At 71.5% G+C, this 53994-nt stretch carries 58 protein-coding genes, 1 tRNA gene and 1 pseudogene (2 of these 60 only partly in view); 22 read left to right on the plus strand and 38 right to left on the minus strand.

The features are described from left to right. Positions 1–74: the start of a hypothetical protein gene (locus tag ACZ6CV_RS11095; protein ID WP_355812619.1), read on the minus strand. 85 nt of this gene lie to the left of the window's left edge; the window shows 74 of its 159 coding nt (coding positions 1–74); the start codon lies at positions 72–74; its stop codon lies off the left edge, out of view. 318 nt (positions 75–392) lie between these two features. On the opposite strand from ACZ6CV_RS11095, the gene ACZ6CV_RS11100 reads away from it, so the two are divergent. Continuing rightward, positions 393–466: transfer RNA gene (locus ACZ6CV_RS11100), tRNA-Gly, on the plus strand. A gap of 50 nt (positions 467–516) precedes the next feature. Here the strand turns inward: ACZ6CV_RS11100 and ACZ6CV_RS11105 are convergent. The 13 genes from ACZ6CV_RS11105 to ACZ6CV_RS11165 form a co-directional block, all read right to left on the minus strand. Beyond that, positions 517–1686 carry a tyrosine-type recombinase/integrase gene (locus ACZ6CV_RS11105; protein WP_469250553.1) on the minus strand — a complete coding sequence of 390 codons (1170 nt, stop codon included), beginning with the start codon at positions 1684–1686 and terminating at the stop codon, positions 517–519. Next, the gene (locus ACZ6CV_RS11110) at positions 1686–1898 is read right to left on the minus strand and encodes a helix-turn-helix domain-containing protein (protein WP_469250554.1); all 213 of its coding nucleotides are present in this window, start codon (positions 1896–1898) and stop codon (positions 1686–1688) included. Before ACZ6CV_RS11110 ends, ACZ6CV_RS11105 begins: the two co-directional genes overlap by 1 nt. Before the next feature lie 3 nt (positions 1899–1901). Next, positions 1902–3290 carry a replication initiator protein RepSA gene (gene repSA, locus ACZ6CV_RS11115; RefSeq protein ID WP_469250555.1) on the minus strand — a complete coding sequence of 463 codons (1389 nt, stop codon included), beginning with the start codon at positions 3288–3290 and terminating at the stop codon, positions 1902–1904. After that, entirely contained in the window at positions 3287–3982 is a 696-nt protein-coding gene (locus tag ACZ6CV_RS11120) for a DNA methylase (RefSeq protein ID WP_469250556.1), read from the minus strand. The genes repSA and ACZ6CV_RS11120 overlap by 4 nt, the downstream gene beginning before the upstream one ends. Next, positions 3979–4161, minus strand: a complete 183-nt coding sequence (locus ACZ6CV_RS11125) for a hypothetical protein (RefSeq protein ID WP_469250557.1) — start codon at positions 4159–4161, stop codon at positions 3979–3981. Before ACZ6CV_RS11125 ends, ACZ6CV_RS11120 begins: the two co-directional genes overlap by 4 nt. Positions 4162–4254: 93 nt before the next feature. Further along, a complete protein-coding gene (locus tag ACZ6CV_RS11130) occupies positions 4255–4632 on the minus strand; it encodes a hypothetical protein (protein WP_469250558.1) in 378 nt (125 codons plus the stop codon). 16 nt (positions 4633–4648) lie between these two features. Continuing rightward, positions 4649–4837 carry a mobile element transfer protein gene (locus ACZ6CV_RS11135; protein WP_469250559.1) on the minus strand — a complete coding sequence of 63 codons (189 nt, stop codon included), beginning with the start codon at positions 4835–4837 and terminating at the stop codon, positions 4649–4651. Positions 4838–4855: 18 nt separating this feature from the next. Continuing rightward, positions 4856–5521, minus strand: coding sequence for a DUF2637 domain-containing protein (locus ACZ6CV_RS11140; protein WP_469250560.1), 666 nt, complete (start codon positions 5519–5521; stop codon positions 4856–4858). A 72-nt stretch (positions 5522–5593) separates the two neighbouring features. Then, positions 5594–5764: a pRL2-8 gene (locus tag ACZ6CV_RS11145; protein ID WP_469250561.1), complete on the minus strand. Its 171-nt coding sequence runs from the start codon at positions 5762–5764 to the stop codon at positions 5594–5596. A gap of 35 nt (positions 5765–5799) precedes the next feature. Continuing rightward, entirely contained in the window at positions 5800–5976 is a 177-nt protein-coding gene (locus tag ACZ6CV_RS11150) for a hypothetical protein (RefSeq protein ID WP_469250562.1), read from the minus strand. An 86-nt stretch (positions 5977–6062) separates the two neighbouring features. Beyond that, complete coding sequence (locus ACZ6CV_RS11155) at positions 6063–7406, minus strand: FtsK/SpoIIIE domain-containing protein (RefSeq protein ID WP_469250563.1); 1344 nt, start codon at positions 7404–7406, stop codon at positions 6063–6065. Positions 7407–7408: 2 nt separating this feature from the next. Further along, complete coding sequence (locus ACZ6CV_RS11160; protein WP_469250564.1) at positions 7409–7738, minus strand: SCO3933 family regulatory protein; 330 nt, start codon at positions 7736–7738, stop codon at positions 7409–7411. 133 nt (positions 7739–7871) lie between these two features. Further along, positions 7872–8651: a GntR family transcriptional regulator gene (locus ACZ6CV_RS11165; protein WP_469250565.1), complete on the minus strand. Its 780-nt coding sequence runs from the start codon at positions 8649–8651 to the stop codon at positions 7872–7874. Positions 8652–8669: 18 nt separating this feature from the next. Between ACZ6CV_RS11165 and ACZ6CV_RS11170 the strand changes: the two genes are divergently transcribed. Continuing rightward, positions 8670–9146 (plus strand): NUDIX hydrolase, encoded by a 477-nt coding sequence (locus tag ACZ6CV_RS11170; protein WP_469250890.1) that lies wholly within the window; start codon positions 8670–8672, stop codon positions 9144–9146. A 485-nt stretch (positions 9147–9631) separates the two neighbouring features. Here the strand turns inward: ACZ6CV_RS11170 and ACZ6CV_RS11175 are convergent, their stop codons facing one another. Further along, positions 9632–9799 (minus strand): hypothetical protein, encoded by a 168-nt coding sequence (locus ACZ6CV_RS11175; protein ID WP_469250566.1) that lies wholly within the window; start codon positions 9797–9799, stop codon positions 9632–9634. Positions 9800–10126: 327 nt separating this feature from the next. On the opposite strand from ACZ6CV_RS11175, the gene ACZ6CV_RS11180 reads away from it, so the two are divergent. Next, a complete protein-coding gene (locus ACZ6CV_RS11180; RefSeq protein WP_469250891.1) occupies positions 10127–10336 on the plus strand; it encodes a hypothetical protein in 210 nt (69 codons plus the stop codon). 141 nt (positions 10337–10477) lie between these two features. Here the strand turns inward: ACZ6CV_RS11180 and ACZ6CV_RS11185 are convergent, their stop codons facing one another. After that, entirely contained in the window at positions 10478–11170 is a 693-nt protein-coding gene (locus ACZ6CV_RS11185; RefSeq protein WP_469250567.1) for a hypothetical protein, read from the minus strand. A gap of 307 nt (positions 11171–11477) precedes the next feature. Here ACZ6CV_RS11185 and ACZ6CV_RS11190 point away from each other — a divergent pair, with 307 nt between their 5' ends. The 4 genes from ACZ6CV_RS11190 (at position 11478) to ACZ6CV_RS11205 (ending at position 17903) form a co-directional block, all read left to right on the plus strand. Then, positions 11478–12506 carry a helix-turn-helix domain-containing protein gene (locus ACZ6CV_RS11190; protein WP_469250568.1) on the plus strand — a complete coding sequence of 343 codons (1029 nt, stop codon included), beginning with the start codon at positions 11478–11480 and terminating at the stop codon, positions 12504–12506. A gap of 408 nt (positions 12507–12914) precedes the next feature. After that, on the plus strand, positions 12915–15107 hold the full coding sequence (locus ACZ6CV_RS11195) for an McrB family protein (protein WP_469250569.1): 2193 nt from the start codon (positions 12915–12917) through the stop codon (positions 15105–15107). Further along, the gene (locus ACZ6CV_RS11200; RefSeq protein WP_469250570.1) at positions 15104–16417 is read left to right on the plus strand and encodes a 5-methylcytosine restriction system specificity protein McrC; all 1314 of its coding nucleotides are present in this window, start codon (positions 15104–15106) and stop codon (positions 16415–16417) included. The genes ACZ6CV_RS11195 and ACZ6CV_RS11200 overlap by 4 nt, the downstream gene beginning before the upstream one ends. 106 nt (positions 16418–16523) lie before the next feature. Continuing rightward, positions 16524–17903, plus strand: coding sequence for an alkaline phosphatase (locus ACZ6CV_RS11205; RefSeq protein WP_469250571.1), 1380 nt, complete (start codon positions 16524–16526; stop codon positions 17901–17903). Between the two features lie 23 nt (positions 17904–17926). Here ACZ6CV_RS11205 and ACZ6CV_RS11210 read toward each other — a convergent pair whose 3' ends face one another. Continuing rightward, positions 17927–18775 (minus strand): hypothetical protein, encoded by an 849-nt coding sequence (locus tag ACZ6CV_RS11210; RefSeq protein WP_469250572.1) that lies wholly within the window; start codon positions 18773–18775, stop codon positions 17927–17929. A 169-nt stretch (positions 18776–18944) separates the two neighbouring features. Between ACZ6CV_RS11210 and ACZ6CV_RS11215 the strand changes: the two genes are divergently transcribed. Then, positions 18945–20819 (plus strand): bifunctional metallophosphatase/5'-nucleotidase, encoded by a 1875-nt coding sequence (locus ACZ6CV_RS11215; RefSeq protein WP_469250573.1) that lies wholly within the window; start codon positions 18945–18947, stop codon positions 20817–20819. 79 nt (positions 20820–20898) lie between these two features. Here ACZ6CV_RS11215 and ACZ6CV_RS11220 read toward each other — a convergent pair whose 3' ends face one another. Both ACZ6CV_RS11220 and ACZ6CV_RS11225 read right to left on the minus strand, forming a co-directional pair. Continuing rightward, positions 20899–21132 (minus strand): hypothetical protein, encoded by a 234-nt coding sequence (locus ACZ6CV_RS11220; RefSeq protein WP_469250574.1) that lies wholly within the window; start codon positions 21130–21132, stop codon positions 20899–20901. 121 nt (positions 21133–21253) lie between these two features. Next, positions 21254–21448: pseudogene (locus tag ACZ6CV_RS11225) on the minus strand (MFS transporter); the annotation flags it as partial. Between the two features lie 264 nt (positions 21449–21712). On the opposite strand from ACZ6CV_RS11225, the gene ACZ6CV_RS11230 reads away from it, so the two are divergent. The 3 genes from ACZ6CV_RS11230 (at position 21713) to ACZ6CV_RS11240 (ending at position 23372) form a co-directional block, all read left to right on the plus strand. Then, the gene (locus ACZ6CV_RS11230) at positions 21713–22018 is read left to right on the plus strand and encodes a hypothetical protein (protein ID WP_469250575.1); all 306 of its coding nucleotides are present in this window, start codon (positions 21713–21715) and stop codon (positions 22016–22018) included. Positions 22019–22106: 88 nt separating this feature from the next. Next, positions 22107–22898, plus strand: coding sequence for a DUF1838 family protein (locus tag ACZ6CV_RS11235; protein WP_469250576.1), 792 nt, complete (start codon positions 22107–22109; stop codon positions 22896–22898). Positions 22899–23006: 108 nt separating this feature from the next. Further along, on the plus strand, positions 23007–23372 hold the full coding sequence (locus ACZ6CV_RS11240; RefSeq protein ID WP_355812567.1) for a PH domain-containing protein: 366 nt from the start codon (positions 23007–23009) through the stop codon (positions 23370–23372). A gap of 37 nt (positions 23373–23409) precedes the next feature. On the opposite strand, the gene ACZ6CV_RS11245 is transcribed toward ACZ6CV_RS11240, so the two are convergent. Further along, a complete protein-coding gene (locus tag ACZ6CV_RS11245; RefSeq protein ID WP_469250577.1) occupies positions 23410–24243 on the minus strand; it encodes a hypothetical protein in 834 nt (277 codons plus the stop codon). A 107-nt stretch (positions 24244–24350) separates the two neighbouring features. Here ACZ6CV_RS11245 and ACZ6CV_RS11250 point away from each other — a divergent pair, with 107 nt between their 5' ends. The 3 genes from ACZ6CV_RS11250 (at position 24351) to ACZ6CV_RS11260 (ending at position 27501) form a co-directional block, all read left to right on the plus strand. Continuing rightward, complete coding sequence (locus ACZ6CV_RS11250) at positions 24351–25052, plus strand: TetR/AcrR family transcriptional regulator (protein ID WP_469250578.1); 702 nt, start codon at positions 24351–24353, stop codon at positions 25050–25052. Positions 25053–25205: 153 nt separating this feature from the next. After that, on the plus strand, positions 25206–26378 hold the full coding sequence (locus ACZ6CV_RS11255; RefSeq protein WP_469250579.1) for an abortive phage infection protein: 1173 nt from the start codon (positions 25206–25208) through the stop codon (positions 26376–26378). 118 nt (positions 26379–26496) lie between these two features. Continuing rightward, complete coding sequence (locus ACZ6CV_RS11260) at positions 26497–27501, plus strand: SGNH/GDSL hydrolase family protein (RefSeq protein ID WP_469250580.1); 1005 nt, start codon at positions 26497–26499, stop codon at positions 27499–27501. Here the strand turns inward: ACZ6CV_RS11260 and ACZ6CV_RS11265 are convergent. Together ACZ6CV_RS11265 and ACZ6CV_RS11270 are read right to left on the minus strand one after the other, a co-directional pair. Then, on the minus strand, positions 27467–27766 hold the full coding sequence (locus ACZ6CV_RS11265) for a DUF397 domain-containing protein (RefSeq protein ID WP_469250581.1): 300 nt from the start codon (positions 27764–27766) through the stop codon (positions 27467–27469). The two genes, ACZ6CV_RS11260 and ACZ6CV_RS11265, sit on opposite strands and share 35 nt — an antisense overlap. Next, positions 27726–28574 carry a helix-turn-helix domain-containing protein gene (locus ACZ6CV_RS11270; protein ID WP_469250582.1) on the minus strand — a complete coding sequence of 283 codons (849 nt, stop codon included), beginning with the start codon at positions 28572–28574 and terminating at the stop codon, positions 27726–27728. The genes ACZ6CV_RS11265 and ACZ6CV_RS11270 overlap by 41 nt, the downstream gene beginning before the upstream one ends. A 133-nt stretch (positions 28575–28707) precedes the next feature. On the opposite strand from ACZ6CV_RS11270, the gene ACZ6CV_RS11275 reads away from it, so the two are divergent. Both ACZ6CV_RS11275 and ACZ6CV_RS11280 read left to right on the plus strand, forming a co-directional pair. Then, the gene (locus tag ACZ6CV_RS11275; RefSeq protein ID WP_469250583.1) at positions 28708–29193 is read left to right on the plus strand and encodes a DUF7144 family membrane protein; all 486 of its coding nucleotides are present in this window, start codon (positions 28708–28710) and stop codon (positions 29191–29193) included. A 38-nt stretch (positions 29194–29231) separates the two neighbouring features. Beyond that, a complete protein-coding gene (locus ACZ6CV_RS11280) occupies positions 29232–30482 on the plus strand; it encodes an ion channel protein (RefSeq protein ID WP_469250892.1) in 1251 nt (416 codons plus the stop codon). Between the two features lie 200 nt (positions 30483–30682). Here the strand turns inward: ACZ6CV_RS11280 and ACZ6CV_RS11285 are convergent, their stop codons facing one another. From ACZ6CV_RS11285 to ACZ6CV_RS11320, 8 genes are all read right to left on the minus strand, one after another. Continuing rightward, positions 30683–31663, minus strand: coding sequence for a transaldolase family protein (locus tag ACZ6CV_RS11285; RefSeq protein ID WP_469250584.1), 981 nt, complete (start codon positions 31661–31663; stop codon positions 30683–30685). Next, positions 31660–32688: a ketoacyl-ACP synthase III family protein gene (locus ACZ6CV_RS11290; RefSeq protein WP_469250585.1), complete on the minus strand. Its 1029-nt coding sequence runs from the start codon at positions 32686–32688 to the stop codon at positions 31660–31662. Before ACZ6CV_RS11290 ends, ACZ6CV_RS11285 begins: the two co-directional genes overlap by 4 nt. A 48-nt stretch (positions 32689–32736) precedes the next feature. After that, entirely contained in the window at positions 32737–33843 is a 1107-nt protein-coding gene (locus tag ACZ6CV_RS11295) for a VOC family protein (protein WP_469250586.1), read from the minus strand. A gap of 65 nt (positions 33844–33908) precedes the next feature. Beyond that, positions 33909–34694, minus strand: coding sequence for an SDR family oxidoreductase (locus ACZ6CV_RS11300; protein WP_469250587.1), 786 nt, complete (start codon positions 34692–34694; stop codon positions 33909–33911). A 117-nt stretch (positions 34695–34811) separates the two neighbouring features. Further along, positions 34812–35909 carry a zinc-dependent alcohol dehydrogenase gene (locus ACZ6CV_RS11305; protein WP_469250588.1) on the minus strand — a complete coding sequence of 366 codons (1098 nt, stop codon included), beginning with the start codon at positions 35907–35909 and terminating at the stop codon, positions 34812–34814. Positions 35910–35925: 16 nt separating this feature from the next. After that, a complete protein-coding gene (locus tag ACZ6CV_RS11310; RefSeq protein WP_469250589.1) occupies positions 35926–36396 on the minus strand; it encodes a hypothetical protein in 471 nt (156 codons plus the stop codon). Beyond that, on the minus strand, positions 36393–37274 hold the full coding sequence (locus ACZ6CV_RS11315; protein WP_469250590.1) for a cupin domain-containing protein: 882 nt from the start codon (positions 37272–37274) through the stop codon (positions 36393–36395). Before ACZ6CV_RS11315 ends, ACZ6CV_RS11310 begins: the two co-directional genes overlap by 4 nt. Then, positions 37267–38562 (minus strand): sedoheptulose 7-phosphate cyclase, encoded by a 1296-nt coding sequence (locus ACZ6CV_RS11320; RefSeq protein WP_469250591.1) that lies wholly within the window; start codon positions 38560–38562, stop codon positions 37267–37269. Before ACZ6CV_RS11320 ends, ACZ6CV_RS11315 begins: the two co-directional genes overlap by 8 nt. A gap of 202 nt (positions 38563–38764) precedes the next feature. Between ACZ6CV_RS11320 and ACZ6CV_RS11325 the strand changes: the two genes are divergently transcribed. From ACZ6CV_RS11325 to ACZ6CV_RS11340, 4 genes are all read left to right on the plus strand, one after another. Next, positions 38765–39676: an NADP-dependent oxidoreductase gene (locus ACZ6CV_RS11325; protein WP_469250592.1), complete on the plus strand. Its 912-nt coding sequence runs from the start codon at positions 38765–38767 to the stop codon at positions 39674–39676. A gap of 108 nt (positions 39677–39784) precedes the next feature. Next, the gene (locus ACZ6CV_RS11330) at positions 39785–41095 is read left to right on the plus strand and encodes an MFS transporter (RefSeq protein WP_469250593.1); all 1311 of its coding nucleotides are present in this window, start codon (positions 39785–39787) and stop codon (positions 41093–41095) included. Positions 41096–41309: 214 nt separating this feature from the next. Further along, positions 41310–42950: an FAD-binding oxidoreductase gene (locus ACZ6CV_RS11335; protein ID WP_469250594.1), complete on the plus strand. Its 1641-nt coding sequence runs from the start codon at positions 41310–41312 to the stop codon at positions 42948–42950. A 132-nt stretch (positions 42951–43082) separates the two neighbouring features. Continuing rightward, the gene (locus tag ACZ6CV_RS11340) at positions 43083–43886 is read left to right on the plus strand and encodes an alpha/beta fold hydrolase (RefSeq protein WP_469250595.1); all 804 of its coding nucleotides are present in this window, start codon (positions 43083–43085) and stop codon (positions 43884–43886) included. Positions 43887–43975: 89 nt separating this feature from the next. On the opposite strand, the gene ACZ6CV_RS11345 is transcribed toward ACZ6CV_RS11340, so the two are convergent. The 5 genes from ACZ6CV_RS11345 to ACZ6CV_RS11365 all read right to left on the minus strand — a co-directional run bounded on the left by ACZ6CV_RS11345 (position 43976) and on the right by ACZ6CV_RS11365 (position 49419). Further along, complete coding sequence (locus ACZ6CV_RS11345) at positions 43976–44425, minus strand: MarR family transcriptional regulator (protein WP_469250596.1); 450 nt, start codon at positions 44423–44425, stop codon at positions 43976–43978. Between the two features lie 198 nt (positions 44426–44623). Next, complete coding sequence (locus ACZ6CV_RS11350; protein WP_469250597.1) at positions 44624–45808, minus strand: acyltransferase family protein; 1185 nt, start codon at positions 45806–45808, stop codon at positions 44624–44626. Positions 45809–45862: 54 nt separating this feature from the next. Next, complete coding sequence (locus ACZ6CV_RS11355) at positions 45863–47263, minus strand: MFS transporter (RefSeq protein ID WP_469250598.1); 1401 nt, start codon at positions 47261–47263, stop codon at positions 45863–45865. An 84-nt stretch (positions 47264–47347) separates the two neighbouring features. Beyond that, entirely contained in the window at positions 47348–48670 is a 1323-nt protein-coding gene (locus ACZ6CV_RS11360; RefSeq protein WP_469250599.1) for a sulfotransferase family protein, read from the minus strand. Between the two features lie 83 nt (positions 48671–48753). Then, positions 48754–49419, minus strand: coding sequence for a TetR family transcriptional regulator (locus tag ACZ6CV_RS11365; protein ID WP_469250600.1), 666 nt, complete (start codon positions 49417–49419; stop codon positions 48754–48756). A gap of 232 nt (positions 49420–49651) precedes the next feature. Between ACZ6CV_RS11365 and ACZ6CV_RS11370 the strand changes: the two genes are divergently transcribed. After that, positions 49652–50908, plus strand: a complete 1257-nt coding sequence (locus tag ACZ6CV_RS11370; protein WP_469250601.1) for an IS701 family transposase — start codon at positions 49652–49654, stop codon at positions 50906–50908. A 40-nt stretch (positions 50909–50948) separates the two neighbouring features. Here the strand turns inward: ACZ6CV_RS11370 and glpX are convergent, their stop codons facing one another. The 3 genes from glpX to ACZ6CV_RS11385 all read right to left on the minus strand — a co-directional run bounded on the left by glpX (position 50949) and on the right by ACZ6CV_RS11385 (position 53811). Beyond that, positions 50949–51974, minus strand: coding sequence for a class II fructose-bisphosphatase (gene glpX, locus ACZ6CV_RS11375; RefSeq protein WP_469250893.1), 1026 nt, complete (start codon positions 51972–51974; stop codon positions 50949–50951). A gap of 346 nt (positions 51975–52320) precedes the next feature. Then, positions 52321–53019: an HAD family hydrolase gene (locus ACZ6CV_RS11380; RefSeq protein WP_469250602.1), complete on the minus strand. Its 699-nt coding sequence runs from the start codon at positions 53017–53019 to the stop codon at positions 52321–52323. Between the two features lie 162 nt (positions 53020–53181). Then, positions 53182–53811, minus strand: coding sequence for a ScbR family autoregulator-binding transcription factor (locus tag ACZ6CV_RS11385; protein ID WP_469250603.1), 630 nt, complete (start codon positions 53809–53811; stop codon positions 53182–53184). A gap of 121 nt (positions 53812–53932) precedes the next feature. Between ACZ6CV_RS11385 and ACZ6CV_RS11390 the strand changes: the two genes are divergently transcribed. Then, positions 53933–53994, plus strand: partial view of a ScbA/BarX family gamma-butyrolactone biosynthesis protein gene (locus tag ACZ6CV_RS11390; protein ID WP_469250604.1) — the beginning only. The gene runs 889 nt beyond the window's last position; only the first 62 of its 951 coding nucleotides appear in the window; its start codon is at positions 53933–53935; its stop codon lies off the right edge, out of view.

The raw sequence follows: 53994 nt of genomic DNA on the forward strand, positions 1-53994 counted from the left end.
TCCGCCTGCTGCATCGGGAACGACGTGGTGCTGAAGACGTGCCCTTCGGCACATCGGACGACGGTGCGGTCCATCAAGTCCTCGAGTCCCTTCCCCGGTCGTGGGTGAGCTCGTACGTACCCGTACGTACCCGTACGTCGTACGGACCCGTACGCACCCGTACTCACTCGTCTCTCGCTCGCCTCCGAGCCGACGACGAAAGCCCACATTACGGTATGAAAGGGACGCCACTCCAGGCGGCACGACCGCGATCCACGGTACGCCCCAACTCCCCGCGCCCGCACGGCGCATCCACCCCGCGGACAGCACTCGGGCCCCGCGGCGGAGGCGCCCGGGGCCCGTGATGAGGTAGAGTGTGCGACGGTACGACACCGCTTACGGCGGCGTATTTCGCGGGTGTAGTTTAGTGGTAGAACATCAGCTTCCCAAGCTGAGAGTGCGAGTTCGATTCTCGTCACCCGCTCCACGAAGAAGGCCCAGGTCATCGACCCGGGCCTTTCTGCTGTCCGCTTCCGCTCAGCCGTCGCGTGCCACATCCGTGCCAGATGCCTGATCATCCGGCTTCCGTGCCACAGCCCGGCGAGCCTTCCGAACACTCCGATCGAGCATCCCCGCGACCTCCTGCTGACGCTCCTCCTCGGAGTGCTGGTAGATCATCGCCGCCTTCTCGGACGACTGGCCGGCGCGGACCATCGTGTCCTTCAGGGTCGCGCCGGATCGGGTCGACAGGGTGTGCCCGGTGTGGCGGAGATCGTAGAACCGGAAGTTGTCGGGCAGGCCGACAACCGCCCGCGCCTTGCGCCAGTACTTCCCGAAGGTGCTCCGGCGGAAGGGCGCTCCCCGATCACCGACGAAGACGAGACCGTTCGGTCCTTCCTCGGCGAACGACTCCATATGCCAGCGAACCTCACGCTCAAGGAACGCGGGCAGGTAGATCGTGCGGGTACCGGCGTCCGACTTGGTGTCGCCGGGCGCGCGTCGCCCGTTCGTCCTCTCCGGCTCGGCGGTCCGCACCGTGATGCGCAGCGCGTCGAGGTCTACGTCCCGGCGCCGGAGCCCGGCCAGTTCTTCGGGCCGGGTCGGGCCGTAGGCGCCGAGGTAGACCATGAGACGCCACCGCATCCCCACCGCTTCAGCGAGGGCATCGACCTGCGCGACGGTAGCCGTGGGCCGTTCCTGGGCCTTCTCGGCACCGGCTCCCTTGATCCGGCACGGGTTGCGGCGGATCAGGTCGTCATCGACGGCGGTCTCCATGATGGCCTTGAGGAGGCGGTACGCCTTGGCCGTCGCTGTCTTGGCCCCAGTGCGGAGACGCTCGGTGCGCCAGGTGCGGACGCGGGGCGCGGTGATCTCGTCGAGGTCGTCATCACCGAAGGTCGCCAGAATATGACCATCTAGGAGGTACCGGTACAGGTCACGGGTAAGCACGCCGAGCTCGCGTTCCTCCACCCACTTGTTCGCATAGTCCCGGAAGTTGACGGCTCCGGCTTCCGGGTCCCGCCAATCGCCCCTGCGGATCTCCGTCTGCTTCTCCGCAAGCCAGTCGTCAGCGTCGTGCGTCGTCTCGAAGGTGTACGGAGCCGGGCGCATCACGCCGTCTGGTCCCGGATAGCGCGCCTGGTGGCGCCCAGAGGGGAGTTTCCGGATCGCACCGAATCGGCGGCGCCTTCCCTTGTCATTGGCCATCAGGCAGCCCTCCCATAGCGAGCGCGGGAACGCCTGCGCGGCTCAACCGTGTGAGCGGCGACGAACTCGCGTACGGCACTCTCGGGGATGCGAACATGTCGGCCGACCTTGACGTACGTGATGCGTCGTTCCTCGATCAAGCGTCGGGGGAAGCGGACGGACGTGCCGAGGATCTCGGCGACCTGGTCGACACTGAGATAGCGGTCGTTCATTGGCTACTCCCCCTCTTCCTGAGTCGAGTTGAGACGTTCTTCGCGGACGATCTCGCGGTTCTGTTCGATGTCGCAGCGGATGTTGGCGGCGAGCCAGGATTCACCGGGGGTGTGGCCGTGGCCGGCGTAGGTCCAGTGGGCGAGGGTGAGCGTGGTGGCCTCGGGGTGGTCGTCGGGGTCGGGCAGTCCGAGGGCGGCGCGTTGTTGGGCGGCGCGGTAGTCGGCGCGGACCTGGCGCAGGGCGCCGAGGGTGGTGGAGTAGCGGCGGGACTTGGAGCTGAAGTGGCCGCGGAAGCCGAGCATGTGAGCCCACTCGCGCAGCCTTCGTTCCGGGTAGTCCGCGTGCAGATCGAGGCAGGCTTCGATGAGCCGGCGCGGATGGTCGGGCACCTCGAGCAGGACGAGGGCTTCCTTGTTGCCGATGCGGCGGTCCACGGTGCCGGTGGTCTCTGCGGCTTTGGTGGCGTACTTGGCGACGTAGGAGGCCACGGCCTGTTCGGTGAGGTCTTCGCCGTTGCCGAAGGCGCCGATGGGCTGGACGTCGAGCTGAGTTCCCCACCGCAGGATGCGGGCCGGGTGGCCACCGGCGGGGGGAACGTCCACCGCGACCCGAGTAGCAGCGGCCTGGATCGCGTCGTGGAGTAGGGCGAGGGTGGCCCAGACCGGCGGCGGGGTATCGGGCCCGTCGGGTCCGTCGAAGCGGATCACGGCATGGAAGTGCACGGCTCCGCGCTTCTGGTACTCGGCGACCTTGCCGAAGGAGAGCCGGGACTGTTCCCGGGCGGCTTTCTGGGTGAGCCCGGCGCGGGCGGCGATCTCGCGGCGCAGGTAGATCGTGAAGTAGCGCCACAGGTCGGAGGCGTGGTTGTTCCACAGCACCGCCCCCGCGTAGTCGTACGTGCCCGGGTCGAGGGCCGTGCCCAGCTCGGGAGCGTCCTCCGCGTGGTGGGTGCCGCAGCGGCAGGGCCGGTTGCCGGGGCGGTTGTGGACGGGGCCGAAGGACGGGGCGGTGAGGGTGGCGAAGACGCGGGGGTGATCGCGCACGGTGGGCGGGGTGCCCTTGTCCGGATCACCGGTGAGTCCGGCGCGGATCAGGTGGTAGGTGTCGCCAGCGTAGGTCCAGGCGCAGGACGGGCAGCGGGAGGCGCGACGGTTGCCGCACGCGATGCGGAGCCGGCCGCCGGGTTCGTTCTCGGTGGAGTAGGAGAACAGGGCCTGTCCGGTGGCGCGGTCGCGGGTGACGGTGGTGCCCTGGAGGTGGATCGGGTCGGAGCAGCCGCCGGTACGGCGGATCTGGTCTTGGAGGCGGTCGAAGCCGGGGGCCCCGGCCACCCGCAGAATGTCGGTGAGGGTGGCCGGGTCCAGGCCCGCCATGGTGGCGGTGTCGCTCACACCAGCACCTCCTGACGTGCAGTCAGGAAGGCGGTGCCGAGCCATTGTGTGTAGGCCGGTGGGATGGCCTCCGTCAGTTCTTCTCGGACGTCGGTCCAGGTGATGCCCATGGCTGCCTGCATCTCGGGGACCGTCGCCTTGCCGCCTCCGTTGCCGTATGCGGCGACATAGGGGCCTTCGCGGCGGACACCGTGGCGGTAGCCGCGCACGTAGCCACGGTGCTTGGGGTGAGCCGGCGAAGGGGTGGCCCACCGGCCGAGCTCGAAGTTGCGGTGCCGCAGCACGCCGAGCCCGAACATCTCCCCGCACAGCGACGCGTCCTTACGGATGCGGGCTTGGCCGTTGGGCTGCTCAATCACGTAGGGCAGGCCGCTCGCGTCGAGGAGTTCGCGGGTGGGGGCCACCAGGTCCTCATGAGTGCCGCCCCAGCCCCGAGAGTGGTTGGTGCCGACGGTGACAGCGCAGCCGGCTTGGCAGGGCGGGGAGGCGTGCACGAGCGTGTAGCGGCTGATCTCCCCGGTGGCGATCAGGTGGGCGAGGTATTCGAGGGCGTCACCCCGGTGGTACGGGAACGGGTAGCGGGGGCGGTCGGCGATGTCGCAGCCGTCGACCTGGAAGCCAGCGAGGTGGTACCCCCACCCGGCGCCCCCGGAGCAGGAGAACAGATCCAGTACCCGTGTCACGGCGGTCACCGCCCGGTCTTGGCGAGCGCGGCGGCCGGGGTGGTGCGGCCGGTGCCGTTGCAGGTGCGGCAGGGGGCACGGACGATCACGCGGGAGCCGTCGTGGTGGCGGTCGCCGGTGGTGATCGCCACGACCGGGAAGCCGTCGCAGTGGTGGCAGACCGGCATGTTCGAGGCGCGGACAGGCATGATGAGTACAGCCCTTTCGGATTGGAAGATCGGAATGGGGTGAAGCCGTCCGGGGCGGTGGAAACTTGGCGGTTGAGGCCGCCCCGGAGGGCCCTAGTACTTGCGGTAGCGGCTCCGTGACCGGACGGGCCGGGAGCGCGTGGGGCGCTTGCGCGGGGAGCGGGTGCGTCCCTTGACGGCACGGCCGGAGGAACTGCCCCGCTTGGCGCGGTTGAACGTGTAGCTGAGTCCGCAGCTCGCGGAGAGAACCGCGATGATCGATGCGGCGATGATCTGGACGACGAAGGCGATCACCAGCAGGACGACCACGGTGCCGGCGGTGATGGCCAGGGTGAGCAGGATCGGGCCCTTGTAGGAGCGGGGGGCTTCCTGCACGATCACGACCTTGGCCTTGCCGGCGTCGGGCGGGATCTGCCGATACAGCTCGGTGGGGATGTGTCCGGCGCGGAACTGCTCATCGGGCAGTTGCATGGGAGGACGCTCCTTGTCAGGCCGTGCAGCGGTGGGTGTTGGCGGCGAGTTCGGCAGCCGCGCGCCCGTGGTGGTCGGTGGAGAAGCCGCAGTTCGGGGCCGTGCAGGCGGCGGTGTGCTTGGTGCGTCCGCGTCCGTCGTTGTAGCTGGCGACCTTGACGGGCCCGATACGGATCACGTCGAAGAAGCGGTTCGGGCGGGGCATGGTGGATCTCCTTTCGTGTCAGGTGAGTTGGGCGGCGAGCGTGGTGGCGAGTGCTTCGGGCACACCGAGCCGTGTGCGCAGGGTGGCCGCGTCGATGGCCGCTCCGGTGCGCGCGTGGTGCTCGGTGGCGACCTTCCGGGCGTGCTCCACCAGCGCCGGCGGAACCCCGGGCGAGGCGGTTTCGGGAAGTTCCGGTGCCGAGACCGGCTCCGGGGCGGGCGCGGCGATTTCCTCGCGCTCCGGCGCCGGAACAGGGGCAGACGCTTCCGGCACAGGGGCCGGAGCGGCGGGCCCCGGCGGGACCGAGGCACCATCCCCGTCAGGGGTAGGCGAGTGGGCCAGGAGCGTGCCGCCGAGGAAGGCCAGCGCGGGCCAGCCGGCGACACCGAACCGCAGCCAGGCCGGGGGGTGTTGCATGTCGAGGAAGCCGGCGGTGGCGACGTTGGCGCCGAGCGAGGCGACCAGCGCGACCAGGAACCAGCACCAGGCCAGCCCGGAAGGTCCACCACTGCGCAGCCGGCGCCAGGCGGCGACCAGCAGCAGGTCGACGGAGATCGGGTAGGCCCAGGCTTTCCAGCCGTCCTGTCCGGCGGCGGCGGCCAGGTCGTGCAGGTGGGCGAAGGACAGCGCACCGGCGATCACGGCTTGCACGAGTACGGCATCCAGGCGGATCGAGCGGGACATGTCCTCACCTCCTTCGCGGGGTAGAGCCGGGGCGGGGCGGGGATCACGTCTTGCCGCCCGGCCCCGGCGGGATCAGCGGCGGTCGAAGCCGGGGCAGCCGTTGACCAAGTGGTCCACGCACTGCGGGCAGTCCCCCTTCAACCCCTTGTGGACCGTGCGGTCGTAGGCGTGGCTCCAGCACTGCGGACACTCGCCTTCGGGGATGGAGTCGGCGGTACGCGGCGACTTTGCAAACAGAGCCATCACGAATCCCTTTCTTTCTTGTTGGCGGTGGGTGTTCATTCCTGGAGTGCTTCGCCCGAGCCCCAGCACGCCGTGCACAAAGCGGCCTGCTGATCAGCGGTGGCGCGGCCCTTGCGGGCGCCGACCCGGACGGTTTCCGTGATCTCGCCCTTGCCCTTGCAGTCCGGGCACTTCTTCGCCCGGGGCTTGACGGCGGGCTTGCGTGCGGCCATGAGCGGATCTCCCTTCGGTTTTTGGCATGGGCGGGGTAGGGACGCGGCGCGAAGACGCTCACGCCAGCCGGGAAGGAGCGGGGGTGTTACTCGGTGACCGGGCGCGGAGCCACCAGCGGCGAGGCCGGTACCGGAGCCGTCGCCGGCGCGGTGCGGACCTGCGGCCGGAACGGAGCCAGAAAGGCCAGATCCGGAGTCAGGTGGGCGAACTCGCGGCAGATCGCGGCCGCTTCAGCGGGGCTCATGGCGGGGGTGCGGATGCGAGACCAACCGCCGGAAGCATCGCCGGCCACTGCCACCCCGGGACGATCCGGCGGGATCGTCGTCACCGCATGGACCGCTTCAGGGGCAATGTCCCCCAGGCCCATGTCGCCGGTCTGCTTGTCGTTGACCCGGTGCACCACACGGCCGGTGAGCTGAGCGCGCAGCGTGGTGGCGCCCTTGCCCAGATCGGAGCCGAAGCGCTGCCCGCAGATCTCCAGGTAGATGCCGATGGCGCGGGCCATCTGCGCGAGGCGGACCATCTGCATGACCATGCGGTCCCGGCGTTCCTCATCCCTCTTCGCGGCCACGAGGAACAGTTCCGCCACCTCATCGACCAGCACCACCAGCGGTATCGGCCGGGACGCTTCGGGCAGATCCCACAGGTCCGAGACGCCGTGCAGGTTCAGCAGGTCGAAGCGGTCTTCCATCTCGGTGACCAGCGCATCGAGCAGGGAGGAGGCTTCCGCCGGGGTGGTCGCCAAGGCCGACAGGCGGGGCGCATACGCACTCTGTTCCACCCCGCGCTTGCAGTCGACGCCGACCAGCCCCACCGGCAGCTTCGCGAGGCCGGCCACCAGATTGCGCTGATACACCGACTTGCCCGACTGATTCGCGCCCAAGGTCAAGGCGTGCGGCACCTTGCGATACTCCCGGGCGAAGACCGAGCCGTCCTCCCGCAGAGCGACAGGCACAACCATCGGCCCATCAACCCTCGCGCGGCGGGGCATGCGGACCGTGGCCAGCACGTCATAGCCGGTCATCCGCAGTTCGACGACGCCCGGCCGGGTCTCCCCCACGATCACCGACCGCACCCCCCAGGCGTGCCGCAACCGCTCCGAGGCCGCCGCAACATCTGCTGGTTCCAGGCCGGCGGGAAGCCGCAAGGACACGACCAACCCGGTCGAGGTGGGCCGCACCCGGCGGACCTTCGGAGGCTGCGGCCGAACCTCCCGGCGCCCCAGATTGCGCGTCATGAACGCCCGCAGACCCGAAGGCTGCACCGTCAGCCCACACACCTCCATCGTGGACCGGAAGGTCAACATGAACCGGCCCCAAGCCAGCGGCAGACCCACCAGCGACCAGTACACGCGCGGGGCACGCACCTTCGCGAAGCCGAGCCCCACGGCGACCACCACGAAAGCGGCCAGCACTAACCAGGTCGCCATGATCAGACCCCCGGCGTGATCGCGACCGCGCGGAACGAAATCCCGTGACGCTTCTGGCCGTTGAACTCGTTCTCCCAGTCACGCGCCTTGAGGCCGACCACCGAGACCGGCGTACCCGGGGCCAGGTCCTGCGGGACACCCGTCTCCGGCACAGCCACCTGGTAGAGGTTGCCCTCACCCTCATCCGACACCAGCAGGCCCACCGTCGACAGGCCCGCGCCGGTGTCCCGGTCCACGGCCCGCTCACCGGTCTTCTTGTTCACCATCTTCGGCTCCGGCGCAGTCGCCACGAACACGATCGCGGTCGAAAGATCGATCTTGAAGGACGGCATGACGTCTCCTCTATACGAGCTCCACTCCTGCACTCATGTACAGGAGTTATGGCTAGAAGAGTGCCCAACTCCTGTACATGAGTCAAGGGGCTTCCGCTCTACGTCACCTGGTTGGCTGGAAAGTGAAGACCCGTCAATCCCGCGCAGCGAAACGGTAGTCGAGAACGAACTGGTCAGCCGCCATGATCGTGTCGCAGACCTCCACGACGCGATCAGCATCCGTCATTGCGTTCCGGACAAGGTGGATCACTGGCGCCCCTGGACTCAGAGCCAGGGCGGCCCCCTCAGCCTTCGTCGCGAGCCGGGCGCTGACCGTCTCCACGAACTCCACGAGCAGGTGACCGTGTTCCTCCAGGCGGGCATAGATGCCGCCCCCGCCGGGGTTCTCCGCGAACATCTCTGGGATGTCCTTCACCACGTCCCACGGAAGGTAGGAAGTCGCCTCTTCGGTCGGAACGCCATCTCGGAAGTAGCGCCGCTTGCGGGCCAGAACCTTGGAGCCAGCCGGCACTTCGAGCCGCTCGGCAATCTCCGGTGGCGCATCAACCGGACCGACGAACAGCACGTTGACCGAGGGCACACCGCCCGACTGCTCTGCCTCAGCCAGATAAGCCGCTTTCCCTGCCTTGCGGTGGGCCCTGCGGAATCGGTCGGAGGACTTTCGCTGAACGGGCGGCCGTGCACGCACGAAGGAACCGCGCCCGTGGTGCGTCTCGATCAACTGTGTCGCGCGGAGTTCTGCTACCGCCTTACGCACCGTGCCTGACGCGACCCCGTACCGGGTCATCAGATCAGACTCGCTAGGCACGGGAGCCCCAGGCGCAAGCGCGCCCGAATGGATCTGCGCGGCTAGGTCGTCCGCGATCTGTAGGTACTTCGCCTTCGCCGAAGACGTCACGCTGCCACTCGCCATAGTCCTACAGTCTCTCCTATTCTCCTGTACATGAGTAACAGCGCCCCTCAGAAGCCGTCAATGCCCCTTCACTCCGTATCCGTGGCAGGGGTTGTCGTGCGTGAAGACGGGAACGTCCTGGTGATCCGTCGTGCCGACAACGGGCGTTGGGAGCCACCGGGCGGGGTGCTGGAGCGGGATGAAGCCATTGAAGATGGGGTGTGCCGCGAGGTCTACGAAGAGACCGGGGTCAAGGTGCACGTCGAGCGGCTCACCGGGGTCTACAAGAACATGACATTGGGCGTCGTCGCCATGGTCTTCCGGTGCCGCCCGGACGGTGGACACGAACAGCTCTCGGACGAGTCGACCGCCGTCACATGGCTTACCCCCGACGAAGCCATGAACGCGATGAGCGAGGCCTACAGCGTCCGCATCGCAGACGCCCTCACCGACAACTTGGCACCCCACATCCGAACCCATGACGGACAGAAGCTGACCGACCCGGACGGCAACTAGACCACCGCCTCCGAGAGACCAAGAGCTGTTACAAGTTTCTCTACCTCATCAAGCACCCGGCTGCGCTCCGCTCCGCCGGGCGGGCTTCCCGGCTCCGCTCGGGGCTGCCGCTCCTGCCTTCGGCCCGCTCCGCCCCGGCTGCGCCGACGCCCGCCCACACGTGGATAGGCCCGGAGGTTATGAGTCGAGCACCCGACGAACGCAGCCCACGGTCACTGACGATGCCTCCGGCGGGGGATCGGCCGGCACCGGGATGGAGGGGGCTCCGTTCCCGGCCGCGGGCACATCGTGGCGAGCGTTGGGGGCTCCCATCCCGTCCACCATCGACCCAGGCAGAGCCGAGCAGACGCGGCCCATGGCGTCCAGGTCGTTCGTACAGTGGCGCGCTCCACCTGGACGCCATGAACCACGCCCGCTCCACGGTGTGTGGGTCGACGGCGGACGGGATGGGAGCGGGGTGAGTGGTGGGCTGGGATAACCGCCGGTCAGCTCGTAGCGGGGGTGAATCCGCGCTCGGTCAAGAGATTGATTTCGTAGCCCCCATCTCCCCGAATGATGGTGTCTGAGTCCCAAGCAAGCTCAACGTCGTCCAAGCCGTAAGTACGTACCATGTAGTCATAGTTGCGCAGGGCGGTGATGGTCTCCTCAGTCATGGGGGGATCGTAGTTCGACCAACTCACACCACGCTGGTGATCTCATAAGCTAGGAAGTCCGGCTGTGCCAGACCCGTGCCAGGTTGGGCGGGGAGCCACGGGGAACGGCGGGGCAACGGGCCGCCAGCGTCAAGGTCTGCGAGGCCACTCCGTCGCAGGTCAGACGCCCAAACTCGCCTAGATCACCCGAGCTTCCCAAGCTGAGAGTGCGAGTTCGATTCTCGTCACCCGCTCTTGTTGAACCCCCAGGTCATGGATCTGGGGGTTCTTTGTTGCCTGGGCGCGGGGGCGGGCGTGAATGGGCGTGCCCGTGAGAGCGGGGGCGGCATGATCTGGGTGGGGGCGGCCGGTGAGCAGGAGACGTACGTGGCCAGAGGGGTGCCGGGGGGCTACCGGGTCTGGGACAACCATGGTCGGAGGTGGTGGGGCGCTTTCTATGCGCTGTGCCCTGACGATCTCCTGGTCGAGCTCAATGGCCGGGGTGACCGGGCTCGGATCACCGAGCTGATGAAGCGGTACCGGGCGCTGAAGCGGTAGGCGGGGCCCTGCATACGCGGAGCGCTCGGCCGACTCGTCGCCAAGGCGTCGTCGCCAGGGTCCCCTCCGTCACTCGGTCGCGGAGGCTGCGGAGGTCGCGGAGGTCGCGCAGGCTGCGGAATGAGGCGACCGTAGTCGGGGTCAGGCGTTGATCGTTCGTAGGAAGTGGTCCGCGTCGCACGGGCCCGTCAGGTGGCCCAGCTCCAGCCATGAGCCGTCGCTGAAGCGGAGCTTGAACGTGGCGTAGCCGCGTGGCTGGTTCGGGTCGCCCTCGGCGCGGGCCTCGCTCAGGGGGAATTCCGCCACCGTCCGGAAGTCGTCCGCCGCGGTCGGGAACAGGCGGCGGCCCGGTGACGCAGCCACGTGGATGTGGTCCTGCGTCAGCAGGATCAGGCGGGTCTTGCTGGGGGAGTCGCTGTACCAGCGCAGCAGCAGGCGGCCCGCCGTCAGGGACCAGTCGCCGTCGAAGGGGGCGTCAGGGGGTGGGGTGTCGTCAGCCGGTCCGCCGTCGGCGTTGGCGTTGGCGTCGGCGTTGGCTTCGCGGGTTCGCCGCTTCGGGCCGATCCGCCACCAGCCCCGCTCCCGGTTCAGCGCCGCCCCCAGCCTCTCGACGAACATGTCGAGCAGGATGTACGGGACCACGAGGAAGAAGAACACCACCGCCCCCACGTACAGCAGCCAGTGGTGCCGCGACTTCAGCCGGCCCTTGCCCGCGGCGCGGTGGACCTCCTTGGGCGGGGCGGGGATCGGCTTGTGCAGCTCGCACCAGACCAGGGCTATCGGGTCCTCACCCAGGATCTTCCGTGCCCGCCGCCGGACCTTGCGCTTCGCCATGGCGATGATCTTAGGCGGGGAGGGGCGGCTCGACGCGGGTGGGCAGGCTCGGGTCAGTCTGCCGGGACGAACCGTTCCCCAAGGGACGGACCGCTGTCAGCCGCCGGGGGTCGGGCCCCGCACCCAACAGGGCCTCAGCGACGGCCAGTTCCAGCCAATACCGTGCCGGCCTCTCAGGACGCCTCCCCGGCCGTAGCCGGTCTCGGTTAGCGTCGACGTCCTGCCTGCGGACGCAGCCTGCGAGGCGTGGGCACAGGGGGCGGAGGAGACGAGGGGGGCGTACGAGCGTACGAGGAAGTGGGCAAGCATGATGCGAGCGAGCCTGTCCAGCGAGGCCGTGCCCCCGGCGGAGCGGTTCGACTGGTGGTACGGGAAGAAGTCCGCGTCGCCGATCTCGACGACGCTGCACAGCGACTTCACCGATGACTTTCCCGTCAGGGTCGACCACGTGGACCTCGGGGCGACGACCCTGACCACCATGGCGTACCCGTCGGCCGAGGTGCGGCGCACCGCGCGGCACATCCGTAGGGGTGACCCCGACAGTCTGCAGGTCTCCCTGACGTTGCAGGGACACAGCGGGTTCGAACAGTGCGGCCGCAACGTCCGGTTCGGGGCCGGCAACCTCCTCCTCTACGACTCCTCCTCACCCTTCGCGGGGTGGATGCGGCGCCTCGACGGCAGTGGCGCCCCCAACGCCCCCACCCGCAGCATCGTGGCCACGCTCCCCCGCCACCTGCTGCCCTTCCCGGCCGAACGGCTCGCCACGGTCCTCGCCAAACCGATGTCGGGGGAGGAGGGTTTCGGGGCGCTGCTCGCCCACTTCATGCGTCAAGTCACGGATGACGTGGGGCAGTTCGGGGACGGGGACGGCTCCTCCGAGCGGCTCTCCCACACCCTCGTCGACCTCGTCGGGCATCTGGCCGCTCAGCATCTCGACCGGGAGCGCGAACTTCCGCCGGAGAGTCGCCGGCGCACCCTGCTGCTGCGCGTGCAGAGCCACATACGGCGTCACCTACGGGATCCCGCCCTGAACCCCGAGAGCATCGCCGTCGCCCACCACATCTCCACCCGCTATCTGCACCGGCTCTTCCAGGAGCAGGGGCTCACCGTCTCCTCCTGGATCCGGCAGCTCCGCCTCGAACGGTGCCGGCGCGCGCTCGCCCACCCCGCCCTCGCCTCCGTGCCGGTCGGCGCGATCGCCGCCCGCTGGGGCTTCACCCAGCCCGCCGTCTTCACCCGCGCGTTCCGCGCCGCGTACGGGGTGACGCCCAGCGACGTACGCGCTCGCGCGCTCGCGACCGGGTACGCGCGGTCACGTCCGACGGCCGCGCGCTGACGGTCAGTGTCACGGCGTTACCGCGTTACCGCGTTACCGCGTTACGGCCGTGCGCTGGCGGTCAACGGGTGTGCGCTCCTGGTCAAGGACACCGGCTGAGGTGGCCGGAAGACTCGTGCCCGGCGGCGAGATCGGGGCCGGGAGCTCAAGGCTCCGGTTTCGGGGGACCGTCGCCCGTGTCCGCCGCCGCGCCCGTGTCAACGGGGGAGGGCGCCGGGGCGCGCACGCCAGGTGGGCGGCGTGCCGGACCACTTCCGTCCGGCACGCCGCCCTGGGCTCGACCGGTCTCGCCCCGGGGCGCCGGGTCCGGCCTTCGGCACCGGGCTCGTCTCGTCGGCGGGCGCCCTGATCCCCATGAGGTTCCCTGCAACGCCGCGTGGGGTTCACGGGATGCGAAAGAATGCTCGCATGGGTGAGGGTGGGGACTTCTTCGACGGCCTGGCGGCGCGCGTCGCACGCTTCGATCACGACGCGGCCGAACGCGCCGCCGACCGGGCGGAGCAAGAACGACAACGAGTGTTGGACGAGTTCCCACTGAAGTCCTGGGCCGATCTTCCGCTGGAGCGATACGCGTTGGGGCCCGCCTCCTACGCCAGCCCTCTGCACTCGTTCTGCCGTCTGCTGGAGTACGGAACCAACACCATCGGCAGCATCCGGGGCGGCAGCGCGGCGAAGCACATCGTTTTCCAGCACAGGACCGGTGAATGGCGGGTCGTCCCGAGTTCACTGCGCGGGCTCGGCGTGCGTGAGGCCTGGGCGGAGGTGCGGGACGAGTTCGTGAGCGCCTTCGCGGCGGCCGGCGAGGAGGCGTACGAACGCATCGACGAGCTGGAGTCACTGTCGTACGGGCAGGCTCTGACCACCAAGGCCCTGGCGATCTACTTCCCCGGCCAGTTCCTGCCGATCTTCTCGGCCCCGCACGTCCGTCATTTCACCGAGCTCCTGGGCCGCCGCCCGAACCAGTACTCCTCCGGCGTACGGACCTGGCGAGCCAACCGTGAACTGCTCCAACTCGTGCGGAACGTACCCGAGTTCCGTGGATGGAGTCCGCACGCGGTCATGCGGTTCCTGTACACCTTCCACGACCCCCGGCCGCGGGATCGCATGATCTGGAAGATCTCGCCGGGCGAGCGGGCCATGCTCTGGCACGACTGCCTCGCCAACCGTCGCATCCGGATCGGGTGGGACGAGGTCGACAGCCTCGGGCAGTACGAGAGCGACCAAGAGCTCAAGCAGGCCCTGGATCATCACTGGCCGTACAGCACCGGAGCGAATCTGCGGCTCGCCCGGCAACTGCTCGCCTTCCGCGACCTGGAGCCCGGCGACCTGATCGTTGCCAACCACGGGAAATCCGAGGTGCTGGCGGTGGGCACGGTCACCGACGGTTACTCGTACGACGCCAGCCTGGAGGACCACCGGCACACCGTGGGCGTGGACTGGGACACGTCCTACTACCAGGTCTTCGACTCTCCGCGGCACGCCTGGCAGCAGACGCTCGCCAAGGTGTCGGCCACGCTATGGCGGGAGATCAGGGACGGGCGCAAGGCGGCTCTCGCCGAGGGCGATCATGCCGCACCGGGTACCGGCACGAGCACCGATACGGGGACCGACACCGATCAGGATGCGGAGCTTCCCGAGCTGGTACGCACGGTCCGGGATCTGCTCGCCCACAAGGGACAGGTCATCCTGCAAGGGCCGCCGGGTACCGGCAAGACCCGCCTGGCCCTCAGCGTCGCGCTGGCCATGGCGGGTTACGGCGACCGCGTCGACGCGCCTCCGGAGGACCGTGGCAAGGCGCTGGCCGAGTTGTCAGAAGTACCGGTGGGGGCCTCGGCCGCCCGCCTCACCTTGGTGACCTTCCACCCGTCCTACGGGTACGAGGACTTCGTCGAGGGCTTCAAGCCGGATACAGCGGCGGATGGTGCCGGGCTCCATCTGAAGTTGACGGACGGGCTGTTCCGGCGGGTCTGCGCAGCGGCCACTGCGGCCCCGGACCAGACCTTCCTGCTCGTGGTGGACGAGATCAACCGCGGGGATCTGCCCAGGATCCTGGGTGAGCTGGTCACTCTGCTGGAACTCGACAAGCGGGACTCCCTCTCCATCACTCTGCCCACGAGCGGGCGGCAGCAGATGGTGCCGGGGAACGTCCGCATCATCGGAACCATGAACTCCGCCGACCGGAGCGTCGGCCACATCGACTCCGCGATCCGGCGCAGGTTCGCCTTCCTCGACGTACCGCCGGATCTGGACGTGTTGGACGGCGAGGTCGAGGGCCTCGGGCTCGCCGACTTCCTGCAAGGCCTGAATGCCAAGCTCGATGTCGCCTTCGGGCCGGACCATCTGCTCGGTCAGGCCTATCTGCTCGCCGACGACCGGCCGCTCGTCACCGCGGAACAGCTCTCCAACGCCTTCCACCACGAGATCGTGCCCCTTGTGGCCGACTACTGCCTCGGCCAGCCCGACCTGCTCAGAAGCGTGCTGGGCTCGCTGGTGAACGAGCACACCGGGCGCGTCGTGCAGACCAACCCGCGGGACCTGCCCGGGATCCTCGCCGACGAGTTCGTCGCCACGGAGGCACTGGACGAGGTCATGCACGGATGACGGGACACGAGGTGGTCCTCAAGGAACACGAGTCCGTCACCGTTTCCCGCTCCAAGCTGTACGGGGACGACCTTGACCGGCTTCGAGCGGCCACTGGCGTGGCCGTCACGGAGACGCGGGACGGATATGTGCTCAAGGCGAGGGCTACCACCGGCGTTCTCCAGCTCGATCGGATACGGCTGGTGGTGCGGCCCAAGTTTCAGATCGACGGCAGACGTCTGATCGACTGGCTCTGCTACGCGAACGACCGGCGCGAGCCGGACGAGACGCTGCGCAACTGGCCCATCGGCCGGGACGGATACGCGGGGCTCGTGCCCGCCGCCCTGCTGCACGAGTGCCGTCTGTTGCTCGGACGTGGCCTGCGCCGGGACTACGTACGACGGAAGCGCGTCGACTCCGCCCTGCGAGGGCGACTCGACGTGGAGGCCCAGGCGACCCGCTGCTACGGGGCGGTCGACCGGCTCCATCTCCAGACCTTCGAGTACGAGGACGGCGGCTGGGAGAACGTGGTGTGCGGGGCCGCCCTGACCGTGGCGGCCCGTCGGTCGACGGACGCGCGGCAGACGAAGTGGCTGCTCGATGCCGCCGCGCACTTCCCCTGCCCGCGGCAGCCGCTCGACGCGCTCGCTTTGCTCGCACGCGCCCGGTATACGCGACTGAACGCCCACTACCGGGCCGCGCACGCCTGGGCCAGGATGCTGCTCGGCGGGGGTGGCGTCACCGATCTGCTGGAGCCTCACGGCTTTGGTGCGAAAAGCCTGCTGCTCAATCTGAACGTCCTGTGGGAGAACGTCGTCCGGCGGATGGCCGTCGAGGCGGCCGTGCAGGTGGGCGGAAGGAGTGCCCGGCTGGACGAAGGGGCGATCAGGACGTCCGGGGGCCTCAACGACAGGACTCCCCCGTTCCGGCCGGACGCCCTGCTGGCCTTCCCGCCACCGGCCGGTGAGAGCACCGCGACCCGGTTCCTGGTCGTCGACGCGAAGTACAAGGGGTACGAGGAGAAGAACGTCTCCTCCACCGACCGTCACCAGCTCCTCACCTACATCGCCGGATACACCGACCCTGCCGCCCCGCTCGCCCTCGTGGTCCATCCCTCGCCGGATGGCCCCGTCCGACGTGTGTTGCGGGTCGAGGGCCCGCGCGGGCGCCTGGGACTCATCGAGGTGCTGGGTCTGGATACGCGCGACGCACCGAAGGACGCGTCCGGGCCACTGCGCGAGGCGATCGCCGGCTTCGCGGGCGTGGGCGGCGCGGGGTCCGCCAATCCCGTCGTCCCGCCAGGGGCCGCCGCTTCCGCCGCGTCGCCGTGACTCGCGTCGTCCCCGTGACATCGAGAAGGCACCCGTACGTCCCGTTCGGTTCATGTGGCGCTGGTGAGGTGGCCGGACCGTACCAGGACGTTTCGAGGAGTTCTCCGTGGTCAGACCGCATCTGTCCCCCACCCGTCGTCGCCTGACCGTGGTCGCGGCCGTCGTCGCCGCCTCCGCCGTGGCGGTGACCGTCACCGCCTCCGCCGGGGCCTCCGACACCCGGGGCCAGGCCCGGCGGGCCATCCAGGACGGCACGGCGAAGAACGTCATCCTGCTCATCGGTGACGGCATGGGCGACTCCGAGATCACCCTCGCCCGGGACTACACGGTGGGGGCGAACGGACGGCTCGACATGGACAAGTTCCCGCTGACCGGCGCGTACACGACGTACTCGGTGCACAAGGACGGCACGCCCGACTACGTCACCGACTCCGCCGCCTCCGGTTCCGGCTGGGCCACCGGCGTGAAGACCGTCAACGGGCGCATATCGAAGACGCCGGGCAGCGACAAGGCCGTACCGACGATCCTCGAACTCGCGCAGAAGAAGGGGTACGCGACCGGGTCCGTCACCACCGCCGAGCTCACGGACGCCACCCCCGCCGTGCTCGCCTCGCACGCCACCGACCGCAGCTGCCAGGGCCCCGCCGACATGGCCAAGTGCCCGACGGACACCATCGCCGCGGGCGGGCCGGGGTCCATCGCCGAGCAGAGCGTCAACCACAAGGTCGACGTGCTCCTCGGCGGCGGCAGGCAGCGGTTCGACCAGAAGGTCACCGACGGCAAGTACAAGGGGCTCACGGTCACCCAGCAGGCCAAGCGTCTCGGGTACCAAGTCGTCACGGACGACCGGCAGTTGCGAGCCGTCAAGGGTGGCAAGCCCGTCCTTGGGCTCTTCGCACCCGGCAACGTACCCGTCGAGTGGACCGGCAAGGCCGCGGCCAAGGGCGGCACCGAGCCGCAGCGCTGCACGACCGCCAACCCGGGCCGCCCGGCCGGCACGCCCGCGCTGCAGGACCAGGCGAGCAAGGCCATCAAGCTGCTGGAGGCCAAGCAGAAGGCCAAGAAGAGCAAGCGGGGCTTCTTCCTGCAGATCGAGGGCGCGTCGATCGACAAGCAGGACCACGCCGCCGACCCGTGCGGTCAGATCGGCGAGACGGCGGCGTTCGACCGCGCGGTGAAGGTGGCCCGCGCCTACGCGGCCGAGCACCCCGACACGCTGGTCGTGACCACCGCGGACCACGCGCACACAAGCCAGATCGTGCCGCTCGACGCGCAGCCGCCCGGCCTCTCCTCCACGCTCGTCACGGACGAGGGCCAGCAGCTGAAGGTCAACTACTCGACGAACACGCCGGGCGCCTCGCAGGAGCACACCGGCACGCAGGTGCGGATCGCGGCGCAGGGCCCGCAGGCGTACCGGGTCCTCGGCGTCACCAACCAGACCGACCTGTTCGGGACGGTGCGGGACGCGCTGGGGCTGCGGCGCTGAGCTGATCGCGGCGGCCGCGCGGGTCAGTTCTGGTTCACCGGCCAGACGGCGGCGGGGTCGCAGTGGTCCGGGCAGGCCAGCAGGTAGATCTCGTTGCCGAGGAACAGCGCGTCGGTCTCGTCGCCGAACTCCATGCCTTCGGGCACCTGGCAGAGGTACGCGAGCTCGGCGCCGCACGCGCACCGGTACTGCTCGGGCGACTGCGCCCAGGAGGGGATGCCCCCGACCTTGAACACCTGGGCGCCGCACCCGTAGGGGTCCGGGGTGTCCTCGAAGGGCTGGAGTGTCAGGGGCAGGGGGCGCAGGGAGGGTTCGGCGTCGGGGTCGGGGACGAGGTCGGGGCCGGGCTTCGTGCCTTCCTGGGGTTCGGGGGCGGGCAGGAGCAGTACGCGCCAGAACGGGCTCGGGTAGTTCGGCTGCGGAGCCTCCCAGAAGCGGGGCGCGAGCCGCCCGCCGTCGGTCACGTCGGGGTCGGACGCGTCGTTGTGCGTACGGCAGTGGAAGACCAGGAGGTGGTCGCCGCCGAAGTACGCGATGTCCGGGGGGACGTCGAGCTGGAAGAACAGCGCCATGCGCCGGCCGCAGAAGCAGGTGGGCCAGGGGTGGGTGGGGGTGGGGGTTCGGGTAGCGGCGCCGGTTTCCCTACCCGTACGGGTAGGGGTGCCAGTTCCCGTACCCGTACCCATACCCGTACGGGTAGCGGTGCTCGTTCCCGTACCGCCCCCGTCGTCCTCCTCCGCGCCGAGGTACGGCCAGCCGCCCACCGAGTTCCGCGCCGGGCCCGCCAGCGGCTCGTTCCCGACCTCGATCACATAAGCCGGCAGCGCCTTCGGCCCCGTCCCCGCCACACCTTCAACCACCCGTATCGACATCCGCACACCTTAAGGTCCGACCCGCCCCACGGCCGCCCCCCGCGTCAGGCCCGCGTCAGCCCCTCGCCGGGCAGACGGCGACTCGCCCCCGGGCGCTCATGGAGTGACAATCCGACCGGCTCTGGCGTGTCCGGCGTCCATACGATACGTAACTTTATAACTTCCGAGCGTGACTGAATTCGCGCATCGCACGTCCGCTCGTTCCGCCTGCCTCTTCAAACGTGTCGTCCTCGGCTGTGCCGCTCTCGCGCTGGGGATCGTCCTGCTCGTGCCCAGCCTCGGGGGCCCCGCGGAAGCGTCCGCGTCCGCTCGGGCGGCCAAGCCGGCGGGGGCGGCCGTGGCCGCGGCCGCCCCCGCGCACGGCTCCCGGGGTGGCGTGCCCGTGCAGCTCATCGCGCTCAATGATCTGCACGGCAATCTCGACCCGGTGGAGGGAGCCGCCGGACGCGTGGTGCGGGGCGGCGGAGGGGGAGGCGCAGGCGGGGGCGGAGGTGCCAGGGGGAGTGGGGTGCAGGCCGGTGGGGTGCCGCAGCTCGCCACCCTCGTGGAGAAGGCCCGCGCCGGGCAGCCGAACTCGCTCACCGTGGGTGCCGGCGACATGATCGGGGGCAGTCCCCTCCTCTCCGCGCTCTTCCACGACGAACCCACCGTCGAGGCGCTCGAACAGCTCGGGCTCGGCGTCAGTTCCGTCGGCAACCACGAATTCGACGAGGGCGCCCGGGAGTTGGAGCGCATGGCGGGCGGCGGCTGTCACCCCGAGGACGGGTGCGCGCCCGGCGGCGGGTACAACGGCGCGGACTTCCCGTATCTCGCCGCGAACGTGACCCGTAAGGGCAGCAGTGAGCCGCTGCTGCGGCCGTACGACGTGAAGCGGTTGCCCGGCGGGCAGCGGATCGGCTTCATCGGTCTCGTCACCAAGGACGCGCCCGCCTCGATCAACGCCTCCCAGATCCGCGACCTGGAGTTCAAGGACGAACTGCCGGTCGTGCAGCGGTACTCGAAGGAACTGACGCGGATGGGCGTCAAGGCGCAGGTGCTCCTCGTCCACGAGGGCGAGGCCGCGCACGGCGTCGCGGGACAGGGTGACTGCGACGACGGCGGGCCCGCGGCCAAGCTGCGCGGCCGGGTCAAGGGGATCGCGCGGAAGGCGCCGGGCGCGGTGGACCTCGTCGTCAGCGGCCACTCGCACGACGCGTACGAATGCACGGTCAAGAACCCGGAGGGGAAGCCGCGTTCGGTGACGCAGGCCGACTCCTTCGGGCGGTCCTTCACGGACCTCCGCTTCCGCCTCGACGGCAGCGGGGACGTCATCCGCGGGACGGTCCGCGCGAAGAACCGTGTCGTGCCGGTCAGCACCCCGAAGCATCCCGGGATGACCGACCTCGTGGAGACCTGGCGCAAGCGGTCCTCCACGGTCGCCGACCGGACCGTCGGCTACGTCTCCGGCGATCTGCCGGGCCGTGGCTCGCCGAAGAAGGAGACCCCGCTCGGCAGTCTCCTCGCGGACGCGCAGACGGAGGCGACCGCCGACAAGGGTGCCGATCTCGCCCTGCTCAATCCGGGTGGCATGCGCGCCGATCTCGTGCACGCGGGTGATGGTGCGGTCACGTACGCCGACGCGTACCGCACCCAGCCCTTCTCGACCTCGCTGACGACGATGACCCTTACCGGTGCGCAGCTGATCGCCGTACTGAAGGAGCAGTTCACCGGCGCCAACGCCGACGATCCGTTGTTCCTGCAGCTGTCTTCGGGGCTCCGGTACTCGGTCGACATGAGCCGTTCCGGCGGCGCCCGGCTGCTGACGGACACGGTGAGGGTGAAGGGGGAGCGGGTCCGGGCCGGGGCGAAGTACCGGGTGACCGCGAACGACTTCCTCGCGAGCGGGGGCAACGGCTTCGGCACGTTCGAGAAGGGGACCGAGCGGGAGGGCGGGGGCGTCACGCATCTGGACGCGCTCGTGCGGTACCTGGAGAAGCACTCCTCCGGCCCCGGCTCTCCGGTGCGTCCGCCGGCCGCCGGGCGGATCACTTTTGTGGGGCGGTAGGTAGGGAGGGAGGGACTTAGCGACAGTCGGTGGGGGGTGGGGCCGTACGTGGGGGGGGTGAGGCGGTACGCGGGCGGGGTTAGCCGCTGCCGCCGTCGCCGCCTCCGGGGTCGCCGCTGTAACTGCCGCTCGTGTAACGGCTGTTGCGGCGGCGGTTCGCCTTGTTCATGGACACGGCGACGTCCGCCGTGGCGATCGTCGCCTTCGCGATGCCGCGGACCCAGCGCGGGGCGCCGCCCCGCGAGGACCAGATCGTCGCGGCGAGGCCCGCGGCGGCGAGTACGGCCACGATGGCGAGCAGAACGGTCATCATTGGTCCGCCCCTCCCTTTCCGTCCCATGGGCCCTGGTGGTTCCGTCCCAGGGGCCCTGGTGGGTTGATCGGCCTTTCCCAAAAGGAGGGGATTCTGTCCGGCTTGGTTCCTCGCCGTCACGTCAGGCGCGGTTCCTCGTGGGGAAGCCGTGGCGCCTCGCCGCCGTCACCACCAGCAGCACCGGGATCAGGAGCAGCAGGATCGTCCAGGGGAACGACGACGTACCGGCCAGGCCCAGCAGGACGCCGCCGAAGACGCCGCCGCCCGCCATGGCCACGTTCCAGAGGGTGACGAGCATGGCCTGCGCGGCGTCGGCCACGCCCGTCGTTCCCGAAGTCGCCGTCGGCTCCGAAGTCTCCGTCGGCTCCGGGGTCGTCGCCGCACCCGTCTCCCCCGCCGCGCCCGCCGCGCCCGCCTCGCCCGCCGCGGTCTGCAGGAGTGTCGGGGCGCCGCCCCACCCCACCGAACCACCCCGCGCCGCCGAGCTGATCGCCGCCCCGTACCGGCGTACCCGCCGTCGACGTACCCACCGCCGACGCACCCGCCGCCACCCCTTCGCCCGCCCCCTGTGACCGTCCAGATGACCGTCCCGGTGACCGACGAACGGCCCTGGACGCCCGAGGAGGCGCAGTCGGGGTGCCCCGTGTGCCGGACCCTGCCCACGACCTTCGCCGAGTCCTGGTCCTGCGACGGATGCGGCAGCCTCTGTGTCCGGAGCAGCGACGGCGACGTCCTCCTGGACGCGCCCCGGGGCCGGCGCCCCTCCGACGTCAACGCCTACATCTGTCCCGTGTGCGCGCTGCTCGTCCACCCGATCAAGATGCGGAGCGCGGACTGTCCCCGGTGCGGCACCAACCTGGTTCCGGGCGCGTTGGGCCGCTACTGAAGCCACTCAAGTCACTGAAAGCCACTGAAAGCCACTGAAGCGCCCCGTTCTCCGCCCCCCGGGCCCACACATCCCGCAAAGTACTCGCATGACCTCCCCCATACCGGAACCGGCCGCCCCGCAGACCCCCACCCCGCAGACCCCCGCCGAATCCCTCCGCGACCTCGCCCGGACCCGGGCCTCGCTCGACGGTGCCGAAGTCACCTACTGGTGGTCCGGGAGCGTCTACTCATGGGCGCCCGACGAGCCCTACACGCGGCTCTTCGGGTTCGAGGGGCTCAACGTCTCGCGGCTCGTCCAGCACGCCGAGGACGGGCCCGACGCGTACCGGCTCCTCAGCCGCGAGGCCGCCTTCTACCTCGACCCCGTCAGCGGCGAGATCCTGGAGGAGTGGCAGGGGCTGCCCGTCGCCCACGTGTGGAACGACCCGGCCAACCAGCGGTGGCGCCCCTTCCCCGTCCCGGCCACCGACCTCGGGGACCAGGTCTGCCTCAGCCTGGAGATCCCGCTCGCCTACCCGTCCCCGCTGCCCGTCGCCCAGTACCCGCTCAACTCCGCAGGGGACACGTACAAGGCGCTTGAGCTCTTCCAGTTCTTCGTCGGCCGGGCCGATCTGGCCGGGCCGGCGCCGAGCGTGCCGGCCACCATGTCGTGGACGCGGATGTCCCCCTGGCTGCCGTGGATGGAGCGCGGGCAGCGGCCCGGCGGGCTCACGTACCACTGCCGGGGCCGCAAGCTGCGCTCGTACGAGGAGGTGCCCGCCCGCACCCGCGCCTACGTCGCCGAGCACCACCCCAAGTTCGCGCACGCCCCGGAGAAGTGGACCGAGCCGAACGAGACGAGCTGGACGTACTTCCGCAAGCTCCACCCGCCCAAGTAACCCCGCCTCCCCCGCCTCCGGTGGGCCCGCCCCCGGCTCCGGTGGCCCAGCCCCCGCCAACCCGCCCGGATACAGTTGGCAGTCACACGAATCACAGGGGGGCCTGCCATGGCACTGTTCGGAAACGCGCACACCGTCGACCCGATGAAGGCGCAGGGCGAGTACGCGCGGCTGCTCGGGCACGGGGAGCAGGTGCACGCCGCGTACACGCTGATACGCGACACGATGCTCTTCACCGACCGTCGGCTGATCATGGTCGACAAGCAGGGCATCACCGGCAAGAAGGTCGAGTACCACTCGATCCCCTACCGCAGCATCACGCACTTCGCGGTGGAGACCGCCGGGCACTTCGACCTCGACGCCGAGCTGAAGATCTGGATCTCCAGCAACCCGACGCCGATGCAGAAGACCTTCACCAAGGGCGTCGACATCTATGAGGTCCAGGCGATCCTGACCCAGTTCGTCGCCCGATAGCCCACCGCACCCGAGGGGGAGCCGGGGGCTCGCGGGCTCAGCAGCCCGACGTCGTCCGGGGACGCCGCTCAGCCGTCCCCGGCCCCGCCTCCGGCCCCGCGCCCGCCCGCGTCCCCGACTCCCCGCGTCTGCGCCACACCGCCCACACCCCGGCCCCCAGCGCGAACCCGTACGCCGCCACCAAACCGTGGCCGTTCTCCTGGGTGAACCACATCGCCAGGCCCAGGGCCGGGACCGCCGCCGCGAGCAGCCGGTCCGTCACGGAGTTGCCCGTCACAGCGCCGCCCGCCGCAACCCCGCCCGCCCCCTTCACGTCACCCTTCGACGACGTGAAGGTCCGCAGCAGCAGGGCCGCCGCCAGCGTCGCGCCCAGGAAGTACGTCGCGCCCGAACTGCCCGCGAAATTGCGGGGATCCGTGCTCGTGCCGCCGCCGATGCCCAGCAGGTCGTCGATCCGCTCCGGCAGGAGGATGCCGGACAGGAAGAACAGCAGCGTCGGGCCGCCGCCCCAGTACCAGTGCGCAAGCGCCGCCACGACCGCGAGCGTCGCGATGTTCCAGAGCGCGCCCCCGACCCCGCCGTTCTGCATGAAGACCGACGTGAACACCCGCCACCAGCCGCTCTCGGACGGGTCGGCGTCCAGCGCCTCCATCGCCCCCGACCAGCTCAGCTGCAGCAGTACGCCCGCCACGGCGAGGCCGCCCAGGACGGCCGTGGCCCATGGGAACGGCCGGCCCCGCAGCGCGTCCAGCCCCGACGTACGGGCCCCGGCGCCTTCGCCGGCCGCCATCGGCTCCATCAGTGCGCGCCCGCACTTGGCCATCAGCACCATCAACGCCGCGGTCGTCACGCTGAACAACAGTCCGCCCATGTCCCCCGAACCAGCCTTTCCAACAGTGTTCGAAACCGGTCGATGCCGAGGCTAGCACCGCCTGACCCGTTTTCAAACAGCGTTTGAAACGCTGTTACGGTGGAGGCATGAAGCTCACCAAGGAGCGCATCGTCGACGCAGGTATGGCCACGTTCGCCGAGACCGGGTACCACGGCCTTTCCATGCGCCAGGTGGCCGACCGGCTCGGCGCGCACGCGGGCAGCCTCTACTACCACGTGCGCGGCAAGGACGAACTGCTCGCGCTGATGGCCGACCGCGTCTGCCGGCACGCGTACGACGCCGCAGGCACCGCCCTCGCCGCCCTTCCGCCCGACGCGACCTGGCAGGACCGGATCGAGGCGCAGGCCACCGAGTTGCGCAGGAGCCTCCTGCGGCACCCGGGCGGCGCCCTCCTCCTCGCCGACAGCCCCGGCACGCTCAGCACGGGTGCCCTCTCCCTGATGGAGCGGCTCCTCGCGACCTTCGTCGGCGCGGGCGTCCCCGTCGACGACGCGGGCATCGCGGCCGACACCCTCCTCAGCCACGTCACCGGCTTCGTCCTCCAGGAGCGCCCGGAGGAGCGGGGCGCGGAGGAGCGGGGCGCGGCGGACGGGAAGTCCCAGGGCGCCGCGCCACCCCCCGTCACCGCCGAGGTCTACGCCGACCTGTGCGCCCGTTTCCCCCTCGTCATGGAGCAGATGCCCCGGCTCGGCCAGGACGAGAAGTTCCGGCGCAGCGTGCGGCTCCTGTGTACGGCGTTCCGGTCGCTCGCGTCGGACGGGCCGGAGTCACCGGCCGGCACGGCGTGAACCCTAAGTCGGCTTACGGGTACGGGAGTTCAGCCCACCGGACCCGTGCGGTCGACCAAAGGACGATGAACCCGTCCCCCTCCCCTCACCATGCTGGCGTCGTGCGGCGGCACGGGTCGCGGCGCGGGGCCACAACGGGCGGGAGCCAGCGACATGGCGCATAACGACAGCAGCAAGGCCGGCGGCATCAGCAGGGGACGGTTCCTGGCGGGCGCCCTCGGGGTCGCCGGTGCCGTGGGAGGCCTCGGTGCGGCCGGGGCACTGAACGGCCTCGGCCCCACCGAAGCCGCCGCCGCACCCGGAACCCGGCACCCCCGCCTCACCCACCGCGGCGTCTGCTACGAAGTAGGAGACGGCGAGTCCCCCGCCACCCGCTGGACCGCCCCCCGCATGCGCGCCGACCTCCGCGCCATCCGGCACGACCTGCACGCCGACACCGTCTCCGTCTTCGGCACCGGCGTGCACCGGCTCGCCGCCACCGCGTCCGAGGCCGCCGAGCGCGGCCTGCGCGTCTGGCTCCAGCCCCGCCTCGCCGACGCCCCGCACCGCGACATCCTCGACCACATCGCGGAGACCGGCCGGCACGCCGAGCGGCTGCGGCGCCAGGGCGCGGACGTGCACCTCAGCGTCGGTGCGGAGTTCGTGCTGTTCGTCCCCGGGATCGTGCCCGGCGACAACGCCCTGGAACGCGTCGAGAACCTCCTCAAGGGCACCTTCGACCCGGAGAAGATGGTCCGCCGGCTGCACGACTTCATCGCCCGCGCCGCCAGGACCGGCCGCTCCGTCTTCCACGGCCCTCTCACCTACGGTGCCGCGCAGGACGACGACGTCGACTGGTCCCTCTTCGACGTCGTCAGCGTCAACTACTACGGCTACCACCGCAGTCGGGCCGCCTACGTCAAGGAGCTCACGCCTTACCGCCGCTGGGGCAAGCCCGTCGCCGTCACCGAGTGCGGCTCCTGTACGTACGAGAACGCGCCCCGCGACGGCGGCATGGGCTGGCACGACGCCGTCGACTACACCAAGGAGCCCCCGGAGATCGCCCCCGGCCTGCGCCGCAGCGAGCGCGCCCAGGCCGCGTATCTCCTGGACCTCTTCGACGTCTTCGAGTCCATGAACCTGCACGCCGCCCTCGTCTACCAGTTCGTCACTCCGGACGCCCCGCACCGGCCGGACGACCCACGCCACGACCTCGACCTCGCGAGTTACAGCCTCACCAAGACGATCTGGAAACGGCCCGACGACCCGGCCGCCGGCTGGCACTGGGAGCCCAAGGAGTCCTTCCGCGCCCTGGCCCACCACTTCGAGCGCGTCGCCCGACCCTGACCCCGGCCCTGACCCCGGCCCGACCCCGGACCCGAGTTGGCAGGCGGATGCCTTCCGTCCATCCCGCCCATGTGTTTGCCTGGGGGCCATTTCGGCTGTCTGGGGCGGGAGTTGCCGCATGCGCATACGGGAGCGGATACGGGAACGGACACGGAACCCGTGGGTCGTGGGCGTGCTGGCCGGCGTGCTGCTGCTCGGCGCGTGCGGGGACCCCGGGGGCGGGGGCGGGGACGACGGTGGAAAGGCCGCCGCACTGCCGGAGGCTCCGTCCGGCGCGGCACGGGACGGCGCCTCCGCCTCGCCGCGCGCCTCCACGCCGCCGCCCTCCGCCACGAACCGGCAGCGCGCCGCGCGGAACCCGCCCGCCGACGCCCCCAGGACTTCCAAGGCCCCCAAGGTCCTCTACCTCGGCGACTCCCTCGCCATGGAGAACCAGGAGGTCCTCGGCGCCCACCTCCGCGACCGGCTCGGCGCCCGCTACCGCAGCGCGCCCTACTCCGGCACCACCCTCTGCGACTACCTCGACGGCACCGGCGAGGACTCCCTCGTCCCCGACCAGGACAAGGCCGCCGCGCTCGTCCGCGCGCAGCAACCCGACTACGTGGTCCTCCAGTTCTGGGGCAACGCGTGGGGCTACACGCCCTGCATGGACGGCATCACGTACGACAAGCAGCGCGCGCGGTATTACGACCGGTACGCCGCCGACGCGCGCAGGCTGGCCGCGCAGATCCACGCCGCGGGGGGGGGCCGGGGGCGGCCGCGTGTCGTGTGGGTGCTGCAGGGGCCCGACCCCATCACGCCCGACCGCGTACGTGGCGTCAACGGCCTCTACCAGGCGCAGGCCAAGGCCTCCGGTGACCTCGTCGCCGATGCGGGCCGTTCCGTCGCCCCCGCGTCCGACCGCTACACGTGGGTCGAGACGCTCCCCTGCACGGCGTACGAGCGCGCGCACCCCTCGTACTGTGGCTCGGGGCGCGCGGCCCTGCACCGGAGCGGCGACGACTACCTGCACTTCTGTCTGGCGCCGACCATGGCGAAGTCCCGGCCCTGCCCGGTCCGTTCGCCGGGCATCCGGCGGATGGCCTCGGCTATCGCCGACCGGATCGGCGCAGATCTCCGCTGACGGCGGCGTCCACGAAGTGGCCGAAGGCGGCTGCGTTGACCGTGAAGGTGGGGCCTTCGGGGTTCTTGCTGTCCCGGATCGCGATGTCTCCGCTGCACGGGGCTTGGGCGAACTCGATGCATTCGCCGCCGGTGCTTCCGCTGTACGACGACTTCCGCCACGTCGTGCCGTTGAGGGGGGCGCATTCGATGCAGTCGCCGCCGGTGTTACCGCTGTACGACGACTTACGCCACCCCGAGTTGGGCAGATCCTGACTGGTCGCCATAGCTTTCCTCCAGTACGCGGCTGATCAGCTCCGCCGACTTCCCTTCCGGGAGGGCAGCGGCCTGCAAGTTAGCGTAACGGCGGGCGGCTTCGCGGACAGTTTCGGGGTTGGCGGTCATGTGGCCGGAGATCAGATCCTCCGTGTAGACGATTTCAGGGTCCCCGTCGAAGCGCAGTAGGTTGAACGAGCCAATGAGGCTGGCGTGTTCACCGACCGAGTAGGGCAGCACCTGGATACTCGTCCAGCGTCTGTCGACGAAGTTCAGCAAGTGACATAGCTGGTCCCGCATGACGTCCCGTCCTCCAACCGGGCGGTGCAGAACGGCCTCGTCGAGAATCACCAAGGACAGTGGCGGCCGCTCCCGTTCCAGTAGCCGCTGACGTTCCATTCGGGCAGCAACGAGGTCGTCGAGATTCTTAGGCATACCAGTGCTCAGCACGGCACGCGCATACTCCTCCGTCTGCAACAGCCCGTACACCAACTGGGCCTGGTACGTGGAGATATAGGTCGCCCTCGCCTCCATCTCCGCGTACGCCTGAAACCAGGTCGGCAACTGGCTCCGCAACACCAACCCCGCGAGCCGCGAGAAGTGGCCGTCGGTTCCCAGTGCCGCGTCGACCCGTTCGGAGAAGTCCCTCGTCGGGACCCTCTTCGTCGTCTCGACCTGGCCGACCAGGGACGCCGTGACGAAAACGCAGGAGCCCAGCTCCGCCTGGCTCAGGCTCGCCGCCTCGCGCAGGCGGCGCAGTTCGGAGCCGTAGTAGTCCAAAGGGGACGCCGTGGGATCGAGGTCGCGCGGTTTGACCATGTAGCTCAGCGTAATCAATCGACCGCGCCGAGGTGACCGGAATCACGTAACCCGTTCGGCCCCGCCCCGGTCGCCGCCGTCCGCGGCCCGCCGGACGCTGGGAGTCTCTGACGTCGAGACAAGAGGGGTGGCCATGAGCAGCGCGAGCGCACCCGGCACACCGGAGCACGGTCAGCACGGTCAGCACGAGCGGCACGAGCGGCACGAGCGTCACCACCACCACGGGACGAAGGCCGAGAGCCCCTGGGCGGCCGGCGGGACGATGTTCGCCGGCGTGCTGATGCTGGTGAACGGCATCCTCGGCATCTTCGAGGGCATCGCGGGCATCGCCAAGGACGACGTCTACGAGCGGATCGGCGACTACGTCTACAAGTTCAACCTCACCACGTGGGGCTGGATCCACCTGGTCCTCGGCATCCTCGTGGCGGTCGTGGGCTGGGGCATCCTCAAGGGTGCGAGCTGGGCGAAGGGCAGCGGCGTCGCGCTCGCGGCGCTCGCCATCGTGGCGCAGTTCCTGTGGCTGCCGTACACGCCGGTGTGGGCGCTCATCTCGATCGCGATCGGCGTCTTCGTCATCTGGGCGCTGTGCAACGACCGTTCCGACATCGCAGGGCCCTGAGCGCGGCCGCACGCGCGCGGGCCGCGGGGCTCGGGAGTCTGCCGCCGCAGGCCCGCGCGCTGGTTCCGCTGATCGTCCCGGCCCTGCTCGTCGGGGTCGGGGCGAGCCTTTTGCTGCTCGCGCTGAGCTGGGTCGCCGAGCGGATCCAGATCACGTTGTGGGAGCGGCTGCCGGACGCGCTGGGGGTGTCCGGGACGTCGGCGTGGTGGATCTTCGGCACGCTCACCGTGGTGGGGGTCGTCGTCGGGGTCGTGGTGTGGGCGGTGCCGGGGCACGCGGGGCCCGATCCGGCGACGACGGGGCTCATCGATCCGCCGTTGCCGGTGCGGGTGTTGCCGGGTCTCGCGCTGGCCGTGGTGATCGGCCTCGCGGGCGGGGTGAGCCTCGGTCCGGAGAACCCGATCACGGCCATCAACATCGCCCTCGCGTACACGCTCGGAATGCGGGCGATGCCCCGTACGAACGCCGTCCTGTGGGTGTCGCTCGCGGCGGCGGGAACGGTGGGCGCGCTCTTCGGTACGCCCGTCGCGGCGGCGCTCATCCTCTCCGAGGTCAGCATGGGCGACGATCCGCGGCCGTTGTGGGACCGGCTGTTCGCGCCGCTGGTGGCGGCGGGGGCGGGGGCGCTGACGACGGTGCTCGTCGCGCATCCGACGTTCCGCATCGACGTGCCGCCCTATCCGGGGGCGCGGCTGGTCGACGTCGTGTCGGCGGTGGTGATCAGTACGGGGGCGGCGGTGGTCGCGCTGGGCGCGGTGTACGCGTTTCCGTTCGTCCACCGGGCGTTCCGGCAGCTCGGGCAGCTCGGGCACCCGGTGCTCATGGTGGGGGTGGGCGGGCTCGTGCTGGGGGCGCTGGGGGCGCTCGGGGGGCATCTGACGCTGTTCAAGGGCCTGGACGAGATGAAGGAGCTGACGGAGCACGCGGGCGAGCACGGGGCGGGGAATCTGTTGCTGTTGGCCGTGGTCAAGCTGGTGGCGCTGGTGGTCGCGGGGACGTGCGGGTTCCGGGGTGGGCGGATCTTTCCTGCGGTGTTCGTGGGGGTGGCGCTCGGGATGTTCGCGCACGCGGTGGTGGGGGCGGTGCCGGTTTCTCTTGCGATCACTTGTGCGGTGCTGGGGGTGTTGCTCGCGACGACGCGGCAGGGGTGGTTGAGCCTCTTCACGGCGGCGGTGGTGGTGAGTGACTTGGCGTTGTTGCCGGTGTTGTGTGTGGCGGCGTTGCCGGCGTGGCTGGTGGTTACGGGGCGGGGGAGCTTGGACCTGGCCCCCCTCCGGGGCGTGGATTGATGTGAGCGGCGGGTGTTTGTTGTGGTTGCTCGCGCCGTTCCCCGCGCCCCTTAACGGGCTCGTTGTTGGGTGCGGGTGTTTTGTGGTTGCTCGCGCCGTTCCCCGCGCCCCTTAAGGGGCGCGTTGTCGGCTGCCGGGTGGAGTGTGGTTGTTCGCGGCGTTCCCCGCGCCCCTTACGGGGCCGTTGGTGGTGGTTCTCGTCAGGCCGGGAGTAGGTGGCGGTGGGGGGTTGTGCGGGGGGCCGGGGGCGGTTCCGTGGCCGGGGAATCCACCAGGATGTCGAACCAGGCCAGGTACGCCAGCGTGCGTTCCGCGTCGGCGTAGTGGCGCCATACTCGGTCGCCGCTCACCGTGCCGGAGTCCGCCAGGACCCGCGCCGCCGCCGGCGTCATCGACGTGGCCGTTCCCCGCGTCACCAGCTCCTGCACCGCGTGCGCCGCGCGGGCCGGCGTCGTGCCGGCCGTCACCCACAGCGGCCTCGGCTCAGGGACACCGGCGGCCGCCAACGTTCCCCAACGCGCCGACGAGAACGTCATCTCGTGCGTACGGTGCGCCAGGCGCGCGCACGCCAGGCCGGCCCGGCCCCGGAGCGCCTTCGCCTCGTCGGAGCCGATGAGGTCGAGACGGGCGTCGACGTGCCGCTCCAGCGCGGCGACGTCGAAGGAGATCAGGGACGGCGTGCGGGCGGGAGCGGCGTGCGGCCGGTCCAGGGCCGTCAGCAGCGCCGTCGCCACCTGCCCGTACTGGCACGGCGAGCACACCCCCGCCACCTCCACCGCGGTACCCAGCGCGAACAGGGCCCGCAGCGTCGCCGCGTCGGCCGCCCCCGCGGGGAGGCGGACGACCAGGTTGGGGCGCGCCACCTCGTCCCGCAGCGTGCGGGCCCTCGCGGCCCAGGAGGCGGCATCAGTACTGGTTCCGGTGCTCGTTCCTGGCGTCTTCTCCTCCGGCAGGGGGGCCGAGACCAAACCCTTCGCTCCCCCGCTCGCGCGGTGCAGCGGGAGCAGCTGGTCGCAGGCCTGCCTGATCTCCTCCACGGACGCACCGCCCACGCGGGCCCCCGCCGGCACGCCCTGCGCGAGCGCGCGCCGGACCTCGCGCGCGGCGCCTCCGGGGGTCGCCGAGACGTCGATCCATACGTCGACGCCCTCCGCCCGCAGGCGCTTCCAGGCGTGATTCACCGCTGCCTCCCCGTACCCGTTCTCTCCAGGACCGCGCAGGTCCAGCTGAAGCCCGCGCCCACCCCGACGAGCAGCACCCTGTCGCCGCTGCGGAGCGTGTCGTCCGCCAGGAGCTTGGCCACCCCGGCCGCCTGGTCGCCCGCGCCCAAGTGGCCTACTGTCAGGCCGAGTTCCTGGAGCGTCACCTCGGGGCCGATGCCGAGCGGGGCCAGGCACTGCAGGCGGGAGAGCCGGGCGCCGAAGAAGGGCACGACGACGGCCACCATGTCGTGGATGTCGCCGCCCGCCTCCGCGAGGCAGTTCTTGACGGCGGACATCATGCCGGTCTCGTTGCGCGTGGTGATCTCGTCCTGGGAGCGCCCGCGCAGGAACCCCTTCTTGCGCGCCACCAGGTCGAGCGGGCCCGCCTGGCTCCCGCTCGGCCGGAACGGCTCGTCGCCCCGGTGCAGTCCCTCCAGCATCGGCTGCGAGAAGGACGCCGTGGCGACGAGGCGCAACGGGCCCGGCCTGCGGGAGAGGACGACGGCCGTGCCCGCGTCGCCGAACGCGAGGCCCCGGTCGGTGCTCCAGCGCGGGAAGGCCGGGTCGGCGAACCGGTCGCCCGTGGTGACCAGGGCGGCGCCCGTGGCGGGGATCGCCGTGAGGCGCGCCGCCGCGTTCTCCAGGGCGCTCATCCCGCCGTTGGACATCTGGCGCAGCTCGTACGCCACGCAGTCGCCGTGGCCGAGCACCTGGTCCTGGACGTACGCCGCCGTGTTCCAGAACTCCAGGCCCTGGTACCAGCAGTCGGCGTGGATCAGCAGCCCCACGTCGCGCGCATCCCTGCCGCTCGCGGCGAGCGCCGTGCGGCCCGCGGCGACGGCGAGTTCGGGGCCGCTGCGCCCGGCGCTCACCGACACGGAGCGCTGGGCGCTCCGCTCGATCTCCTCGGCGGGCAGCAGGCCCGCGGCCACCGCCTCCCGGCCCGTCTGCAGCTCCCCGAACTCGGCGGCCGCGCTCGCCACGTAGATGTCGTCCCAGCGCACTCCCCCACCCCTTCCTGATTCCTTGCCATTCCTTGCCGGCGGTGCCGGTCAGCGGTTGGTCCAGCGCGGGCTCGGCCCGAACCTGCGGGCCGGCGTGTACCGCTCGTACGGCATGCCGGGCGGCATGTTGAGCACCTCCAGCTGGAAGCCGCCCACGCCGCGGAAGTACACCCAGCGGTCGCCGTGGATCGGGCCGCCGTCCTCGATCAGCTGCGGGTCGCCGAGCACCTCGGCGCCTTCCGTACGGTCGAGCCAGGCGGCGGCGCGGGCGACGTCGTCGACGAAGAACGCGAGGTGGTGGCCGCCCACGTCGCTGTTGCGGGGGCGCTCGGTGCGGCGGCCCTCGGCCTCGAAGGCGCTGAGCTCGACCGTGGTGACCGGGCCGAGCCGGATCGCCGCGGTCTCCTTGCGGAACGGTCCCTCCACCGCGTACTGGCTCCGCGCCGTCGCGGCGTCCAGGGACTCGGCGGTGCGGTAGACGAGTTCGCCGCCCATCGGTCCGGTGAAGAAGGCGACGGCCTCGTCGAGGTCGGCCACCGAGTAGCCGACGTGGCCGATGCCGAGGGCGCCGGGCAGGCCGCGCTGCCACTCCCCGTCGGGGCGGTACACGCGCGCTTCGGTGTCCCGCTCGTAGGGCAACTCGGCGGCGAGCTGGCGCAGTTCGATGCGCATGCCCCAGTTGGTGAGGAGGTGGATCCACCGGTTGCCGGCCGTCGGGCCGCCCGCGTCGGTGCGGGGTTCGCCCAGGACGCGGACGTGCGAGGAGCGGGCGGCCTTGGCGAGGGCCGCGTCCAGGTCGCGTACGTGGATGCCGATGTGGTGGCCGCCGACGTCGGTGAACTCCGGGGCCTTCAGCTGCTGTTCGGGCGCCGTGTACTGGAACAGCTCCAGGTTCGCGTCCGGGCCGAGCCGCAACATCGCGATGTGCGCGCTGGCGCGCGGGTGGACGCCGAGCTGGCGCGCCATCCAGTCGCTGTCGGGCTCCTCGACGGGTCCGAGCCGGTAGAGCACGTCCGCGCCGAGCACGGTGGTGCAGAAGTCCACGGCGACGTCGAGGTCCGCGACGGTGTAGGCGTAGTGGTCGACGTTGCGGGCGGTGGGGATGGACAGGGCGGTCGTGGTGTCCGCGGTGGCCGTCGGGGCGGTGGGTGACATGACGCTGCTCCAGGGTTGCGGGGTGCACCCGAGGTGCACGCGGGGAGGGGCGGAGGGGGCCGGGGTCAGACCGTGCCGGCGTGGGCGGCGTTGGCGACCGCGGCGGAGAGCGCCATGCCGCCGTCGATCAGGGTCGACGTGCCGGTCGTGTACGCGGCCGCGGGCGACGCCAGGTAGGCGACCAGGGCGGCTACCTCGTCCGGGCGGCCGGGGCGGCCCGCCGGGATGGCCGGGCGGGCGATCTGCGCGGCGTCCAGACCGGCCGGGACGTTGTTCATCGGGGTAGCGGTCTCGCCGGGCGCCACCGCGTTGACCGTGATGCCGTGCGCGGCCAGGTCCAGCGCCATCGCCTTGGTCAGCGCGCCCAGACCGCCCTTGGCGGCGCAGTACGTGCTGCCCTCCCCGATCGGGATGTGCTCGTGGATGCTGGTGATGTTGATGATGCGGCCACCGCGGCCCTGCGCGATCATCCGCTCCGCGGCGACCTGGCTCAGCCGGAACGGGCTGGTCAGGTTGACGTCGAGGATCCGCCGCCACTCCTCCAGGGTCTCCTCGACGACCGTCGCGCGCCGGTTCAGGCCCGCGTTGTTGACCAGCACGTCGATGCCGCCGAAGGCGTCCACGCAGTCCCGCAGGGCCTCGCCCGCGGCGGCCGGGTCGGTCAGGTCGAGCCCGAGGGTCCCGGCCCGTACGCCGTGCCGCACGGCGAGGCCGTCCGCGATCTCCTTGGCGGCGGCCGCCTGCCGCCCGTAGCCGACGACGAGGTCACAGCCGGCCGCGGCGAGCGCCTCGGCCACGGCGGCGCCGATTCCCGAACTGGCGCCGGTGACAACGGCGATGGGGCGATTCATGAGGGGCCCTTTCTGGTGGGAGGGGGAGGGAGTGCTGGGGGGAGAGGGAAGGGTGGGTGGTGGGCGCCCCTGACGCCGGGGGAGGGGTGTCAGGGGCGGGGGCCGACCACCTCCTTCTCAGGGGCGAGGGGTCAGTGACAGGGCCACCTTGGGTGCGGCCCGACGCCCCCTCTCGAGGAGTTCGAAGGCCTGGTCGACGTCGGCGAGCTCGAAGACGTCGGCGATCATGCCCTTGGCCGTGAGGACGCCCTCGGCGAAGAGCCGCAGCGCCCGCTCGTAGTAGTCGAGGCCGTGCCGTACGCCGGTCATCGTCACGCCGCGCAGCACCAGCTCGGAGGCGTCGACGGCCGGCAGCGGGTCGCTCGGCACGCCGACCGCGGCGATGCGGCCGCCGACGTCCGCGACGCGCAGCGCCTCCAGGAGCGCCGGCACCGCGCCGGACGCCTCGATGACGACGTCGTACTCGCCGTCGCGCGCCTCACCGGGCAGGAAGGCGTGCTCCGCCCCCATGCGCAGCGCGGCGCCGATGCCCGCGTCGTCGATGCCGACCACGTCGACCGTGCCGGCGACCCGGCGGGCCATCTGCACGGCGAGCAGGCCCATCGTGCCGGTGCCGAAGACGAGGACGCGCTCGCCGGGGAAGACCCCGACCTTGTCGAGCGCCGCGAGCACCGTGACCGCGGGTTCCGCGAGCGCCGCGGCGAAGTCGTCGACGCCCGGCGGGACCTTGGTCAGGGACTGGGCGGGGAGCCGGATGAACTCCGCCGCCGCGCCCTGCTGTCCGTAGAGGCCGACCTCCTTCAGCTGCGAGCACTCGTTGCGGCGGCCGCGCTGGCAGGCGCGGCAGCCCCCGCAGGAGAGCATGGTCTGCCCGACGACCCGGTCGCCGATCTGCAACTGCCGTGAGTACTGGCAGTTCCCGGCGATCGCCACCACACGCCCGACCCACTCGTGGCCGAACACGTGGGGCATCGTGGCCCTGCCGTCCCGCACGTAACTGGCCGTGCCGTGCAGGAGTTCGAGGTCGGTGCCGCAGATGCCGACCGTCGTGGGGGCCACCAGGACGTAGCCGAGCTCGGGGCCCGGTATCTCCACCTCGACCCGGCCGACCTTGTTGGTGTCCATGATCGCCGCGGCGCTCATGGAGCCGTTCGGCCAGCGGCCGCACAGCAGGTCGTCCGTGGGTGGCAGCACCTTTTCGTGGTGTTCAGCCAACGTAACCGCTCCTCGGTCAGCGCCCGTCGTCGGTCGGCGGGCGGAAAATCGGGGTCTGCTCGCGCGAGGGCAACTCCGGTACGCGCACCGGGAGCCGGGAGCTGACATCGGCGGGCAGCACGCGTACGGCGAGGAGTTCGAGCCCCTCGGCGCCCGCGGTCACCCGCACCGCGGCCCGCGCCTCGACGAGCAGCGCGCCACCGGCGTCGAGCACGTGCCCGTCGAGCGCGTGCCCGGCACCGTCGGGCGCCGGGTCCGTGTGCACCGACGCCGACCCGGCGACCGCGTACAGCGCGGCCTCGGTGCCGTGGGCCGGCTCGTGCGCCCAGGTGGCGCCGGGCGAGAGCCGGATCTGCTCGAAGGACTCGCACTCGCTGTGCAACATGCCGCGGCGGGCGAGGCAGCGCCAGGTGCGGCCGGCTTCGCCGCTCTCGGGCGCGGTGGAACGCAGCAGCCGGGAGGGCGCGGAGGGTGCGCTGACGATCACTGCGCGGACTCCGGCGACGCCACGGCGACCTCCGCGTGGAAGAGTTCCAGGCCCTCTCCGCGGTCCGCGCCGATGCGGGCGCGGGTACCCCGCGGAAGGGTCACGGCCGTGCCCGGGTGGAGCTCCGCGGCGTCGCTGCCGTTCTCGACCCAGCCGGTGCCGGAGAGCACGAACACCATGTGCTCGCGCCCGTCGGCCGCCAGCTCGACGGTGCCGGAGGCGTCGACCGTCTCCAGGGCGAGGGTGCGCAGCGGTCCGGTGAAGACGCCGGCGGGGGAGACGGAGCGCTCGGCTCGCAGGTCGTGCAGGCGTGCGGTGGGCACCGGGTGCTCCTTCTCGGGGGAAGCGGGCGCGGGGGTGGGTACGGGGGTGTGGGCGGCGGATACGGAGGCGGGGGCGGTCGCGCCGAGCGCCTCGCTGAAGCGGGGCGAGCGCATCTCGATGACCAGCCAGGCCAGATCGCAGTCGCCGGTGTTGCGCAGGCCGTGGACGGTGCCGAGGCCGGTGAGGAGGAGCGTGCCGGGCGCGATGGGGTGGGCGGTGCCGTCCAGGTAGATCTCGCCGGTCCCGGAGAGGATGAAGTAGATCTCCTCGGTCCGGGTGTGCCGGTGCTCGCCGCTGACGCCGCCCGGCGGCACGCACGCCCACTCGACGGCCTCCCAGCCGCCGCGCAGGTCCGCACCGGAGGCGAGCGCCTTCCAGCGGGTCACGCCGGTGGTGCCGTGCACGCCGTGGATGTGGGCGGGGCCGCCGACGTCACCGACGATCACCTCGCCGCCGAGGGTGCGGGCGGCGGAAGTACGGGCGGCGGGGGCGCCGTCGGCCACCGCGTCGTGCGTCACCGCGTCAGGAGCCGGTGCGTACGCGGTCTCAGACATGCTGCGGTCCCCCCACGCGCCGGCCCGCGACGCGCAGCTCGGCCACCGCGTCCAGGAGCTCCTGCTCGGTGAGGTCGTTGACGAAGGTGACGTCGCCGATGCCCACCGGGAGCGGGAGGCGCTGCATGCCGTCGCGGTGGCGGACGGTGTCGCGCAGCGCGGCCGTCAGGAGCTCCGGCCGGTCCAACAGGTCGTCCCAGACGGGCAGTTCGAGGGCGCGCATCACGTCGTGGACGCGCTCGGCGTCGGCGTCGCCGATCAGTCCGCGGCGCCGGGCGAGGACGGTGGTGAGCGCCATGTCGACGCAGACCGCCTCGCCGTGCAGCAGCGCGGGCAGGGCGCTCATCTCGACGGTCGGGCTGAAGGTGTGCCCGTAGTCGACCGAGCGCTCCAGCTTGGCCTCCCACAGGTTGGGCTGGAGCTCTTCGAGCATGCCCTGGATGGCGCGGCGCACGACCTCGCGCGCGGCGTCCTCACCCGCCTCGCTCTCGCCCTGGAACTTCTCGTTCAGGAGCTGCGGACCGTACTGCTCCAGGACGTCGAAGAGGCGCGCGTCCTTGATCAGGGCGATCTTGAGGATCTCCGCCATGCCGTTGCCGATGTGGCGCCGGTCGAGCGTGGCGAGGAAGGTGCGGTCGAGGAGGGTGAGGTCGGCGGGGAAGTAGGTGCCGAGCCGGTTCTTGTGGCCGTTGAAGTTGACCCCGGTCTTGGCGCCCACGCCCGCGTCGACCAGGCCGATCAGGGTGGTGGGGACGCGGATGAAGGGGGTGCCGCGGCGGTAGAGGCTGCTCGCCAGGCCGACGATGTCCATGAGGACGCCGCCGCCGATGACGATGAGGGGCTCCCGGCGCCGGTCCACGCCGAAGGCGTCCAGCTCCTCGACGATGCGCGCCGCGGTCTCGAAGCTCTTGACGGTCTCGTCCGCGGGGACGACACAGATGACGTGCTCGACGTCGTGGTAGTCGAAGTAGGCGCGGATGCGGTTGCCGTGCAGCAGGTCGACGTCGGAGTCGAGCACCACGAACCGGCGCAGGCGCTTGCCGGGGGCCGCGGCCGGCTCCAGCAGGTCGGTGCGCTCGAAGTCGAACAGGCCGTCGGCTACACGGACTTCGTAGCTGACGGGCTTGGCGGTACGGACCACCCACGCGTCGACGCGCTCGCTGTAGGCGTACAGCCCCGCGCTGGGCTGGGCCGCCGCTGCGTCACCGACGGAGCCGGCCGCACCGTACTCGGCGGCCTGGGCGCGCTCGCTGGGACGGCCCAGAAGTGCCGAATTGTTCCCGGACACGGATCACCTCAACTGGTTCGGAGAGAGCCTCTCGGTTGTGGAGAGCGGCTTAATCTATGCATTCTCAAGCATTCACCTGCAAGGGCGGCCGGTCATTTACGGGACTTGGCGAAGTAGGAACGCGTGCCTCTTCCGGGCGGGATACGAGAACAGAACGACTGCTACGTTCTGCCGTATTCACATATCTCCAGGAGGAACCCGCGTGCGTGCCAGCACCCTCCCCCAGTACGGGGGCCCCGAACTGCTGACCGTGTCCGACCTGCCCCGCCCCACGCCCGAGCCCGGACAGATCCTGGTCCGCGTCGCGGCCTCGGCCGTGAACCCGGTCGACCTGGAGGTCCGCTCGGGCGCGGCGGCCGGCAACATCCGCCACGGCTTCCCGATGACCCTCGGCTGGGACCTCTCCGGCGTCGTCGAGGAGTGCGGCCCCGGCGTCGACCGGTTCACCGCGGGCGACCGGGTCGTCGCCATGTCGGCCCAGATGGCCACCGGTGTCGGCACGCACGCGCAGTACGTCGCGCTCGACGCCGGCCTCGCCGCGAAGGCCCCGCGCACCGCGGAACTCCGGGACGCGGCCGCCCTGCCGCTGGCCGGGCTCACCGCCCACCAGGCGCTCGACGTCCTCGCCCCGCCCGCGGGCGGCACCGTGCTCATCACCGGCGCGAGCGGCGCCGTGGGCGGGTTCGCCGTCCAACTGGCCGCCGCCCGCGGCCTGAAGGTGCTCGCCTTCGCGCGCCCCGGGGACGCCGACCGGCTGCGCGAACTCGGCGCCGACGAGACCTACTCCGACGAGCGTCCGGTGCCGCCCGGCGCCGCCGACGCGCTCCTGGAGACCGCGGGGCTGCCCGCCGCCGTCGCCGGCGTGCGGGACGGCGGCCGCGCCGTCTCCATCGTGCCGACCGCGCCGCCCGTCGCCGAACGCGGCATCGACGTACGCATGTCGTTCGTGGAGCAGGACGGACGCCGTCTGGAAGAACTCTCCGGCCTGGTGGACGAGGGGGTGCTCACCCTGCGGGTGGGGGCCGTGTTCCCGCTGGCCGAGGTGGGCGAGGCGCACCGGCGCCTGGCCGCGGGCGGCTCACGCGGCAAGCTCCTGATCTCGCCGTGGGACTGACCCGGCACCCCTCCTGACGCACCCCGCGCCCCGTGCTCCGTGCCTGGCGCTCCGTGCCTGGCGCTCCGTGCCCGTGCCCCGTGCCCCGACCCGTGACTTGGAACAGCCATGCCGTTTGCCCTCTTCCCCTTGATGCTCTGCGTCTTCAGCGTCGGCAGCGCGGAGCTGGTCGTCGCCGGTGTGCTGCCCGCCATCGCCGGTGACCTGGACGTCTCCCTGTCCGACGCGGGTCTGCTCGTGACGGCGTACGCGCTCGGCGTCGTGGTCCTCGGCCCGCTCGTCACCCTCGCCAGCAGCCGGGTGCCCCGCACTCCCCTGCTGCTCGGCCTGATGGGCCTGTTCACCGCGAGCAACGTCCTCGCGGCGCTGGCCCCCGGCTACGCGGTCCTGATGGCCGCCCGCGTCCTCTCGGCGATCACCCACTGCACGCTGTTCGCGGTCTGCATCGTCGTCGCGGGCTCCCTCGCGGAGAAGGGCAAGGAGGCCACGGCCGTGTCGCGGGTCGCCGTCGGCCTCAACCTCGCCACCGTCCTCGGCGTGCCGCTCGGCGTCCTCCTGGAGGAGCACCTGGGCTGGCGGTCGGCCTTCTGGAGCATCGCCGGGCTGAGCCTGCTCGCCCTCGCCCTGGTGGCCTGGCGGCCGCCCGTCGCGCCCGTGCCGGTGGCCGGCGGCGCCGTCGACGAACTGCGGGTACTGCGCAATCCCCAGGTGCAGATCGCCATCCTCATCACCGCCCTGGCGATGGCGGGCGTCTTCACCGCGTACACCTTCGTGAACCCGATCCTCACCTCGATGGGCGGCTTCGACGACTCGACGGTCAGCTGGCTGCTGCTGCTCGTCGGCTGCGGCTCCCTCATCGGCAACCTGATCGGCGGCAAGCTCGCCGACCGGGCGCTGATGCCCTCCCTCGTCGGCGTCCTCGCGGTGCTCGGCGCCGACCTCGCCCTGATGGCGCTCGGCGGCCGGACGCCCTGGCTGCTGCTCGTCCTCCTCGTCGTCTTCGGCGCCGCCTACTTCGCGGTGATGCCGGGCCTGCAGGCCCGCATCCTGACGGCGGCCGGGGGCGGCGCGCCCACCCTCGCCATCGCCATCAACATCGGCGCGTTCAACATCGGCATCGCCTTCGGCGCCTGGTTCGGCGGCCAACTCCTCGGCCTCGACCTGGGGTTGCGTGCGGTCATCGCCGCGTCGGCGCTGCTGTCCTGGCTCGCGACGGCCGTCGCCGCCCGCGAACTCACCAAGGACCGGCGCGCCGCGGGGGCCTCGACGGCCTCGGCGACCGATCCCACCGCCACCCCGCACCGGGCCGTTCCGGCCGGCGCCCCGAACCGGGCCGTGCCCGCGACCACCCCGCAGGGGGCCGTGCCCGCAACCCCGAACCCGTCGGCACCCGCCACCGCCGACGCCACCACGGACTGACGCCACCACGGACTGACGCCACCACCGGCCGGGGGCACCCCCGCCGCCTCCACCACCGGCCGAGGGCCCCCGACACCACCACCGCCCGACCACGCACCCCCCAACCCCACCCCCGGCCGCCCCCCCCACCACCGGCCGGCGGTGTGCGGTCACGGGTCGCCCGACCTGCCGCGGCAACCACCCGCGGCACCCGACTTCTCCTGGAGTAGCACTGATGAGTGAGCTGACCCGGCGCAAGGTCCTGCGGCGTTCCGCCGTGGCGGGCGGCGCGGCCCTGGGCGCGGCCGTGCCCGCCGCCGGCCTCGCCCAGGCCGCCGCGCCCGTACGGGCCGACGCCGCCCGCACCGCGTCCGCCGCGCCGGCGGCGGTCACCGTGCGGCCCGACGACATCCGCTACCCGGAGCTGATCCGCGGCACCAACCAGCGCTGGGTGGGCAGCCCCGACTACGTGCGCCTGGTCTCCAGCGCCGACCAGGTCGTCGACGCCGTCAAGGAGGCCGTCGCCGCGGGCAAGCGGGTGGCGGTGCGCAGCGGCGGCCACTGCTACGAGAACTTCACCACCAGCTCCGACATCAAGGTCCTCATCGACCTGTCGCAGCTGACGGCGGTGACCTACGACGCCGGCCTGCGGGTCTTCGTGGTGGAGCCCGGCGCCTGGCTGTCCGACCTCTACTGCACCCTGTTCAAGCAGTGGGGCGTCACCCTGCCCGGCGGCTCCTGCCCGTCGGTCGCGGCCGGCGGCCACATCGTCGGCGGCGGCTACGGCGCGCTGTCCCGGCTGTTCGGGCTCACCGTCGACCACCTGTACGGCGTCGAGGTCGTGACGGTCGACAAGGACAAGACCGTACGCAAGGTCGTCGCGACCCGGGACTCCGCCGACGCCCGCCTGCGCGACCTGTGGTGGGCGCACACCGGAGGCGGCGGCGGCAACTTCGGCATCGTCACCAAGTACCTTCTGCGCACCCCGGGCGCCACCGGCTCCGACCCCGCCCATCTGCTGCCACGGCCCCCGGCGGAGCTGCTGACCAACACCGTCACCTGGTCCTGGGACGGCCTGACGCAGACCGGCTTCAAGCGCCTGGTGAAGAACTACGCGGACTGGTTCGTCGCCCACGGCGGGCCCGACGCCACGCACCTGGACCTGTTCAGCCAGCTCAAGGCGGCGCACCGGTCGGCGGGCGCGATCACGATGGTGACGCAGCTCGACGCCACCCGCTCCGGCGCGCGGGCCGACCTGGACGCGTTCGTCGCCGCGGTCACCGCCGGGGTGCCGGTCACCCCCCAGGTCAGCACCCAGCGGCTGCCGTTCCTGCACGCCACCAAGTGGCCGGGGTTCGCCGGCGGCGACCCGACGCTCCGCTTCGAGGACAAGTCCGCGTACATGCGGGCGACCTTCCCGGACGACCAACTCTCCGCCGCCTACCACCACTTGACCCGCACCGACTACACCAACCCGGCGGCGCTGCTGCTGATCGCGGGGTACGGCGGCCGCGTCAACGCCGTCGCGCCGGACGCCACCGCGGTCGCCCAGCGGGACTCGGTGCTCAAGCTGCAGTACCTGGCGTTCTGGCAGGACGCCGCGGAGGACGCGCGCCACCTGGCGTGGGTCCGCGAGTTCTACCGGGACGTCTACGGGGCCTCCGGCGGGGTCCCCGCACCCGGCCGGGTCAACGACGGCTGCTTCGTCAACTACGCCGACACCGACCTCGGCGACCCGGCGCTCAACATCTCCAAGACGCCCTGGCACGCCCTCTACTACAAGGACAACTACCCGCGTCTGCAGCGGGTGAAGGCCGACTGGGACCCCCGCGGCATCCTCCGGCACGCGCAGTCCGTCGAGCCCGCATCGGGCTGACCCGCCCGCCTCGGGCTGACCCGTCCCCCTGATCTCCGCGGTCCCGTGCACCGGACCGCGGCGCCGCGCCGGCACCGCCCGGCGCGGCCTCCCCCTCCCGCACGACAGCGACACGACAGCAAGGAGAAAGCGATGCCTTTCGCTTCGACGCACGGCTCCAAGGTGGAGTACTTCGAGACCGGCACCGGTCCCGGCCTCGTCCTGGTCCACGGCACCGGCGGCGACGCGGGGACGTACGACAACCTGCGCGACACCTTCCAGGACCGCCGCACCGTCGTCGTCCCCAACTACTCGGGCAGCGGCGCCACCGAGGACGAGGGCGGCCCGCTCACCCTGGACCTGCTCGTCGCCCAGATCGACGCGGCGATCGAGGACAGCGGCGCCGAGGGCCCGGTGGACCTGGTGGGCTGGTCGCAGGGCGCCCTCGCCGTCGCCGCCTACGCCGCCGCGCACCCGGCGAAGGTGCGGCGCCTGGTGCTGCTCACCGGCTGGATCAAGAACGACGCGCGCCAGCAGCTCTACTTCGACCTGTGGCACCGCCTCGACCAGCTCGACCACGAGACCTTCGGCCGGTTCCTGCAGCTCAACGGCTGGACCACGGCGCAGGTCAACTCGTTCGGCGTCGAGGGCGTCGAGGAGATGGTCTCCGGCGGCGTCCCCGCGGGCATCGGCCGGCAGATCGCGCTCAACCTGGAGCTCGACATCACCGAGATCCTGCCGAGGATCACCGCCCCGACCCTGGTGATCGGCGCCACCCACGACAACATGATCCCGGTCGCGCACTCGCGGGCGCTGCACGCGGCGATCAAGGGCAGCCGGTACGCCGAGCTCGACGCGGGCCACTTCGCGGTCTTCGAGAAGCCAGCCGAACTGGCCGAGCTCATCCGTGAGTTCATCGAGGAGGACGACGCGAAGGGCGGGACCGAGGCCGCCTGAGCGAGCCGACTGCCGTACAGCGGCACGTCCGTACGGAGCCCGGTGGGGGCGGTGAGAGCCGCCCCGCCGGGCTCCGTCGCGTGCCGCCGCTACTGGGCCGGGGGCGCCGGGGCGTGCCGGAGCCGGTTGACCAGGGACGCCGTCTCGGGCTCGAAGGAGGCCAGGTCGAGGGCGAGCGACAGCTCCTTGGCGAACGTGCCCTGCGCCTGGGCGACCAGCTTCTTGCCCTCGGCGGTGAGGTGGGCGAACATCACCCGCCGGTCCTCCTCGCCGACCGTACGGGCCACCAGGCCCTCGTTCTCCAGGCGGGTGACCAGACGGCTCATCGTGGACTGGCTCGACCCCACCGAGTCGGCGAGCTCCTGCATGCGCAGCGCGCCGCGCCCCAGGACCGAGAGGGCCGTGAACTCCGAGGCCGTCACGCCGTGTTGGCGCTGCAGCTTCTTGTCGAGGGTCGTGCTCACCCCGTTCACCAGGAGCAGCAGCTGCCTCCACAGTTCGAGTTCGCCGTTGAGCCGTCCGCGCGCGGCAGTCGCCATGCCGTCCTTCACCGTCCTGTTCTCGCCTGCGCCCGGACCCCGGCCCCCTTGGAAGCGGCTCGCCGCCCCACGGTGTCGTCACAGCAGTGAATTACTTGCCTTTGCAAGCATAGGTCAAGGTGTGCGGCGGTGGCCAGCATGTGGACACACGGAAGGGCCGGCGCACCCTCGGGAGGGGTGCGCCGGCCCTCGTCGTCGCTAGGCGCGCCGCGCCGCGCGGGGCTTGGCGAACCGCCGCATCATCGGCATCTCGACGCCCTTGTGCAGCAGCCACGCGAAGCCCAGGCACACCACGAAGTACAGGGCCATGACGCCCATGCCCCCGGCGAAGCCGAACAGGCGCGTCTCGCCGATCAGCGAACGCACGTACACCAGAAGCACGTTGTGGACGATGTAGAAGGCGAACGACACCTCACCCAGCCACACCATGACGCGGCCGCGGAAGGGCGAGCGGCCGCCGCGCAGGTCGGTGGTGGCGACGGCGGGGATGAGCAGCGCGAACGGGATGAGCGCCGCCGCGTTGAGCCCGAAGAGCCAGGGCGTGGCGTTGGCGACGGCGTAGCCCACGACGACGAGGCCGCAGGCGGGCAGCAGCCCCAGGTTGATCCAGCGGCCGGTCATGAGGATGCGCGCCATGACGATGCCGAGGACGAAGTCGAGGGTGCGCACCGGCGGCAGCATGTAGACGGCCCAGTACTGGACCTCGGAGACCGGGAAGCCGTTGGACATGGTGCCGTCGGGCAGCAGGAGGTAGCCGAGGGCCGGGATCGCGGTGATCGTGACGACCAGGCCTGCGGCCCACGCCCACAGCCGCTCGGGCCGGATCGCCGAGATCCACCGGTGCAGCAGCGGGAAGCAGAGGTAGAAGAAGACCTCGCAGGAGAGCGACCAGCTCGGCGGGTTGATGCTCAGGTAGGTGTGGTAGTCCGGGATCCAGGTCTGCAGCAGGAGCAGGTTGGGCAGCCACTGCTGCCAGGTGGCGGTCGCGGCGGCGAACAGCACCATCGCCCCGATCCACCCGGCCACGTGGCTCGGGTAGAGCTTGACCAGGCGGCGCCGCCAGAATCTGCGCGGAGTGTCGTTCGGGCGCGCGGAGTAGGTCAGTACGAAGCCGCTGAGCAGGAAGAAGAAGGTGACGCCCATCCACCCCGTCTTGCTGGCGGCGGCGTGGAAGAAGTCCGAGACGTCGCCGCTGAAGGGGTTCAGGGGCGGCTCCGTCGTCAGGGACGCGTGGAAGAGGAAGACCATGACCGCGGCGACGAAGCGCAGCCCGGTCAGCGAGGGGAGCCGGGCGAAGCCGGCGGGTCTGGTGGCCGGTGCGGGGGCCGGCGTAGGGGCCGGCGCGGGGGCCGTACTGCCGACGGGTGCGACGCTTGTCGCCATGAAGACCTCCGTGAGTGAGTGCGTGGGGGAGGAAAATGCATTCTGATGCAAGGACTAGCCCTGCTGTTTCGTGCCTGCGCCCGCCGCCAGGTCCCGCTGGATCGCTTCGAAGGACCGGTTCTTCGTCTCGGGGACCACGCGGACCACGAAGACCAGCGCGCCGAGGCAGACCGCGGCGAAGAACCAGAAGACGGCGGCCTCGCCGAACCGGTCGGCCGCGGGCAGGAAGAGCTGGCCCACGACGAAGTTGGCGGACCAGTTGACGAGGACGCACAGCGCCACGCCCTTGGCGCGTACGGCGGGCGGGAAGATCTCCGCGGCGAGGATCCAGAAGACCGGGCCGATGCCGACGGCGAAGGCGGAGACGTAGAGCCCCATGGAGACCAGGCTGACCCCGTGCGAGGCCCCGCCGAACGCCCCGTTCAGGGCGCAGCCGAGCGGGATGAGCGCCGCCGCCATGCCCACCAGGGAGAGGACGAGCAGCGGCTTGCGGCCCGCCCGGTCGACCAGCGGGATCGCCGCGACGGTCATGAGCAGGTTGGCCACGCCGATGGCGACGGAGTACATGATCGAGTTCGTGGCGGGCAGGCCCGCACGCTGCATGATGCTGGGGGCGTAGTAGATGATCGTGTTGATTCCCGCGAACTGCTGCACCGCCCCGATCGTGACGCCGATCAGCAGCGCGCGCCGCACGACGGGCTCGGCGAGCATCGTGCGCACGGTGTCGCGGCTCCCGCCCCGTTCGCGCACCGTCTCCTCGCCGCGCCGTCGCCGGTCGAGCCACACGGGGCTCTCCGGCACGAAGAAGAGACCGACCAGCATCAGGACGGACGGGACGAGGCCCGCGCCGAACATCGCGCGCCAGTTGGCGTCCCCGGCGAACCAGAGGTTGATCAGGTACGAGACGAGGATGCCCGCGGTGAGCAGGATCTGGTTCACCGTGATGAGGCGGCCGCGCAGCCGGGGCGGCGCCACCTCGGCCAGATAGAGCGGGACGAGCGAGGACGCGGAGCCCACGGCGAGTCCGAGGATCACCCGCGCGGCCACCAGGGTCCAGAAGCCTGCGGCCAGGGTGGCGAGGGCGAGCCCGAGGGTGAAGGTGGCGGCGACGACGATGAGCGTTTTGCGCCGCCCCCAGCGGTCGGCGGGTCCGCCGCTCCACAGGGCGCCGGCCGCCGCGCCGAGGAGCAGCGACGAGATCACCGCTCCCTCCTGGAAGGACGTCAGGTGGAAGTCCTCCTTGAGGAACAGCAGGGCGCCCGAGATGACGCCGGTGTCGAAGCCGAAGAGCAGCCCGCCCAGGGCGACGACGCCGACGGTGAGGGCCAACCTCCAGGCGGGGATGGCCGGTTCGGGCTCCTGGGATGGTGCGGGGCTCTGGGGTGGGGTGTGCTCGCGGGGCGGGTCCGGCTTCCGCAGGGGCGGTCGCGTCGCCTGGTCGATTTCCACGGTCACCGAACGGCACTCGCTTTCTTGGGTCTGCTTCTCAGGGCTGCTTCTCGGGGCTGCTTCTAAGGGCTGCTTCTCGGGTCGGGCTCCTCACACCCCGTACCGCGCCCGGTACAGGGCGAACCGGCTGGTCAACTCCCGGCGGGAGAGGCCGAATTCGGCGGGCTGGTAGAAGCGGGCGCGGCGCGCCTCGCGGGCCGTTCCGTCGACGAACGTCGACACGACGCGGTCGAACATCGGCGTCGCGGTGACGCCCGCGAAGGCGAGCACGGCCCGCACCTGACCGGCCGGGTCCGCCACCAGGTCGGCGAAGTTCAGGTCGAGCAGGCGTCCCCGCGGCACGTCGAGCCGGGCCCGCTCGGCGGCCACCAGATGGCGCTCGACGCGGTCGGCCCACTCCGGTCCGACGCCCCGCACCTGCCCGGCCGTCCGGCCGCGCAGGGCGGTCGCGATGCCCGCGCACGCGGCCACGGTGTCCGCCGGATCGCGGTGCACCTGGACCACCTTGGCGTCCGGGTAGACCCGCAGCAGCTGCCCCAGGTGGCGGGCGTGGAAGGAGTCGCGCAGCACGAGCTTGGAGGCCGGGATCCGCCAGGTGACGGCCTGGATCTGGGCGCGGTGGAACGCGTACGCCTCCGTGGTGTCCGCCGACTCCAGCCAGGCGGCGTAACCGGGCACCCGCCAGGAGAGCGCCGCCGTCATGCCGTGGAACGCGTTGCCAAGCAGCCGGTGGCAGCCGCCGGGCCGGGTGGGGCCGATGAGCAGCCCGGAGCCGCGCCCCGCGGTGGCCCGCACCGGGTCCCGTACGAGGCGCGCCGCCCGGTCCAGGGCCGCGCGGCGCCGGCGCAGGGTGGTGGCGCGGCCCGCGGGGTCGTGCAGTTCCGCCAGGGTCGGCGCGTCGAGGCCGGGGTGTTCCGCGAGGGCGTTGTGCAGCAGCGCCGCGCCGCTGCCCGGGAGGCCGGTGACGAAGAGCGGGGCGCGGATGTCGTTCAGCGCGATCTCGGGTCGGTCCCGCAGCAGCCGGATCATCTGCTGCTGCTTCTGGAGGGCCGACATCAGCTCGGAGCGGGCGGCCGCGCGGCCCTCGGCGTGCAGGTCGGCCTCGGTGTCGAGGGAGTGCACGAGCCGGTCGAGGGCGGGCAGGAAGCGCAGGCCCCCGGCGTCCGCCTCGCCGTCCTCCCGTACCCGCTCCAGGAGGTCGTCCACCGCGAGCACGTCGTCGTGGCCGGGGCCGCCCGTGCGTCCGTGCGCCGCGCGCCCGACCTCCGCGCACCCACCGGTCGTACGCGCCCGGTTCGGCTGTGCGCCGCCTCTTCCCCACGCGGGGCCGCCCCCGGGTCCGCCCCAGGGGACGGCCGACTCGCGTGCGGCCGACCCGCGTGCGAGGACCGCAGGTTCACTCCGTCTGCTCACCGTCCCACCTTCCCGATACGTGCCGGACCGGCCGCCGCGCGCGTTCGCACGCCGGGTCCTGGATGTCTGCGTTTCCCTTGCGTTCAGGGGCGGTTGACGGGACCTCCGCAGAGGCCCGGCAGGGCGAGCGCCCAGAGGCGGGAGAGGTGCCGCTCCACGCCGTCGTCCCGCTCGACGCCGTCGTCCCCCTCCACGCCGTCGTCCCGCTGCGCGCCGTCGTCCTCGCTCTCGTCCCGCGGTCCGTGCGGCCGTCCCGAGAGGCGGGACTCCGCGCCCGCCAGGAGGTATTCGGCGAGGAGCACCACGTCGCCCGCACCGACCGCGGGGCCGAGACCGCCCCGGTCCGCGCGGGCCAGGGTCTCGGTCACCGTGGGCCGCCAGAGAGCGGACCACGAGCCGTCGCCCTCAGGAAGCTCCCGCCACAGCCGGACCGCCGCCCGCACCACCTCGTCCTCTTCGAGCAGCCGCGCCAGGGCGAGGGTCAGCGCGACCACGGTGTCGAGCGGCGGCGCCGTGCTCCGGCCCGCCTGTGCCGCGCAGGCGCGGACGGCGGCGTCGCCACGGGTCCGCACCGCGAGGGCGAGGCCCGCCTTGGAGGCGAAGTGGAAGGTGAGCGCACCGACCGAGATGCCCGCGGTGCGGGCGACGCGGCCCAGGGACGTGCCCTCGTACCCCGTGCGCTCGAACTCGCGGGCCGCCGCGCGGACCAGGGCCTCCCTGGTTCTCGCGGCCCGTTCCTGCTTCACCATCGCGCCCTTCCCTGTTCCCCGGAGCCTTCTGACCGGCTCCGGTCCTGCACGCCACAGCCACTGTGGGCACTGGGCGCGCCCCCGACAACGCCGACTTCCGAAAGTCGACCCCCGCGCTGTCCGGCCGCGCCGAACTTGGCCAAGTAGCGGCCATCTGCCCCCGGGGCTTCAAAAGAAAACGAACGTTCTCTATTCTTGTCCGTGTCGGGCGCCATCACGGGGAGGGAATGCCATGACAGAGCTCCAGGAACACCGGCTGCTCACACCGCGCGGCCAGGGAAGGACCGCCGGGGTGTGGGACCACCCGCTGCCCGAGCTGATCGCGGACACGTCGATCACCTCGTACGCGGAGACCGTCTTCGGTCATCTGCGCCGGGCGGATCAGCGGCGCTGGGCCGCGGCCTACGTACTGGGGCTGCTCACCACGCCCGGCCGGAAGTCGGTGCGGCGGCTCGCGGCGCAGCTGCACGCCGGGCCGACGGCCGCCCAGTCGCTGCACCAGTTCGCCAACGCCAGCCCCTGGGACTGGGATCCGGCCCGCCACGAGCTGCTGCGGCTCGCCGAGCGCCGCACCCGGGTGCGCGCCTGGACCGTCGGCGTCGCGGTGCTGCCCAAGCGCGGCAGCCACTCCTGCGGCGTGCACCAGCGGTTCGAGCGCAGCACCGGGCGTACCGTCAACTGCCAGGTGGGAATAGGCCTGTTCCTTTCGTCGGACTCCGCGCACGTGCCGGTCGACTGGCGGCTGCGGCTCCCCAAGGAGTGGCACGAGGACGACGAGCTGCGGGCGCGGACGCGCGTCCCCGACGACGTGCGGCACTGCTCCCCCACCGAGCACGTCCTGCACCTCGTCGACTCGCTCGCCCCGCTCTCCCGGCGCGAACCGGTGCCGGTGGTCGCCGACACGAGCCACCACCCCACCTCCGGGGCCCACTTGGCCGCGGAGCTCACCGCGCGCGGGCGCGACTGCCTGATCGCCGTGCCGCACGGCCTGCGCGTCGTGGCGGAGGGCCGGCGCGTGGCCGCGCCCGGCGCACCCGACGGGACCCTCACCGCGGGGCGGCTCCTGCAGCTGCTCGCGCCGAAGGGTACGACGGCCACGGCGGCCGGGCTGCGGCACGTGCCGGCGCAGGCCGACCGGCTGGTCTCCGCCCTGGTGCGGCTGCCCGGCCGGCGCGGAGTCTCGCCCGGCGTCTACCGCCTCTTCGCCCGGCGGCGCCCCGGGGCGCACGGCGTCGGACGGATCTGGCTCACGAGTCTGGTGCACCCGCCCCTGCACGACCTGCTGCCCCTGGTGCGGGCGCAGTCCGGCACCGTCGCCGCCCTCGCCGACCTCACGGAGAACTACGGTCTGCGCGACTTCGAGGGGCGCTCGTACCCCGGCTGGCACCACCACATGACGCTGGCGTCCGCCGCGTACGCGTACCGCCGGCTCGTGGCGGAAGGGGCGGCGGGGGCGGCGGGACCGTCGCCGCGGCGGCACATCGCCTGAGCACGTACATCGCCCTGCGCATACGGGACATGACGGAGCCTCAGTTTGCGCGGTCGAAGTCGATCGCGCTGTAGGCGCGCAGCTTCGACAGCCGGTGCGTGGAGTCGATGCGGCGGACCGTGCGGGAGCGGGAGCGCATGACCAGGGACTCCGTGGTGGCGCTCTCGGCGCCGTAGCGCACGCCGCGCAGGAGTTCGCCGTCGGTGATGCCGGTGGCGACGAAGAAGACGTTGTCGCCCTTGACCAGGTCGTCCGTGGAGAGGATGCGGTCCAGGTCGTGGCCCGCGTCGATGGCGCGCTGGCGCTCCGCGTCGTCCTTCGGCCACAGCTTGCCCTGGATGGTGCCGCCCAGGCACTTGATCGCGCAGGCCGAGATGATGCCCTCCGGCGTGCCGCCGACGCCCAGGAGCAGGTCGACCCCGCTGCCCTCGCGCACCGCCATGACCGAGCCCGCGACGTCGCCGTCCGATATGAGCTTGATGCGGGCGCCGGTCGCGCGCACCTCGTCGATGACGCCCTGGTGCCGGGGCCGGTCGAGCACGACGACGGTGACGTCCTCGGGGGCGACGTTCTTGGCCTTGGCGACGCGGCGGATGTTGACGGACGCGGGCGCGTTGATGTCGACGTAGTCGGCGGCTTCGGGTCCTGTGACCAGCTTGTCCATGTAGAAGACGGCCGAGGGGTCGAACATGGCGCCGCGGTCGGCGGCGGCCAGGACGGCGATGGCGTTGGGCTGGCCCTTCGCGGTGAGGGTGGTGCCGTCGATGGGGTCGACGGCGATGTCGACCTCGGCGCCGGTGCCGTCGCCGATGCGCTCTCCGTTGAAGAGCATCGGGGCCTCGTCCTTTTCTCCTTCGCCGATGACGACGACGCCGTTCATCGAGACGGTGGAGACGAGGGTGCGCATGGCGCGCACGGCGGCGCCGTCCGCGCCGTTCTTGTCGCCGCGGCCGACCCAGCGGCCCGCGGCCATCGCGGCGGCCTCGGTGACCCGGACGAGCTCCAGGGCGAGATTGCGGTCGGGAGCCGCCGCGGCCACCGCCAGCGGGGAGGACGTGGAGATCAGCGGGGCGGACGTCGGGACGGGAGAGGTGAGCAGGGGCACCGGTGAGACCTTCCGGATCCGGGGGGGGCGGGCAGCTTCGGACCGGACGTTACTGTCGCCGCGCCGCCCCGCCACGCCCCTGCGCCCGAACCGCCTCCGCCTTTGGCAACTCGCCCGTAGAGCGCACGCATCGCCCACACTGCACACCCGTATCGCCCCCCACAGCACATCTATCGGCCGCGGATCACCCGTCCCGCGACGCGCCGCGCCGCGCGCGGGCCGGCCGGGGCACCCCCCTCGTGCGCCCCGGCCGGCCGGCACGGTGACCGGTCGCCGAAGACCGGCCGTCAGGAGACGAGCGAACGCCTCAACTCGGCGTCACCGCAGGCCAGATCGCGCCCGCCGCCGCCTCCGCGTCGAGCGTCCGCAGCAGCTCCTCGTCGATCGCGTCGAGCGAGTCGACGATGTGCCGCACCGCGAGCTCCTCCATGAACGTCCGCTGGAAGCTGCAGGGGTGGCCGATGAACGGCACGCCGAACCCCTTGGCCGCCTCGGCGACCCGGGCCACGTCGTCCACGAACAGCACCTGGTCGGGGCGGAGGCCGAAGACGTCCCCGGCGATCTCCTTGATGCCCGGCCGGAACGAGTCGGTGCAGACGTACCCCGGACCCTCGAAGAGGTGGGCCCAGGTGCCGAGGTGGGTGTCGAAGTGGGACTTGCTCAGACCGCCGTAACAGACCACCGGGAGCCCGAGGCCCCGTATCCGCTCGATCAGCTCCGCGGCACCGGGGTTGGGCCGCACCGGGTGATCGGCGACGTAGCGGTCGCGCTCCTCGAAGTAGATCTCCAGCGCCTGTTCGCCCGACACGTCGAGGCCCGCCGCGCGGGCCATCTCGCCGCCCGCGACGCGGCGCGGCTGGGAGAGGATGCGGCGCTCGGTCTCCGCGTCGTACACGCCTCCGCGGCTGGTGATGAAGTTGCCGATGACGGGGCTGAACGTGTCGTTGAGCAGCACGCCGTCGATGTTGAGCGCCACGAGACGCAGGTGGGTGCAGGGCTGGTGCATGGATACGTCCTTGGCTTCGGTTCGGTCGGACGACTGATGGATTGACTGAGCGTGGGGTGGAACGGTCGAGGAAGAAGGGAACGGTCGAGGTGGGTCCGGCGGCAGCCGGAGGCGCGCGTCAGGCGTTGACGGCGGGCGTCTCAGGCGTTGACCGCGGGCGCGTCAGGCGTTGACCGCGGCCTCCCGGGCCTCGCTCACGTCGATGCTCTCGGCGGCGCTGACCGTGGCGATGGCGGGCATGAGCAGCCGCCACATCGCCCGGGTCCGCTCCGGCAGGTCCTCGCGGCCGCTGGTCAGCAGCGAGTAGGCCTGCAGGCCCGTACACGCGGAGACGATGAACTCGGCCAGCACCCGGACGTCGACGTCCGCGCGGACCTCGCCCGCCGTACGCCCGTCGGCCAGGCACTCCTCCATGATCCGGGCCCACTCCCGGTACGGAGTGGCGTCGTCGAGCCCGAACCCCGTCTGCTCGCTGGTGAGCCGGACGCCCGCGCGCAGGGTCGGGTCCGTCTGCAGCTTGTGCGCCCACACGAACGTGATGTCCACCAGGCGCTGCAGGCCCCCCGACTTCAGGGCCGGCACGATGCTCGCCGGCTGGGCCCGCATGACGGCGAGAGCCAGCGCCTCCTTGTTGGGGAAGTGGAAGTAGACGGCTCCGAGCGTCACACCGGCGCGGTTCATGATCTCCCGCATGCTGGCGCCGCTGTACCCGCGCTCGTCGAAGACCTCAGCAGCGGCGCGAAGGATTTCCTCGCGCGTTTTCTGGGCCCGCTCCTGCTTCGGTTCCGGCATACGGACGGCCTCTCTCGACAAACAAAAAGAACGCACGTTACTTTACGCGTCATGGTTCTGGGACACCAGAGCCCGCACTCTTCGTTCGGGCATCGACGTCATTCATCCCAGGGGGGGACCCATGACTCTCGTTTCGCATGCGCACAGCACTCCGCAGGCCCAACTCCGGCCGGTACCGCAGGA

This window comes from Streptomyces sp. NPDC041713 (assembly GCF_055591085.1).

Excerpts from the sequence above, each read along its gene's own strand:
- ACZ6CV_RS11245 (WP_469250577.1), bottom strand. The coding sequence starts at position 24,243 with ATGGGCGGACTGTTGTTCAGCGTGACGACCGCGGCGTTGATGGTGCTG.
- ACZ6CV_RS11130 (WP_469250558.1), bottom strand. The coding sequence starts at position 4,632 with ATGCAACTGCCCGATGAGCAGTTCCGCGCCGGACACATCCCCACCGAG.
- ACZ6CV_RS11105 (WP_469250553.1), bottom strand. The coding sequence starts at position 1,686 with ATGGCCAATGACAAGGGAAGGCGCCGCCGATTCGGTGCGATCCGGAAA.
- ACZ6CV_RS11180 (WP_469250891.1), top strand. The coding sequence starts at position 10,127 with ATGATCTGGGTGGGGGCGGCCGGTGAGCAGGAGACGTACGTGGCCAGA.
- ACZ6CV_RS11385 (WP_469250603.1), bottom strand. The coding sequence starts at position 53,811 with ATGCCGGAACCGAAGCAGGAGCGGGCCCAGAAAACGCGCGAGGAAATC.
- ACZ6CV_RS11315 (WP_469250590.1), bottom strand. The coding sequence starts at position 37,274 with ATGTCTGAGACCGCGTACGCACCGGCTCCTGACGCGGTGACGCACGAC.
- ACZ6CV_RS11380 (WP_469250602.1), bottom strand. The coding sequence starts at position 53,019 with ATGCACCAGCCCTGCACCCACCTGCGTCTCGTGGCGCTCAACATCGAC.
- ACZ6CV_RS11365 (WP_469250600.1), bottom strand. The coding sequence starts at position 49,419 with ATGGTGAAGCAGGAACGGGCCGCGAGAACCAGGGAGGCCCTGGTCCGC.
- ACZ6CV_RS11240 (WP_355812567.1), top strand. The coding sequence starts at position 23,007 with ATGGCACTGTTCGGAAACGCGCACACCGTCGACCCGATGAAGGCGCAG.
- ACZ6CV_RS11135 (WP_469250559.1), bottom strand. The coding sequence starts at position 4,837 with ATGCCCCGCCCGAACCGCTTCTTCGACGTGATCCGTATCGGGCCCGTC.
- ACZ6CV_RS11275 (WP_469250583.1), top strand. The coding sequence starts at position 28,708 with ATGAGCAGCGCGAGCGCACCCGGCACACCGGAGCACGGTCAGCACGGT.
- ACZ6CV_RS11335 (WP_469250594.1), top strand. The coding sequence starts at position 41,310 with ATGAGTGAGCTGACCCGGCGCAAGGTCCTGCGGCGTTCCGCCGTGGCG.
- ACZ6CV_RS11165 (WP_469250565.1), bottom strand. The coding sequence starts at position 8,651 with ATGGCGAGTGGCAGCGTGACGTCTTCGGCGAAGGCGAAGTACCTACAG.
- ACZ6CV_RS11345 (WP_469250596.1), bottom strand. The coding sequence starts at position 44,425 with ATGGCGACTGCCGCGCGCGGACGGCTCAACGGCGAACTCGAACTGTGG.
- ACZ6CV_RS11350 (WP_469250597.1), bottom strand. The coding sequence starts at position 45,808 with ATGGCGACAAGCGTCGCACCCGTCGGCAGTACGGCCCCCGCGCCGGCC.
- ACZ6CV_RS11155 (WP_469250563.1), bottom strand. The coding sequence starts at position 7,406 with ATGGCGACCTGGTTAGTGCTGGCCGCTTTCGTGGTGGTCGCCGTGGGG.
- ACZ6CV_RS11160 (WP_469250564.1), bottom strand. The coding sequence starts at position 7,738 with ATGCCGTCCTTCAAGATCGATCTTTCGACCGCGATCGTGTTCGTGGCG.
- ACZ6CV_RS11200 (WP_469250570.1), top strand. The coding sequence starts at position 15,104 with ATGACGGGACACGAGGTGGTCCTCAAGGAACACGAGTCCGTCACCGTT.
- ACZ6CV_RS11110 (WP_469250554.1), bottom strand. The coding sequence starts at position 1,898 with ATGAACGACCGCTATCTCAGTGTCGACCAGGTCGCCGAGATCCTCGGC.
- ACZ6CV_RS11145 (WP_469250561.1), bottom strand. The coding sequence starts at position 5,764 with ATGGCTCTGTTTGCAAAGTCGCCGCGTACCGCCGACTCCATCCCCGAA.
- ACZ6CV_RS11340 (WP_469250595.1), top strand. The coding sequence starts at position 43,083 with ATGCCTTTCGCTTCGACGCACGGCTCCAAGGTGGAGTACTTCGAGACC.
- ACZ6CV_RS11300 (WP_469250587.1), bottom strand. The coding sequence starts at position 34,694 with ATGAATCGCCCCATCGCCGTTGTCACCGGCGCCAGTTCGGGAATCGGC.
- ACZ6CV_RS11295 (WP_469250586.1), bottom strand. The coding sequence starts at position 33,843 with ATGTCACCCACCGCCCCGACGGCCACCGCGGACACCACGACCGCCCTG.
- ACZ6CV_RS11125 (WP_469250557.1), bottom strand. The coding sequence starts at position 4,161 with ATGCCTGTCCGCGCCTCGAACATGCCGGTCTGCCACCACTGCGACGGC.
- ACZ6CV_RS11210 (WP_469250572.1), bottom strand. The coding sequence starts at position 18,775 with ATGTCGATACGGGTGGTTGAAGGTGTGGCGGGGACGGGGCCGAAGGCG.
- ACZ6CV_RS11255 (WP_469250579.1), top strand. The coding sequence starts at position 25,206 with ATGGCGCATAACGACAGCAGCAAGGCCGGCGGCATCAGCAGGGGACGG.
- ACZ6CV_RS11330 (WP_469250593.1), top strand. The coding sequence starts at position 39,785 with ATGCCGTTTGCCCTCTTCCCCTTGATGCTCTGCGTCTTCAGCGTCGGC.
- ACZ6CV_RS11175 (WP_469250566.1), bottom strand. The coding sequence starts at position 9,799 with ATGACTGAGGAGACCATCACCGCCCTGCGCAACTATGACTACATGGTA.
- ACZ6CV_RS11150 (WP_469250562.1), bottom strand. The coding sequence starts at position 5,976 with ATGGCCGCACGCAAGCCCGCCGTCAAGCCCCGGGCGAAGAAGTGCCCG.
- ACZ6CV_RS11230 (WP_469250575.1), top strand. The coding sequence starts at position 21,713 with ATGACCGTCCCGGTGACCGACGAACGGCCCTGGACGCCCGAGGAGGCG.
- ACZ6CV_RS11270 (WP_469250582.1), bottom strand. The coding sequence starts at position 28,574 with ATGGTCAAACCGCGCGACCTCGATCCCACGGCGTCCCCTTTGGACTAC.
- ACZ6CV_RS11235 (WP_469250576.1), top strand. The coding sequence starts at position 22,107 with ATGACCTCCCCCATACCGGAACCGGCCGCCCCGCAGACCCCCACCCCG.
- ACZ6CV_RS11190 (WP_469250568.1), top strand. The coding sequence starts at position 11,478 with ATGATGCGAGCGAGCCTGTCCAGCGAGGCCGTGCCCCCGGCGGAGCGG.
- ACZ6CV_RS11220 (WP_469250574.1), bottom strand. The coding sequence starts at position 21,132 with ATGATGACCGTTCTGCTCGCCATCGTGGCCGTACTCGCCGCCGCGGGC.
- ACZ6CV_RS11265 (WP_469250581.1), bottom strand. The coding sequence starts at position 27,766 with ATGGCGACCAGTCAGGATCTGCCCAACTCGGGGTGGCGTAAGTCGTCG.
- ACZ6CV_RS11250 (WP_469250578.1), top strand. The coding sequence starts at position 24,351 with ATGAAGCTCACCAAGGAGCGCATCGTCGACGCAGGTATGGCCACGTTC.
- ACZ6CV_RS11260 (WP_469250580.1), top strand. The coding sequence starts at position 26,497 with ATGCGCATACGGGAGCGGATACGGGAACGGACACGGAACCCGTGGGTC.
- ACZ6CV_RS11140 (WP_469250560.1), bottom strand. The coding sequence starts at position 5,521 with ATGTCCCGCTCGATCCGCCTGGATGCCGTACTCGTGCAAGCCGTGATC.
- ACZ6CV_RS11370 (WP_469250601.1), top strand. The coding sequence starts at position 49,652 with ATGACAGAGCTCCAGGAACACCGGCTGCTCACACCGCGCGGCCAGGGA.
- ACZ6CV_RS11195 (WP_469250569.1), top strand. The coding sequence starts at position 12,915 with ATGGGTGAGGGTGGGGACTTCTTCGACGGCCTGGCGGCGCGCGTCGCA.
- ACZ6CV_RS11185 (WP_469250567.1), bottom strand. The coding sequence starts at position 11,170 with ATGGCGAAGCGCAAGGTCCGGCGGCGGGCACGGAAGATCCTGGGTGAG.